General features: G+C 72.0%; 51 protein-coding genes and 2 tRNA genes (1 of these 53 only partly in view). 23 read left to right on the plus strand and 30 right to left on the minus strand.

Annotated elements, in window-relative coordinates:
- Nucleotides 1-195 precede the first annotated feature (195 nt).
- Nucleotides 196-429: a glucose PTS transporter subunit EIIB gene (locus ACH4N1_RS27655; RefSeq protein WP_398101143.1), complete on the minus strand. Its 234-nt coding sequence runs from the start codon at nt 427-429 to the stop codon at nt 196-198.
- A gap of 215 nt (nt 430-644) precedes the next feature.
- On the opposite strand from ACH4N1_RS27655, the gene ACH4N1_RS27660 reads away from it, so the two are divergent.
- Together ACH4N1_RS27660 and ACH4N1_RS27665 are read left to right on the plus strand one after the other, a co-directional pair.
- Nucleotides 645-1,946 carry a PTS transporter subunit EIIC gene (locus ACH4N1_RS27660; RefSeq protein ID WP_398101145.1) on the plus strand — a complete coding sequence of 434 codons (1,302 nt, stop codon included), beginning with the start codon at nt 645-647 and terminating at the stop codon, nt 1,944-1,946.
- Nucleotides 1,947-2,149: 203 nt separating this feature from the next.
- Nucleotides 2,150-3,403 carry a PTS transporter subunit EIIC gene (locus ACH4N1_RS27665; protein WP_398101147.1) on the plus strand — a complete coding sequence of 418 codons (1,254 nt, stop codon included), beginning with the start codon at nt 2,150-2,152 and terminating at the stop codon, nt 3,401-3,403.
- A gap of 85 nt (nt 3,404-3,488) precedes the next feature.
- Here the strand turns inward: ACH4N1_RS27665 and ACH4N1_RS27670 are convergent, their stop codons facing one another.
- Entirely contained in the window at nt 3,489-4,241 is a 753-nt protein-coding gene (locus tag ACH4N1_RS27670; protein WP_398101149.1) for an MBL fold metallo-hydrolase, read from the minus strand.
- A 248-nt stretch (nt 4,242-4,489) separates the two neighbouring features.
- On the opposite strand from ACH4N1_RS27670, the gene ACH4N1_RS27675 reads away from it, so the two are divergent.
- Nucleotides 4,490-4,957, plus strand: coding sequence for a type II toxin-antitoxin system PemK/MazF family toxin (locus ACH4N1_RS27675; protein WP_398101151.1), 468 nt, complete (start codon nt 4,490-4,492; stop codon nt 4,955-4,957).
- 21 nt (nt 4,958-4,978) lie between these two features.
- Here ACH4N1_RS27675 and ACH4N1_RS27680 read toward each other — a convergent pair whose 3' ends face one another.
- The 7 genes from ACH4N1_RS27680 to clpS form a co-directional block, all read right to left on the minus strand.
- The gene (locus tag ACH4N1_RS27680; RefSeq protein WP_382792592.1) at nt 4,979-5,929 is read right to left on the minus strand and encodes a PLP-dependent cysteine synthase family protein; all 951 of its coding nucleotides are present in this window, start codon (nt 5,927-5,929) and stop codon (nt 4,979-4,981) included.
- A 10-nt stretch (nt 5,930-5,939) separates the two neighbouring features.
- Nucleotides 5,940-6,218 (minus strand): MoaD/ThiS family protein, encoded by a 279-nt coding sequence (locus ACH4N1_RS27685; RefSeq protein WP_363088522.1) that lies wholly within the window; start codon nt 6,216-6,218, stop codon nt 5,940-5,942.
- A gap of 100 nt (nt 6,219-6,318) precedes the next feature.
- On the minus strand, nt 6,319-6,414 hold the full coding sequence (locus ACH4N1_RS27690) for a putative leader peptide (protein WP_319180349.1): 96 nt from the start codon (nt 6,412-6,414) through the stop codon (nt 6,319-6,321).
- Nucleotides 6,415-6,493: 79 nt separating this feature from the next.
- The gene (locus ACH4N1_RS27695; RefSeq protein WP_398101154.1) at nt 6,494-6,916 is read right to left on the minus strand and encodes a Mov34/MPN/PAD-1 family protein; all 423 of its coding nucleotides are present in this window, start codon (nt 6,914-6,916) and stop codon (nt 6,494-6,496) included.
- A 130-nt stretch (nt 6,917-7,046) separates the two neighbouring features.
- The gene (locus ACH4N1_RS27700) at nt 7,047-8,489 is read right to left on the minus strand and encodes an amino acid permease (RefSeq protein ID WP_398101156.1); all 1,443 of its coding nucleotides are present in this window, start codon (nt 8,487-8,489) and stop codon (nt 7,047-7,049) included.
- 482 nt (nt 8,490-8,971) lie between these two features.
- Nucleotides 8,972-9,583, minus strand: a complete 612-nt coding sequence (locus ACH4N1_RS27705) for a DUF2017 domain-containing protein (RefSeq protein WP_398101158.1) — start codon at nt 9,581-9,583, stop codon at nt 8,972-8,974.
- Nucleotides 9,584-9,594: 11 nt separating this feature from the next.
- Nucleotides 9,595-9,912: an ATP-dependent Clp protease adapter ClpS gene (gene clpS, locus ACH4N1_RS27710; protein WP_055623360.1), complete on the minus strand. Its 318-nt coding sequence runs from the start codon at nt 9,910-9,912 to the stop codon at nt 9,595-9,597.
- Between the two features lie 136 nt (nt 9,913-10,048).
- On the opposite strand from clpS, the gene ACH4N1_RS27715 reads away from it, so the two are divergent.
- Entirely contained in the window at nt 10,049-11,395 is a 1,347-nt protein-coding gene (locus ACH4N1_RS27715; protein ID WP_398101161.1) for a nicotinate phosphoribosyltransferase, read from the plus strand.
- Nucleotides 11,396-11,583: 188 nt separating this feature from the next.
- A complete protein-coding gene (locus tag ACH4N1_RS27720; protein ID WP_398101163.1) occupies nt 11,584-12,171 on the plus strand; it encodes a nicotinamidase in 588 nt (195 codons plus the stop codon).
- Between the two features lie 68 nt (nt 12,172-12,239).
- Here ACH4N1_RS27720 and ACH4N1_RS27725 read toward each other — a convergent pair whose 3' ends face one another.
- Entirely contained in the window at nt 12,240-12,584 is a 345-nt protein-coding gene (locus tag ACH4N1_RS27725; RefSeq protein ID WP_398101165.1) for a hypothetical protein, read from the minus strand.
- 145 nt (nt 12,585-12,729) lie between these two features.
- Nucleotides 12,730-15,075: an immune inhibitor A domain-containing protein gene (locus ACH4N1_RS27730; RefSeq protein WP_398101167.1), complete on the minus strand. Its 2,346-nt coding sequence runs from the start codon at nt 15,073-15,075 to the stop codon at nt 12,730-12,732.
- A gap of 352 nt (nt 15,076-15,427) precedes the next feature.
- Between ACH4N1_RS27730 and ACH4N1_RS27735 the strand changes: the two genes are divergently transcribed.
- On the plus strand, nt 15,428-15,700 hold the full coding sequence (locus ACH4N1_RS27735; RefSeq protein WP_398101169.1) for a hypothetical protein: 273 nt from the start codon (nt 15,428-15,430) through the stop codon (nt 15,698-15,700).
- Between the two features lie 65 nt (nt 15,701-15,765).
- Here the strand turns inward: ACH4N1_RS27735 and ACH4N1_RS27740 are convergent, their stop codons facing one another.
- Together ACH4N1_RS27740 and ACH4N1_RS27745 are read right to left on the minus strand one after the other, a co-directional pair.
- Nucleotides 15,766-16,455, minus strand: coding sequence for an RDD family protein (locus ACH4N1_RS27740; RefSeq protein ID WP_398101171.1), 690 nt, complete (start codon nt 16,453-16,455; stop codon nt 15,766-15,768).
- An 87-nt stretch (nt 16,456-16,542) separates the two neighbouring features.
- Nucleotides 16,543-18,189, minus strand: a complete 1,647-nt coding sequence (locus tag ACH4N1_RS27745; RefSeq protein ID WP_398101173.1) for an RDD family protein — start codon at nt 18,187-18,189, stop codon at nt 16,543-16,545.
- A gap of 225 nt (nt 18,190-18,414) precedes the next feature.
- Between ACH4N1_RS27745 and ACH4N1_RS27750 the strand changes: the two genes are divergently transcribed.
- Nucleotides 18,415-18,891 carry an SsgA family sporulation/cell division regulator gene (locus tag ACH4N1_RS27750; RefSeq protein ID WP_398101174.1) on the plus strand — a complete coding sequence of 159 codons (477 nt, stop codon included), beginning with the start codon at nt 18,415-18,417 and terminating at the stop codon, nt 18,889-18,891.
- Between the two features lie 11 nt (nt 18,892-18,902).
- Here the strand turns inward: ACH4N1_RS27750 and ACH4N1_RS27755 are convergent, their stop codons facing one another.
- Nucleotides 18,903-20,309 carry an FAD-binding oxidoreductase gene (locus ACH4N1_RS27755; RefSeq protein WP_398101175.1) on the minus strand — a complete coding sequence of 469 codons (1,407 nt, stop codon included), beginning with the start codon at nt 20,307-20,309 and terminating at the stop codon, nt 18,903-18,905.
- Nucleotides 20,310-20,401: 92 nt separating this feature from the next.
- Here ACH4N1_RS27755 and ACH4N1_RS27760 point away from each other — a divergent pair, with 92 nt between their 5' ends.
- On the plus strand, nt 20,402-21,880 hold the full coding sequence (locus ACH4N1_RS27760) for a tetratricopeptide repeat protein (protein ID WP_398101177.1): 1,479 nt from the start codon (nt 20,402-20,404) through the stop codon (nt 21,878-21,880).
- Between the two features lie 51 nt (nt 21,881-21,931).
- On the opposite strand, the gene hppD is transcribed toward ACH4N1_RS27760, so the two are convergent.
- On the minus strand, nt 21,932-23,077 hold the full coding sequence (gene hppD, locus ACH4N1_RS27765) for a 4-hydroxyphenylpyruvate dioxygenase (RefSeq protein ID WP_398101179.1): 1,146 nt from the start codon (nt 23,075-23,077) through the stop codon (nt 21,932-21,934).
- A gap of 122 nt (nt 23,078-23,199) precedes the next feature.
- Here hppD and ACH4N1_RS27770 point away from each other — a divergent pair, with 122 nt between their 5' ends.
- The 10 genes from ACH4N1_RS27770 to ACH4N1_RS27815 all read left to right on the plus strand — a co-directional run bounded on the left by ACH4N1_RS27770 (nt 23,200) and on the right by ACH4N1_RS27815 (nt 32,414).
- Nucleotides 23,200-23,694, plus strand: coding sequence for an Lrp/AsnC family transcriptional regulator (locus tag ACH4N1_RS27770; RefSeq protein ID WP_363088623.1), 495 nt, complete (start codon nt 23,200-23,202; stop codon nt 23,692-23,694).
- A 6-nt stretch (nt 23,695-23,700) separates the two neighbouring features.
- Complete coding sequence (locus ACH4N1_RS27775) at nt 23,701-24,348, plus strand: ABC transporter permease (protein WP_398101180.1); 648 nt, start codon at nt 23,701-23,703, stop codon at nt 24,346-24,348.
- Nucleotides 24,341-25,573 (plus strand): betaine/proline/choline family ABC transporter ATP-binding protein, encoded by a 1,233-nt coding sequence (locus ACH4N1_RS27780; RefSeq protein WP_398101182.1) that lies wholly within the window; start codon nt 24,341-24,343, stop codon nt 25,571-25,573. Before ACH4N1_RS27775 ends, ACH4N1_RS27780 begins: the two co-directional genes overlap by 8 nt.
- A 38-nt stretch (nt 25,574-25,611) precedes the next feature.
- A complete protein-coding gene (locus tag ACH4N1_RS27785; protein WP_398101317.1) occupies nt 25,612-26,406 on the plus strand; it encodes an ABC transporter permease in 795 nt (264 codons plus the stop codon).
- A complete protein-coding gene (locus ACH4N1_RS27790; protein ID WP_398101183.1) occupies nt 26,403-27,359 on the plus strand; it encodes a glycine betaine ABC transporter substrate-binding protein in 957 nt (318 codons plus the stop codon). Before ACH4N1_RS27785 ends, ACH4N1_RS27790 begins: the two co-directional genes overlap by 4 nt.
- A 423-nt stretch (nt 27,360-27,782) precedes the next feature.
- Nucleotides 27,783-29,663, plus strand: coding sequence for an ATP-binding protein (locus ACH4N1_RS27795; RefSeq protein ID WP_398101185.1), 1,881 nt, complete (start codon nt 27,783-27,785; stop codon nt 29,661-29,663).
- A 121-nt stretch (nt 29,664-29,784) separates the two neighbouring features.
- Nucleotides 29,785-30,204 carry a roadblock/LC7 domain-containing protein gene (locus tag ACH4N1_RS27800; protein WP_366059000.1) on the plus strand — a complete coding sequence of 140 codons (420 nt, stop codon included), beginning with the start codon at nt 29,785-29,787 and terminating at the stop codon, nt 30,202-30,204.
- Complete coding sequence (locus ACH4N1_RS27805; RefSeq protein ID WP_363088542.1) at nt 30,201-30,557, plus strand: DUF742 domain-containing protein; 357 nt, start codon at nt 30,201-30,203, stop codon at nt 30,555-30,557. The genes ACH4N1_RS27800 and ACH4N1_RS27805 overlap by 4 nt, the downstream gene beginning before the upstream one ends.
- The gene (locus tag ACH4N1_RS27810; protein ID WP_398101188.1) at nt 30,538-31,155 is read left to right on the plus strand and encodes a GTP-binding protein; all 618 of its coding nucleotides are present in this window, start codon (nt 30,538-30,540) and stop codon (nt 31,153-31,155) included. The genes ACH4N1_RS27805 and ACH4N1_RS27810 overlap by 20 nt, the downstream gene beginning before the upstream one ends.
- Nucleotides 31,152-32,414, plus strand: coding sequence for a cytochrome P450 (locus ACH4N1_RS27815; protein ID WP_398101190.1), 1,263 nt, complete (start codon nt 31,152-31,154; stop codon nt 32,412-32,414). Before ACH4N1_RS27810 ends, ACH4N1_RS27815 begins: the two co-directional genes overlap by 4 nt.
- A gap of 60 nt (nt 32,415-32,474) precedes the next feature.
- Here the strand turns inward: ACH4N1_RS27815 and ACH4N1_RS27820 are convergent, their stop codons facing one another.
- The 5 genes from ACH4N1_RS27820 to ACH4N1_RS27840 all read right to left on the minus strand — a co-directional run bounded on the left by ACH4N1_RS27820 (nt 32,475) and on the right by ACH4N1_RS27840 (nt 39,498).
- Entirely contained in the window at nt 32,475-33,701 is a 1,227-nt protein-coding gene (locus tag ACH4N1_RS27820; protein ID WP_398101192.1) for a cytochrome P450, read from the minus strand.
- A 363-nt stretch (nt 33,702-34,064) separates the two neighbouring features.
- Entirely contained in the window at nt 34,065-34,856 is a 792-nt protein-coding gene (locus ACH4N1_RS27825) for a PDZ domain-containing protein (protein ID WP_398101194.1), read from the minus strand.
- 223 nt (nt 34,857-35,079) lie between these two features.
- Nucleotides 35,080-35,724, minus strand: a complete 645-nt coding sequence (locus tag ACH4N1_RS27830) for a helix-turn-helix domain-containing protein (protein ID WP_363088547.1) — start codon at nt 35,722-35,724, stop codon at nt 35,080-35,082.
- 361 nt (nt 35,725-36,085) lie between these two features.
- Nucleotides 36,086-37,882: a DEAD/DEAH box helicase gene (locus tag ACH4N1_RS27835; protein ID WP_398101196.1), complete on the minus strand. Its 1,797-nt coding sequence runs from the start codon at nt 37,880-37,882 to the stop codon at nt 36,086-36,088.
- A 143-nt stretch (nt 37,883-38,025) separates the two neighbouring features.
- Nucleotides 38,026-39,498 carry an MFS transporter gene (locus ACH4N1_RS27840; protein WP_398101198.1) on the minus strand — a complete coding sequence of 491 codons (1,473 nt, stop codon included), beginning with the start codon at nt 39,496-39,498 and terminating at the stop codon, nt 38,026-38,028.
- A gap of 256 nt (nt 39,499-39,754) precedes the next feature.
- Between ACH4N1_RS27840 and ACH4N1_RS27845 the strand changes: the two genes are divergently transcribed.
- Both ACH4N1_RS27845 and ACH4N1_RS27850 read left to right on the plus strand, forming a co-directional pair.
- Nucleotides 39,755-39,852, plus strand: a tRNA-Glu gene (locus ACH4N1_RS27845).
- 21 nt (nt 39,853-39,873) lie between these two features.
- A tRNA-Cys gene (locus tag ACH4N1_RS27850) sits at nt 39,874-39,945 on the plus strand.
- Nucleotides 39,946-39,978: 33 nt separating this feature from the next.
- Here the strand turns inward: ACH4N1_RS27850 and ACH4N1_RS27855 are convergent.
- Nucleotides 39,979-40,467: a hypothetical protein gene (locus tag ACH4N1_RS27855; RefSeq protein ID WP_398101200.1), complete on the minus strand. Its 489-nt coding sequence runs from the start codon at nt 40,465-40,467 to the stop codon at nt 39,979-39,981.
- A 90-nt stretch (nt 40,468-40,557) separates the two neighbouring features.
- Between ACH4N1_RS27855 and ACH4N1_RS27860 the strand changes: the two genes are divergently transcribed.
- Entirely contained in the window at nt 40,558-41,133 is a 576-nt protein-coding gene (locus ACH4N1_RS27860) for an IS607 family transposase (protein ID WP_398101202.1), read from the plus strand.
- A complete protein-coding gene (gene tnpB / locus ACH4N1_RS27865; RefSeq protein WP_398101204.1) occupies nt 41,130-42,587 on the plus strand; it encodes an IS607 family element RNA-guided endonuclease TnpB in 1,458 nt (485 codons plus the stop codon). The genes ACH4N1_RS27860 and tnpB overlap by 4 nt, the downstream gene beginning before the upstream one ends.
- A gap of 64 nt (nt 42,588-42,651) precedes the next feature.
- On the opposite strand, the gene ACH4N1_RS27870 is transcribed toward tnpB, so the two are convergent.
- The 7 genes from ACH4N1_RS27870 to ACH4N1_RS27900 all read right to left on the minus strand — a co-directional run bounded on the left by ACH4N1_RS27870 (nt 42,652) and on the right by ACH4N1_RS27900 (nt 52,586).
- Nucleotides 42,652-43,833 (minus strand): SUKH-4 family immunity protein, encoded by a 1,182-nt coding sequence (locus ACH4N1_RS27870; RefSeq protein ID WP_398101206.1) that lies wholly within the window; start codon nt 43,831-43,833, stop codon nt 42,652-42,654.
- A gap of 460 nt (nt 43,834-44,293) precedes the next feature.
- Nucleotides 44,294-46,603, minus strand: coding sequence for a xanthine dehydrogenase family protein molybdopterin-binding subunit (locus ACH4N1_RS27875; RefSeq protein ID WP_398101208.1), 2,310 nt, complete (start codon nt 46,601-46,603; stop codon nt 44,294-44,296).
- Nucleotides 46,600-48,381, minus strand: coding sequence for a 2Fe-2S iron-sulfur cluster-binding protein (locus ACH4N1_RS27880; protein ID WP_398101210.1), 1,782 nt, complete (start codon nt 48,379-48,381; stop codon nt 46,600-46,602). The genes ACH4N1_RS27875 and ACH4N1_RS27880 overlap by 4 nt, the downstream gene beginning before the upstream one ends.
- A complete protein-coding gene (locus ACH4N1_RS27885) occupies nt 48,378-49,271 on the minus strand; it encodes an FAD binding domain-containing protein (RefSeq protein ID WP_382788650.1) in 894 nt (297 codons plus the stop codon). Before ACH4N1_RS27885 ends, ACH4N1_RS27880 begins: the two co-directional genes overlap by 4 nt.
- A 275-nt stretch (nt 49,272-49,546) precedes the next feature.
- The gene (locus ACH4N1_RS27890) at nt 49,547-51,178 is read right to left on the minus strand and encodes a beta-N-acetylhexosaminidase (RefSeq protein ID WP_398101213.1); all 1,632 of its coding nucleotides are present in this window, start codon (nt 51,176-51,178) and stop codon (nt 49,547-49,549) included.
- A 521-nt stretch (nt 51,179-51,699) separates the two neighbouring features.
- The gene (locus ACH4N1_RS27895) at nt 51,700-51,984 is read right to left on the minus strand and encodes a DUF3039 domain-containing protein (protein WP_280881958.1); all 285 of its coding nucleotides are present in this window, start codon (nt 51,982-51,984) and stop codon (nt 51,700-51,702) included.
- Nucleotides 51,985-52,013: 29 nt separating this feature from the next.
- Nucleotides 52,014-52,586: a YqgE/AlgH family protein gene (locus tag ACH4N1_RS27900; RefSeq protein WP_363088557.1), complete on the minus strand. Its 573-nt coding sequence runs from the start codon at nt 52,584-52,586 to the stop codon at nt 52,014-52,016.
- A 261-nt stretch (nt 52,587-52,847) separates the two neighbouring features.
- Between ACH4N1_RS27900 and murA the strand changes: the two genes are divergently transcribed.
- Nucleotides 52,848-54,194, plus strand: a complete 1,347-nt coding sequence (murA, locus tag ACH4N1_RS27905) for a UDP-N-acetylglucosamine 1-carboxyvinyltransferase (protein ID WP_363088558.1) — start codon at nt 52,848-52,850, stop codon at nt 54,192-54,194.
- 146 nt (nt 54,195-54,340) lie between these two features.
- On the opposite strand, the gene ACH4N1_RS27910 is transcribed toward murA, so the two are convergent.
- A complete protein-coding gene (locus ACH4N1_RS27910) occupies nt 54,341-54,622 on the minus strand; it encodes an HU family DNA-binding protein (protein ID WP_366059018.1) in 282 nt (93 codons plus the stop codon).
- Nucleotides 54,623-55,145: 523 nt separating this feature from the next.
- Nucleotides 55,146-56,349, minus strand: partial view of an NAD-dependent malic enzyme gene (locus ACH4N1_RS27915; RefSeq protein WP_398101216.1) — the 3' portion only. The gene runs 212 nt beyond the window's last position; only the last 1,204 of its 1,416 coding nucleotides appear in the window; the start codon falls outside the window, past its right edge; it ends in the stop codon at nt 55,146-55,148.

Below are 56,349 nucleotides of genomic sequence, written 5' to 3' on the forward strand. Positions count from 1 at the left end.
CGGTGTTTGGCGGGGGTGGGGCGGTCGTGGCTTGACTGGGCGTCGCGCCTCCCCCCTGTCTACATGTCCCCGGCGCCCGCCGGGCTGGGGGAGGGCGGGAACTTGACGACAGGGCCTGGCGGCAGGTGCGGAAGGGGCCCCTGCCGCGGGTGCGGAGGGGCCCCTTCGGGTGAGCGGTGGGGTTCGCGCCACGGCTCACATCATGTCTTCGATCTCCCCGGCGATGGGGTCGGCGTCGGTGCCGATGACGACCTGGATGGCGGTGCCCATCTTGACGACGCCGTGGGCGCCGGCGGCCTTCAGGGCGGCTTCGTCGACCTTGCTCGCGTCGATGACCTCGGTGCGCAGGCGGGTGATGCAGCCTTCGACTTCCTCGATGTTGTCGATGCCGCCGAGCCCGGCGACGATCTTCTCAGCCTTGCTGGCCATGTCCTTCTCCCTGAAGTCCCTGAAGCCGTTGGAGTGCCTGGGTTGCCCGGGTTGCCTGGTCGACGTGGTGCGATCCGGTCGGGACCGCCTTGTCGCAGTAACCCACAGTTGGCCCATCTTTGCGAGCGATTGCGCCGGATGTGTCGAAGGATGACGCCACAGCCACGAAATCGTCCGTAGCTGGTCTACACCACCTGACAGGCGGTCGCCAAACCATGAGTGCCGAGAGCGCTGACATCACGGTCGGCCCCGGGCGGGCCCGCTGGAACCATCTGTTCCAGGGGCTGCAGAAGATGGGGCGCAGCCTTCAGCTGCCGATCGCGGTGCTGCCGGCCGCCGGCATCCTCAACAGGCTCGGCCAGCCCGATGTGTTCGGGGCCGACGGGCTTGGCTGGACGGACGTCTCGAAGGTGATGGCGGGCGCGGGCGGCGCCCTGCTCGACGGTCAGCTGGGTCTGCCGCTGCTGTTCTGCGTCGGTGTGGCCATCGGGATGGCGAAGAAGTCCGACGGCTCGACGGCGTTGGCGGCGGTGGCGGGTTTCCTCGTCTACTACAACGTGCTGCGGCAGTTCCCGGAGGACTGCGGCGAGGGGTTGAAGGCCGTGCCGGGCATCGGCTGCCAGGGGGTGGAGGACGGCACGGTGGTGGCGTTCACCTACCAGAATCCGGGTGTCTTCGGCGGCATCGTGATCGGTCTGCTGGCGGCCTACTTCTGGCAGCGTTTCCACCGTACGAAGCTGGTGGACTGGCTGGGCTTCTTCAACGGGCGCCGGCTGGTGCCGATCGTGATGGCGTTCGTGGCGATCGCGTTCGCGGCGTTGTGCCTGTGGGTCTGGCCGCCGATCGGTGACGCGCTGGAGAGCTTCAGCGACTGGCTGGACGGTCTGGACGCCTGGGGCGCGGGCATCTTCGGGGTGGCGAACCGGGCGTTGCTGGTGATCGGTCTGCACCAGTTCCTGAACGTGCCCATCTGGTTCCAGTTCGGTTCGTACACCAAGCCGGACGGGACGACGGTGCACGGTGACATCAACATGTTCCTGGCGGGCGACCCGGACGCGGGGCAGTTCACCTCGGGCTTCTTCCCGATCATGATGTTCGCGCTGCCGGCGGCGGCCCTGGCGATCACGCACTGCGCGCGACCGGGCCGTCGCAAGGAGGTCGGGGGCCTGATGCTGTCGGTGGCGCTGACGTCGTTCGTGACGGGCATCACGGAGCCGATCGAGTACTCGTTCCTGTTCGTGGCGCCGGTGCTGTACGCGGTCCACGCGGTGCTGACGGGTGTGTCGATGGCGGTGACGTGGGGGCTGGGGGTGCACGACGGTTTCAGCTTCTCGGCGGGTCTCATCGACTACGTCATCAACTGGGGTCTGGCGACGCGGCCGTGGGCGATCATTCCGATCGGCCTGTGCTTCGCCCTCGTCTACTACGTGGTCTTCCGCTTCGCGATCACCCGGTTCGATCTGAAGACGCCGGGGCGGGAGCCGGAGGAGGAGCGGGAGGACATCACCAAGGCCTGAGAAGGGCCTTGCGGGGCAAGGGTCGTGGGCCTTCGGACCGCTGGTCCGGGGGCCCTTCGTCATGTCGCGCGGAGGGCGCTTCGGCGGGTGCGGTGCGTAGTGCTCCGGTTGCAGTTTTGACGGGTTCCTTATATCGCCTTCATCGTGCTAGAAACAGGTCTACACCACTGAGTGGTGTAGACCACCACCGATGGAGGAAGTCTATGAGCACCGCCACCTCGCCAGCGGCGGCCCCCACGAAGAAGTGGGGATCCGGCCTGTTCCAGGGCCTTCAGAAGGTCGGCCGCAGCCTCCAGTTGCCCATCGCCGTGCTGCCGGCCGCGGGCATCCTGCTGCGGCTCGGCCAGCCCGACGTCTTCGGCAAGGACGGCCTGGGCTGGGGCAAGGTCGCGGACGTCTTCGCCACCGCCGGTGACGCCGTCTTCGCGAACCTGCCGCTGCTGTTCTGCGTCGGCATCGCCATCGGCTTCGCCAAGAAGGCCGACGGCTCGACCGCCCTCGCCGCGCTCGTGGGCTTCCTCGTCTACAAGAACGTCCTGACCGCGTTCCCGATCACCGACGCCAAGGTCACCAAGGGCGCGGACGTGGCCGCCACCTACAACGACCCCAAGGTCTTCGGCGGCATCATCATGGGCCTGATAGCCGCGGTCACCTGGCAGCGCTTCCACCGCACCAAGCTCCCCGACTGGCTGGGCTTCTTCAACGGCCGCCGCCTGGTCCCGATCCTGATGGCCTTCATCGGCACCGCCGTGGGCGTCTTCTTCGGGCTGGTGTGGGAGCCGGTCGGTGGCGTCATCACCGACTTCGGCGAGTGGATGACCGGTCTCGGCGCGGTCGGCGCGGGCATCTTCGGCGCGATCAACCGCGCGCTGCTCCCGGTGGGCATGCACCAGTTCGTCAACACGGTGGCCTGGCAGGAGATCGGCTCCTTCAAGGACGCCTCCGGTGCCGTCTGGCACGGTGACCTGCCGCGCTTCTTCCACGGCGACCCGACCGCGGGCCAGTTCATGACCGGCTTCTTCCCGATCATGATGTTCGCGCTGCCCGCCGCCGCTCTCGCCATCACGCACACCGCGCGTCCGGAGCGCCGCAAGGCGGTCGGCGGCATGATGGTCTCGCTGGCGCTGACCTCGTTCGTCACCGGCATCACCGAGCCGATCGAGTTCGCCTTCATGTTCATCGCGCCGCTGCTGTACGTCATCCACGCCGTGCTGACGGCCGTGTCGATGGCCGTCACCTGGGGCCTGGGCGTCCACCACGGGTTCAGTTTCTCGGCCGGCGCGATCGACTACTTCCTCAACTGGAACCTGGCGACCAAGCCGTGGCTGATCATCCCGATCGGCCTGGTCTTCGCGGTGATCTACTACGTGGTCTTCCGCTTCGCCATCACCAAGTTCAACCTCACCACCCCCGGCCGCGAGCCGGAGGAGGAGGTCGAGGACCTCACCAAGGCGTGAGTCCCGCCCGACACCTGACGAAGGCCCCCGGAGCCCTGAACCGCTCCGGGGGCCTTCGTCGCGTCCCGCTCGCGTGGCGGGGACGTCAGATCTGGTACGTCGCTCCCGGTGCCGCCACTTCCACCGGTCCGTCGAACGCCGCGCGGGCGTCCGCGAGGTTGGCCTGCGGGTCGGTCCACGGGGGGATGTGGGTGAGGACGAGGCGGCGGGCGCCTGCCCGGGCCGCCGTCTGTCCCGCCTCGCGGCCGTTGAGGTGCAGGTCGGGGATGTCTTCCTTGCCGTACGTGAACGCGGCCTCGCACAGGAACAGGTCGCTGTCGCGGGCGAGTTCGTCGAGGGCCGGGCTGACTCCGGTGTCGCCGGAGTAGGTGAGCGTCCGCCCGCCGTGCTCGATGCGGATGCCGTACGCCTCCACCGGGTGGGCCACGCGTTCGGTGTGGACCGTGAACGGGCCGATGTCGAAGGTGGAGGGCTTGACGGTGTGGAAGTCGAAGACCTCGCTCATGGAGGAGGCCGAGGGGGTGTCGGCGTAGGCCGTGGTGAGGCGGTGTTCGGTGCCCTCGGGGCCGTAGACCGGGATCGGGGCGCAGCGGCCGCCGTCGTGGCGGTAGTAGCGGGCCACGAAGTACGCGCACATGTCGATGCAGTGGTCGGCGTGCAGATGGCTCAGGAAGATCGCGTCGAGGTCGTAGAGACCGCAGTGGCGCTGCAGCTCGCCCAGGGCGCCGTTGCCCATGTCGAGAAGCAGCCGGAAGCCGTCGGCCTCGACGAGGTAGCTCGAGCAGGCCGATTCCGCGGACGGGAACGACCCCGAGCAGCCGACGACGGTGAGCTTCATAGAGCAGAAACCTCCGGTGGCGGGGACCGGGAAGTACCGGGAAAGGTCGGAAGACGGACGGTCGTGACAAGGGGGCGACAGAGGTCGTGCGGTCCGTCGAGCGTAAGGCGCGAAACCTTCGGTCGCTCCTCCACCAGGGGCTGTTGTGGGGGAACTCACCTGTGCTGTCACCGGTTCGGCTGGACCCGGAGCACGGGGGCGTGCGGAAGGGCGCGCACCGGGGAACGCGCCCCGGTACGGTCGTGCGTATGGACACGTCCTGGTGGCTGGCTCTCGTGGCGGTGGTGCTGCTCGCACTGGTCGCCACGCTCGTCGACGGCTGGGGGCGCGGCCGGCGTCCGGCGGGGCGCAGGTCCCGGCCGCCGGGACGGCCGGAGCGGGACCGGGAGCGCGGGCGGGGTGCCGGGCGGCCGCGGCCGGCGGAGATCTGGTGGGCGAACGTGCCGTTCGAGGACGGGCCGGGCGCGAAGGACCGGCCGTGCCTGGTGCTGACGGTGCGGGGGAACCGGGTGACCGTCGCGAAGATCACCAGCAGGCGCCACGAGGAGCGGGCCGGGGTGATCCCGTTGCCGCCGGGCTCGGTCGGGGACGCGCGGGGCCGGGCGAGTTTCCTGGAGACGGACGAGCTGCGCCAGGTGCCGCTGGGCGACTTCCGGCGCCGGGTGGGTGTGGTGGACCCGGCCCTGTGGGACCAGGTCCGTCACCTGACGACGTAGCTGTCGGCGGGCGGGGCCGCCTCACGCCCAGAGCTGGCCCTGGAGCGTCTCGATGGCCTCTTCGGTGGTGGCGGCCGTGTAGACGCCGGTGGAGAGGTACTTCCAGCCGCCGTCGGCGACGACGAAGACGATGTCGGCGCTCTCGCCCGCCTTGACGGCCTTGTTGCCGACGCCGATCGCGGCGTGCAGGGCGGCGCCCGTGGAGACGCCCGCGAAGATGCCCTCCTGCTGGAGCAGCTCGCGGGTGCGGGTGACGGCGTCGGCGGAGCCGACGGAGAAGCGGGTGGTGAGGACGGAGGCGTCGTACAGCTCGGGGACGAAGCCCTCGTCGAGGTTGCGCAGGCCGTAGACCAGGTCGTCGTAGCGCGGCTCGGCGGCGACGATCCTGACGTCGGGCTTGTGTTCGCGCAGGTAGCGGCCGACGCCCATGAGGGTGCCGGTGGTGCCGAGTCCGGCGACGAAGTGGGTGACGGAGGGGAGGTCGGCGAGGATCTCCGGACCGGTCGTGGCGTAGTGGGCGCCGGCGTTGTCCGCGTTGCCGTACTGGTAGAGCATCACCCAGTCGGGGTGCTCGGCGGACAGCTCCTTGGCGACGCGTACGGCGGTGTTGGAGCCGCCCGCGGCCGGGGACGGGATGATCTCGGCGCCCCACATGCCCAGCAGGTCGCGGCGCTCCTGCGAGGTGTTCTCGGGCATCACGCACACCATGCGGTAGCCCTTGAGCTTGGCGGCCATGGCGAGGGAGATGCCGGTGTTGCCGGAGGTCGGCTCCAGGATGGTGCAGCCGGGGGTGAGCCGGCCGTCCTTCTCGGCCTGCTCGATCATGTGCAGGGCGGGGCGGTCCTTGACGGAGCCGGTGGGGTTGCGGTCCTCCAGCTTGGCCCAGATGCGGACGTCGGCGGACGGCGAGAGCCGCGGCAGGCGCACCAGAGGGGTGTTGCCCACCGCGGCGAGGGGGGAGTCGTAGCGCATCGGGATCGACTCAGGCCATGCCGCCGGCCACGGCCGGCAGGATCGTGACGGTGTCGCCGTCGGTCAGCTTGGTGTCGATGCCGTCGACGAAGCGGACGTCCTCGTCGTTCAGGTACACGTTGACGAAGCGGCGCAGCTGGCCGTTGTCCACGATGCGGGCCTGGATGCCCGTGTGCCGGGCCTCGAGGTCGGCGAACAGGTCGGCGAGGGTCTCACCGCTGCCCTCCACCGCCTTCTGACCGTCGGTGTACTGGCGGAGGATGGTGGGGATGCGGACCTCGATGGCCATGGCTCAGGGCTCCTGTCGGAAGGTGTGGGCAGCGCGGTTTCAGCGGGTGTGTGCGTGCGGGGGCGCCGCGGCGCACGGCCGTACGGCGGCGGGGCCGGCGTCAACAGATGGCGCTGGCGAGCCTGCACAGGTCGACGTGCAGCCGCGCCACGAGCAGTGCGCCCGGCGTCTTCTCGCTCACGTCATGGGAAACCATGGGCTCATCGTATCGATTCCCGGTCCGGCTCCTGGAGTGTTATCCCACATGATGGATGGTCTGCGACCGGATGCCGGGATCAGTACGCCTCGACGACCTCGACCTCCTCCTCCGTGACCTGGCCGTCCACGATCCGGTAGGAGCGGAACTGGAAGGGGCCGGCGTCGTCGGTGTCGGCGGTGGAGACGAGGACGTAGTGGGCGCCGGGCTCGTTGGCGTAGGAGATGTCGGTGCGGGAGGGGTAGGCCTCGGTGGCCGTGTGGGAGTGGTAGATGATCACCGGCTCCTCGTCGCGGTCGTCCATCTCGCGGTAGAGCTTGAGCAGGTCCTGCGAGTCGAACTCGTAGAAGGTGGGCGAGCGGGCCGCGTTGAGCATGGGGATGAACCGCTCGGGGCGGCCCGAGCCGGCGGGGCCCGCGACCACGCCGCACGCCTCGTCGGGGTGGTCCTCGCGCGCGTGGGCGACGATCTGGTCGAACAGGGCCTGGGTGAGGGTCAGCATGGTCGCCAGGATAAGCAGAGGGGCCGCGCCGTACCGAAGGGCGGTACGGCGCGGCCCGTATGCCGGACGTCCTGGGCGGCGGCCGCGGGGGGCGCCACGAGTGCTCCCTGCGGCCGGACGTCCTCGCAGGTCAGCCCACCTTGTCGAATTCCTCGGGTTCCGGCCGGCGGTCCCGGGTGATCTGCGGGCTGCGGGACTTCAGCACGGCCCAGCCGACGCCGAGGGCGGCGGCCCAGCCGGCCATCACGTAGAGGCAGACGCGGGAGTCGGCGTCGTAGGCGATGAGGCCGGTGACGAAGAGGAGGAAGGCGATGGCGACGTAGCTGCACTTCGCGCCGCCGGGCGCCGGGAAGGGCGAGGCGGGCAGGCGGCCCGCGTCGACCGCGCGGCGGTAGAGGACGTGGCTGATCAGGATCATCAGCCAGGTCCAGATGCCGGCCGCGGTGGCGACGGAGGTGACGTAGCCGAAGGCCTTCTCGGGGACGACGTAGTTGAGGACGACGCCGATGCCCATGAAGGCGACGGAGACGGCGATGCCGAGGGCGGGCGTCTTGGTCGCGGACAGCTTGCGGAAGGCGGCGGGGGCCTCGCCGCTGTCGGCGAGGTTGCGCAGCATGCGGCCGGTGGAGTACATGCCCGAGTTGCAGGAGGACAGGGCGGCGGTGAGCACGACGAAGTTGACGATGGCGGCGCCGGCCGGGATGCCGATCTTGGCGAAGGCGGCGACGAAGGGGCTCACGCCGGGCGCGAACTCGGTCCACCTGACGACGCAGAGGATGACGGTGAGGGCGCCGACGTAGAAGAGCGCGATGCGCCACGGAAGCGTGTTGATGGCCTTGGGGAGGGTCTTCTCGGGGTCCTCGGACTCGCCCGCGGTGACGCCGACCAGTTCGACGGCGAGGTAGGCGAACATGACGCCCTGGAGGGTCATGAGGGAGGAGCCGACACCCTTGGGGAAGAAGCCGTCGAAGGCCCACAGGTTGGAGACGGCGGCGGTGTCGCCGGCCGAGCTGAAGCCGAAGGTGAGGACGCCGAGGCCGATGACGATCATGCCGATGAGCGCGGTGACCTTGACCATCGAGAACCAGAACTCCAGCTCACCGAAGAGCTTCACGGAGATCAGGTTGACCCCGAAGAGGACCACCAGGAAGACCAGGGCCGTCACCCACTGGGGGATGGACGGGAACCAGTAGTTGACGTAGATCGCGGCGGCCGTCAGTTCGGCCATGCCGGTCACGACCCACATCAGCCAGTACGTCCAGCCGGTGAAGTAGCCGAAGAAGGGGCCGAGGAACTCGCGGGAGTACTCCGCGAAGGACCCGGAGACCGGGCGGTAGAGGAGCAGCTCGCCGAGCGCCCGCATGATGAAGAAGATGATCACGCCCGCGAGGGCGTACATGAGGATGAGGCTGGGACCGGCCTTGGCGATGTTCGCCCCGGCGCCCAGGAAGAGGCCGACGCCGATGGCGCCGCCGATCGCGATCATCTGGACCTGGCGGCTGCCGAGTCCGCGCTCGTAGCCCTCCTCCGGACCCTCTGGGGTTTTCTCCGTGTCGACCTGAGCGGAGGTCATGTGTGGTGCGCCTTTCTCCATACCGGACCGGGCCTTCGTCGGCCGCGGACCGGTTCTCGATCCCCCCGGACTGATGGAGCGTTGTGCCTGGCCGGCGATCCGCCGGCTCGGTGGCGCACCCGGCGGACGTACGGGTGGTGTCCGTCGGGCGGTCGTGAAGATTTACCACGCCCGTCATCCTGATCGTCCGGGCGGCGTGTGGCGCACCCCACAAGGAGAAGCGGCCAAACTGGGCACAAAAGGGGCACAGTCGGCCGCACCGGTGACGTGATCGTTATCCGGATTTGAGCGTCCTCTGAGCGAACGCGCGAACGCCGCACATCAGGTCATAACGGTTCGTTCCGCAGCACGCGGGGCACATTCTCCGCCCCTCGGCCCGCGGGGCGCGTCCTCCACCCCTCGGCCCGCGGGGCGCGTCCTCGGCTCTTCGGCACGCGCCCCCCGGGGGGCTCCGGCGGGCCTCGGTCGGGCCTCGGCGGGCCTCAGCCCATGAGGGTGGTCACGAGCGTCTCCTGGAGGCCGCCGAGCCACAGGTACGCCATCACCATCGGCTTGCGCGGGTCCTCGTCCGGCAGCCGGTACAGGAGGTCGGTGTCGTCCTCGGCGGTGATGTCCAGCCGGGAGCCGATCGCCAGACGGAGGTCGTTGAGCGCGCCGAGCCACTGCCGGGACTCCTCGGGCGACAGCTCCAGGACCGACACGCCGTCGCCCTCGGCGTCCAGCTCGGCCAGCGCGTCCAGGGAGCGCACGACCGCGAGCGCGTTCTCGCGTTTGCCGGCCCTGAGGTCGTTCTCGGTGAAGCGGCGGAACTCGGCGGAACGGGACCGCCGTTCCTCCTCCTCCCGGGGGCCGGGGGCGGCCTCGGGGTCGACGTAGGCGTCGGGGAAGAGGCGCCGGAGGACGGGGTCGGAGGGCGGTTCGCTCGGGCCCTCGGCGAACAGTTCCGCGAGCGGGTCGGCGGAGGCGTCCTCGGCGGGGCCGGGGCCGATCAGCTCCAGGAGCTGGACGGCCAGCGACCGGATGATGGAGATCTCGACGTCGTCGAGGGCGACGGCCGCGCCGCCGCCGGGCATCGGTTCGAAGTGTCCTGGCATCGGTGAGGTGACTACTTCCGGTCCTGCTGGAGGGTGGCCCACAGTCCGTAACCGTGCATCGCCTGCACGTCGCGTTCCATCTCCTCGCGGCTTCCGCTGGAGACGACCGCCCGGCCCTTGTGGTGGACGTCGAGCATGAGCTTGGTGGCCTTGTCCTTGGAGTAGCCGAAGTACGTCTGGAAGACGTACGTCACGTAGCTCATGAGGTTGACCGGGTCGTTGTGGACGATCGTGACCCAGGGGACGTCCGGCTCCGGTACGGCGAAGACCTCCTCCGCCGACTCGGTGCGTTCGATCTCAAGGGGAGCGGGTGACGTCACAGTGCCCATGCTGCCATGCGCCCCGGAAATCGTCACACCGACGAAAAGGGAGTACGATCCCTGCCGTGCGACGCGCTCCGGGGGCACGCCCCCCGGACCCCCGGCCTGGCCGGGGCACCCGGAGAGTACGGACTAGGTGAGACAAGTGGACGTAGCGGATCTCGGGCTGCCGGTGGATGTTCCCTCGACGGCGCTCTTCACGGACCAGTACGAGCTGACGATGCTGCAGGCCGCGCTGAAGGCGGGCACCGCCGAGCGGCGCAGCGTCTTCGAGGTCTTCACCCGGCGCCTGCCCGAGGGCCGGCGCTACGGCGTGGTGGCCGGCACCGGACGCGTCCTGGACGCCGTCGAGAACTTCCGCTTCGACGCGGGCGTCCTCGGCTTCCTGCGGGAGCGGAAGATCGTCGACGAGGCCACCCTGGAATGGCTGGCCTCCTACCGCTTCTCGGGTGACGTCTGGGGCTACCCGGAGGGCGAGGTGTACTTCCCCGGCTCGCCCGTCATGCGGGTCGAGGGCTCCTTCGCCGAGTGCGTGCTGCTGGAGACCGTGATCCTGTCCATCCTCAACCACGACTCCGCGATCGCGGCCGCCGCCTCCCGGATGTCCTCGGCGGCCGGGGGGCGCCCGCTGATCGAGATGGGCGCCCGCCGCACCCACGAGCTGGCGGCGGTGGCCGCGTCCCGCGCCGCGTACGTCGGCGGCTTCGCCACCACCTCCGACCTGGCGGCCGGTTTCCGCTACGGCATCCCCACGGTGGGCACCAGCGCGCACGCCTTCACCCTCCTGCACGACACCGAGCGCGACGCCTTCCGCGCCCAGGTGGAGTCGCTGGGCCGCGGCACCACCCTCCTCGTGGACACCTACGACGTCACCGAGGCCGTCCGGGCCGCCGTGGAGGTCGCCGGGCCCGAGCTGGGCGCGGTGCGCATCGACTCCGGCGACCTGCTGCTCGTCGCGCACCGGGTGCGCCAGCAGCTGGACGAGCTGGGCGCGACCGACACGAAGATCGTCGTGACCTCGGACCTCGACGAGTACGCCATCGCCTCCCTGGCCGCGGCGCCCGTGGACGCGTACGGCGTCGGGACGCAACTGGTGACCGGGTCCGGGCACCCGACCTGCTCGATGGTCTACAAACTGGTCGCCCGCGCCGAGTCCGCCGACCCGAAGGCCCCCCTGGTGCCGGTGGCGAAGAAGTCGTCCGGCGGCAAGACGTCGATCGGCGGCCGCAAGTGGGCCGCGCGCCGCCCGGACACGGACGGCGTCGCCGAGGCCGAGGTCGTCGGCACCGGCCAGGTGCCCGCCGAGCTGGCCGACCACCAGCTGCAGGTCGAGCTGGTCAAGGGCGGCGAGGTCGTCGCCCGCGAGCCCCTGGACGTGGTCCGCGACCGGCACGCGGCCGCCCGCGCAGGGCTGCCGTTGTCCGCTACGCAGCTCTCGCGCGGGGAACCCGTCCTTGCGACGGAGTACGTCCAGGGCCGCTCGGGTAGCTAGTGCCGCAACAGGCAACGTTCGCCCCGTCGCGACGGGCAAACGCTGCCTGCCGCGGCACTAGGGGGCGTGTCCCTGGGAAGGGGCGGGCCGCACCCCTCCCCTACCGCCGCCGAAGTCTCTAGGCTCGATTACTTCACCCTCTCCCGGGCTCGAGAGAACCGGGGGACTCCCATCGAAGGACACCCACCATGCGCCGCGCCTTGATCGTCGTAGACGTGCAGAACGACTTCTGCGAGGGGGGCAGCCTCGCGGTGTCCGGCGGTGCCGACGTCGCCGCCGCCATCACCGAGCTGATCGGGCAGGCCCCCGCCGGATACCGCCACGTGGTGGCCACCCGCGACCACCACATCGCCCCCGGCGGCCACTTCGCCGACAACCCCGACTACGTGCGTTCCTGGCCCGCGCACTGCGTCGCGGGCACCGAGGGCGTCGGCTTCCACCCGAACTTCGCCCCGGCGGTCGCCTCCGGCGCCGTCGACGCGGTCTTCGACAAGGGCGCCTACGCCGCCGCGTACAGCGGGTTCGAGGGCGCCGACGAGAACGGCGTCACGCTGGGCGACTGGCTGCGCGCCCGCGGGATCGACGAGGTGGACGTGGTCGGCATCGCCACCGACCACTGCGTGCGGGCCACGGCCCTGGACGCGGCCCGGGAGGGTTTCCGCACCCACGTCCTGCTCGACCTGACCGCCGGGGTCGCCCCGGAGACCACCGAGCGGGCGCTCGAGGAACTGCGCGGGGCGGGCGTGGAGCTGTCGGGCAAGCCGGTCGTGCAGTGATCCCGGCCGCTTCCGGGCGGCCCCCGGGGTCCTCCGGCCGGGCCGGTCCCGGCCGGGGAGCGGCGGCGCTACGTCCCGGTGGCCGCCGGGCGGCGCAGCAGCGCGCGGATCGGGCGCCACGGTTCCGGGACGCCGAGCAGCGTGGTGACAGCGTTGTCGGGGGCCGCACGCCATATCAGGCCGTCGGGGTGGTGCAGGACCGCGGTGATCTCGTCCGGGCTGGGCGGGGCCGCGTTGCCCCGCAGGTAGACGGCGCGCAGGCCCAGGTTGCGGAGCCTGGTCAGGGCTCGGGCGCGGTTCTGGGCGAGGACGAGGACGCGGACGGCGGCGGCACCGTCGGCGGCGGGGCTGGGCAGGTTCAGCGCCACCACCACCGAGCCGTTCGGTAGCTTGCAGAAACCTCCTGCGGCCATGCGGTCACACCCCCGTGCGTGTCGGTGTCGAGGCGGTCGTCCCCGGGACTGTCAATAAGAAGGGCACAGGAGGCACCTAAACACGATCGGCGGCAACCCGCCAGAGGGTTGCCGCCGATACGGTTCTGACCTGCCAGAACGTCGACTACTTGGTCGACGGACCCACCTTCACGGTGACCGTCGAGCCGCTCAGGGGCTCGCTGACGATCTTGATCGAGGTGTTGGTGTCAGTGATCTTGACGCCGGCCAGCGGGTTCGACGCGTCGTAGTAGGTCGACCTGCCGTCGTCGAAGACCGGGACGCCCGGACGGGCCTTGATCTTCGTGGCGACGTCGGCCTTGTGCAGCGTGATCGCGTCGGTCGGGTACCAGCTGAAGGGGGAGTCGAAGGCCTGGACGCGGTTGCGCATCAGGGTGCCGTCGGACCACTTCAGCGGGGTCGGGTGCGAGTCGACCGGGAGGATCAGGCCCTCACCCGGGTGCTGGCTGGTGTTGTCGTCGGCCTGGGAGGTGTCCCACTTCCAGATCAACAGGCCGTTCTGGTACGGGTAGTGCTCCACCCAGTCCGGACGGGTCGTCGAGAAGCCGTAGTTGTACGGGCCGACCTTGAGGACCTTGTCGTACGAGACGTACTGGCGGTTCTCGGCGATGTAGTACTGCGCGTATTCGTCCGTGATGGCCGCGCCTATGCGGGTGAAGCCGTTGGCCGTCCACGCGGCGTCCGCGCTCTCCGCGTCGTCGGAGAACAGGGTGGCGCCGTCCGCGGTCACCGTGATCTCGTCGGCCGCGAAGCCCTTCTGGGCCACGCCGCCGTCGGTGGCGTAGCGGAAGCGGACGTCGACCTTCTGGCCCGCGTAGGCGTCCAGGGAGTACGTCAGCTTCTGGTGGGCGTCGACCGTGCCGGTGAGGGCGGGCTTGCCGCTGCCGTCCCGCGGGACGGCCGAGCCGTCGGCCAGCTTGCCGTCGATCGGCGTCCAGTTGGAGCCGTCCGTGGACACCTCGGTGTAGAGGTAGTCGTAGTCGGTCTCGATGTCCCACCAGCCGTCCAGCGACAGCGCCGCCGTCGACCTGCCGGTCAGGTCGACCGAGCGGGTCAGGGTGTTGCGCAGGTCGTCACCGCTGCCGCTCCACCACTGCGTGGCGCCCTGGGCCGGCGTGACGACCTCGGTGGTGACCGTCTTCTCCGGCAGGGAGACGATGAGGGCCTGCGGGTTCTTGGTGTTGTACTCCGCGACGCCCAGCGTGTGCCTGGACTTCACGCCCGCCTTGGCGACCTCGTAGTCCAGCCAGCCGAGCTGGAGCTTGTCCCAGGAGTTCATGTCGCCGGGCAGGTCACCGATGGAGTCCTTGCCGGTGCCGAGCCAGGAACCGGAGGACATCAGCGTCCAGAAGCCGGTGGAGTTCTCGCCGCCCGCGGTGTCGTACTCGTCGGGCAGGCCGAGGTCGTGGCCGTACTCGTGGGCGAAGACGCCCAGGCCGCCGTTCTCCGGCTGGATGGTGTAGTCGCCGACCCAGATGCCGGTGTCGCCGATCTGGGTGCCGCCGAGCTTGTTGGTGTCCGGGCCGGTGGAGCCGGCGTCGGTGCCGAAGGCGTACCAGCGGTGGGCCCAGATGGCGTCCTCGCCCTGGGCGCCGCCGCCCGCGGACTCGTCCTCGCCGGCGTGCACGATCTGGAAGTGGTCGATGTAGCCGTCGGACTCGTTGAAGTCGCCGTCGCCGTCGTGGTCGTAGCGGTCCCACTGGTCGTACTCGGCCAGTTCGGCCTTGATCTCGGCGGCGGTGTCACCGGCGGCCTCGCGCTCGGCGACCCAGGCGTTGACGCCGTCCTGCACGGCGTACCAGGCGCCGGTGGAGGCGTCGTTGGAGCCGTAACGGGCCTCGTTGTAGGGGACCTTGACCCAGTCGGTGACTTCGCCGTCGACCGAGTAGCGGCCCGAGGACTGCTTCTCGTAGTACTTCTTCAGCGACTCGGTGCCCTTGGCGGTGCCGAAGTACAGGTCCTGGAAGTGCTTCTGGTCGTAGTCCGCCTGCCAGGCGGTGCTGTTGTCCTTGGCGCGGTCCGGCTGCGCGATCTGGTTGTGCAGCGGGCCGGGGGTGCCGCCGTAGCGGCTGTCCACCTGGTCGCCGAACTCGACGAGGATCGTGAAGATCTTGTCGGTCTTCTCGCGGCCGAGCTCGACGTACTTGCTCTTGCCCTTGCGGCTGTCGAGCTGGACGACCTTGGAGCCGTCCCGGTCCTTCACCGCGGATTCGCCGGATATGACCTGCTCGAGGGCTTCCTCGCGCTGGGCCTCCTGCGTCTTGCTGAGCGGCCCGTCGAAGTCGTGTTCGCGGGTCTTGGCCGGCTGCGGGTCGTGCCGGTCCACCGCCGGGGTGCCGGACGGCGCGTCGACGGCCGCCTGCGCCACGGTGAACGTCGAGAACGTCGCCGAGGCCGCCGCGAGGGCGACGACCGTGGCGGCCGTCCTGAACGTCCAGGATCTGCTGGTCACTTGATTGCCTCCCCTGACGCGTGCCGGACACGCGGAAGGGGGATCCATGTCAAGGGATGTCCGCGCGCGGTTATACGCGTGTAGTCAAGTGACGCCATTTGACTACTGCTTCACCGGAAAAGACAGACCTTGACTTGAACAGGTCAACGCATTATTGGAAGCCCACGTTCGCATTGCGGACATGTGACGATCACGTGACGGGCGCGCGGTCCCGTCCGGCAGGTGGACGCCATGACTCCGTGCGCCCCCCGTGCACCGGCACCGTGTGTCAGCTCACGCTTACCGCTCGTTCCCGTCGGGCATGCAGCCGAATAGAGTCGAGACCGCCCCCGCTTCCGAGGACACGATTGCCATGCCTCGTCCGACCGTCGCACAGCTCACGTACGGTTCCTGCACCGTCATCCTCTCGACGCTCGCCATGCTGCTGCTGTCACAGGCGAGTTCGGGCTCGCTCGTCGTGGTCGTCGCCGTCACCTCGCTCGCCCTCGGCGTGCTCGTCGCCATGACGCTCCCGGCGCCGCGTCGCCAGGCCACCGTCACCGTGGCGCGCTCCACCGTGGACGGGCCCGCACCCGCCCCGGTCGCCGCGGCACCCGAGCCGGTCCGGGAGCCGTCGACCCGTTGAACGGCGCGACAGGAAGGGCCTCGCACCCATGAGGAGCGGGGCCTTCCCGCCGTCCTGACGCACCGTCAGCCGGTGCTGACCACCACCGTCTTGGCGGCCTTGTCGTGCAGCCCCTGCTTGTAGGGCTTGTCGAAGAAGCTCCAGCCGCCGCAGATCGCCGTCCACAGGCAGGCGCAGCAGAACGCGAACGGCACCCACAGCACGAGGGCGCGCACCAGCGAGGTCTGCACGGAGGGCGTGGAGCCGTCGTCGAGGTTGGCCACGCGCAGGCCCAGCCACTTCTTGCCCAGGGTGCGGCCGGACCTGGCGGTCATGAAGGTGTCGTAGGCGACGTACAGCACGGCGGCCACGACGGACTGGGCGAGGGACTTGCCGACCCGGACGTCGCCCGCGCCGTACTCGTTGACCCCGAAGCCCCACGTCAGCAGCCACACGACGACCGCCACCAGGATCATGTCGATGATCCGGGCCAGCGTGCGTCTGCCGCTGTCGGCGAGCGGGGGCATCCCGGAGAGCGGGTCCGCGGGGTAACCGCCGTAGGGGTCACCGCCGTAGGGCCCGCCGCCGCCGAACGGCGGCTGCTGCCCACCCCCGTACGGCGGCGGCTGCCCGCCCGCACCGCCGGGCGGGCTGTCGTACGGCGAACCCTGCGGGCCCTGCCCCGGCCCGTGCGGCGGCTGCTGCGGGGGCTGCTTCCTGAACGGATCGTCCTCCGGCGGCTCGCCGCCGGAACCGGGGGGCGGTTCGGTCGTCATGGCCCGAGTCGAACGCGAACCGCCCGCCTCCGCATCCGGCGAGCGGCCGTCCGGGGGTACGGCATCCGCGGGCCGTTCCGACGGGGCCTACCCCGCCGCCACGAACGTGTGCGCCGCCTTGTCGTGCCAGCACTGGCGCCACGGCCTGTCGAACAGGCCCCACACGATGCCGACGATCCCGACGGCGAGGAGACCCGGGACGCTGTAGACGAGCCAGCGGCGCAGGGCGCGGCCGAACGACGGGGGCTGGTGGCCCTCGATGTCCCGCACCTCCAGCCCGAACAGCTTCTTGCCCAGGGTCCGGCCCCACCTGGCGGTCGGCAGCGCCTCGTACACGACGCCGAAGCAGAGCAGGACGGCCAGGACCACGCCGAGGTACGCCGACGTGGTGCCGTCCAGCAGCCAGACCGTGACGGTCTCGCCGGTGAGTTCGGCCGCGTCGATCTTGTCGTTGACGTGCTCGACCGCCTTCAGGCCGAGCGGGACCGCCGCCGCGCCGGTGACGGCCGCGAGGACGAGCGTGTCGACGAGCCGCGCGCCCAGCCTCCTGCCGAGTCCGGCGGGACGCGCCGCCGCCTGCCGGCGGGCGGCGGCCTGGAACACGTCGTCCACCGGCGGCTTCCACGGTGTCACGGGCTGGTCGTCCCCGGCACCCGCGAGCCGGTGCACCTGCTGCGCCCAGGACTGCTGTCCGCCTCCGGGCCCCGCGGCCATGGGCGCGGCGCCGCCGCCCGGCCCGGCCGCCCGGCCCCCCTCGGCCTGCTCGGGAAGGCCGGGGGCGACCGGGGCGCCGGCCGGGTGCGGGGCGCCGGGGACAGACGCTGCGGGGACGCCGGGGGTGGCCCGCTGGGGGCCGGAGAGGGGCTGGGCGCCTTGTGCGGGGGCGACCTGTGGGGCGGGAGCGGCCTGCGCGGCGGGGGCGGCAGGGGGGACGGGGGCGGCCTGCGCGGCGGGGGCGCTCTGTGCGGGCGCGGCCTGAGCCGCCGCGGCACGGTCGGCGGCGGCCTTGCCCGCGCCGAATCCGGGCTTGCCGGGCGCGTCGAGCGCACCCGCCGCGAGCGAACCCGCCGCGCCGGGACCGGCACCGGCATCGCCCGGCCCCCCGGAGCCCGGCGGGCCGAAGACCCCGGCGCCGGCTCCCGCACCGGGTGCACCGGGCGCACCGGTGACACCGGCGGGGCCGCTCGCGCCGGCCATGCCCACGGGACCCTGGGGGCCGGCGCCCGCCTGGTCCGGGGTGCGCGGGGACGGCGTGCGGAAGGTCATCGTGCCCTCGTCCGTGGCCGCGGGACCCACGGTCGGGCGGCGGGACATGAAGGTGGCGTCCGGCGCGGCGCCGGGCGGTGCCGTGCGGGGGTCCGGGGTCCGGGCGCCGCCCCAGGAGACGCGGCGGTCCTGGTCGCCGCCGAAGCCGGACTGGTGGGAGCGGTCGGCGCCCCACGCGGAGGCCGGTTCGGGCCGGCTGCCGTACTGCTGCGGGTCCTCGTCGAAGAAGTGCGGGCCCGTCTCCTCGACGGAGGCGGAGGCCGGAGCCGATGCCGGGGCGGGGGACGAAGCCGGGGCGGGAGACGCTCCCGGAGCGGCGAGCGGTTCGCCGCCGGACGGCGCCGGCCGGCTGGTGCCGGGCACCCAGGAGGCGCCGTTCCAGTACCGGACGTAGCCGGGGATGGACGGGTCCGGGTAGTACCCCTCGCGGGGGCTGTCGTCGCCTGGTGCCGGGGTTGGGGCGCTCATGTCCGTCGTCCCGTATCTGCTCGGGGGTGGGATGGGGGCCTCCACATCTATCAGACGGGCGCAACCCCCATCGCCGGTCCGGCCGGACCCACTCCTTTCCGGGCAACGGTGTGCACGCGACGCGCACGTTCGGACCGTTCACGAAAAAGTTCCCGAACCCGCGTAACGGTCGAATCCGAAGCCGCTCTCCCTCACGTACGCATCAGGAGCGAGAGGAGAACGGACATGCACCACACCGTGGTGGAACGGGAGCTGGAACTGCGGCTGATCCTGTCGCCGGAGCGCAGTGTCGCGGTCCCGGCGCGGCTCGGCTACCGCAGCGACGACCCCTTCGCCGTCCACGTCAGCTTCCACATCGACTCGGAGTGCCCCGTCCACTGGACGTTCGCCCGCGAACTCCTCGTGGAGGGCGTGTTCCGGCCCTGCGGGTACGGGGACGTGCGGGTGTGGCCGACGAAGGCGGACGGGCGCGGCGTCGTCCTGATGGCGCTCAGTTCACCCGAGGGCGACGCCCTGCTCGAGGCGCCCGCGGCCCAGGTGTCGGCCTGGCTGGAGCGGACGCTGGAGGCGGTGCCGCCGGGGACCGAGGACGGGCGGCCCGGCGTCGACGAGGCGCTGGCCGAGCTGCTCGCGCCCCTTCCGGTGGACGACCTGTGGCCGTGCGACCCGTGGCCGTCGGACGAGTCGGAGGACGGTGAATGACGGCGCGCGGCTCAGAACAGCTTGCCGGGGTTGAGGATGCCCAGCGGGTCGAAGACCTGCTTGATCCGCCGCTGCATCTCCACTCCGACGGGGCCCAGTTCGCGCGCCAGCCACTCCTTCTTCAGCACGCCCACGCCATGCTCGCCGGTGATGGTGCCGCCCAGTTCCAGGCCGAGCGCCATGATCTCGTCGAAGGACTCGCGGGCGCGCCGCGCCTCGTCGGGGTCGGCCGCGTCGAAGCAGACGGTGGGGTGGGTGTTGCCGTCGCCCGCGTGGGCGCAGACCCCGATGGTGAGGCCGTGCTTCTGCGCAATGCGCTCGACGCCTTCGAGCAGGTCGCCGAGGCGGGAGCGGGGCACGCACACGTCGTCGATCATCGTCGTGCCCTTGACCGCCTCGAGGGCCACCAGCGCGGACCGCCGGGCCTGGAGGAGGAGCTCGGACTCGGCGGCGTCCTCGGCGGGGACGACCTGGGTGGCGCCGGCGGCCTCGCACAGCGCGCCGACGGCGGCGAGGTCGGCGGCCGGGTCCGGGGTGTCGAAGGCGGCCAGGAGGAGGGCCTCGGTGGTCTCCGGCAGGCCCATGCGGGTCAGCTCGTTGACCGCCCTGACCGTCGTACGGTCCATCAGTTCGAGGAGGGAGGGGACGTGGCCGCCGGCCATGATGCGGCAGACGGCGTCGCAGGCGGCGCCGGCGGAGGCGAACTCGGCGGCCAGGACCAGTTGCCGCGGCGGCTGCGGCTTCAGGGCCAGGGTGGCGCGGACGACGACGCCGAGGGAACCCTCCGAGCCGACGAACAGGCGGGTGAGGTCGTACCCGGCGACGCCCTTCGCGGTGCGGCGGCCGGTGGACATCAGCCGTCCGTCGGCGAGGACGACGTCCAGGCCGAGGACGTACTCGGCGGTGACGCCGTACTTCACGCAGCACAGGCCGCCGGAGGCGGTGCCGATGTTGCCGCCGATCGTGCACGTCTCCCAGCTGGAGGGGTCCGGCGGGTAGCACAGGCCGTGTTCGCCCACCGCGCGGGAGAGCACGGCGTTGACGACTCCCGGTTCGACGACGGCGACCCGGTCGACGGGGTTGATCTCCAGGATGCGGTCCATCTTCGTCAGGGAGAGGACCAGGCAGCCGTCGGAGGCGTTGGCGGCGCCCGACAGACCGGTGCGGGCGCCCTGCGGGACGACCGGGACGCGCAGCTCGGTGGCGGTGCGCAGGACGTGCTGGACCTGTTCGACCGTGCGCGGCAGGACGACGGCGGCCGGGGTGCCGGCCGGGCAGAAGCTCGCCATGTCGTGGGCGTAGGCGGCCGTGACGTCGGGGTCGGTGAGGACCGCCTCGGCGGGCAGGCCGTCGAGCAGTCGGTCGAGGAGGTTGCCGGTCACCTCGTCGCGAGGGGCTTCGATGCGGCTCATGATCACAGCGTCGCACCCGCCGCCATCGGTGTGAACCCCGTCTGCGGCACCCGGCCGATACCGGCACGCGGTCGTCGCCCTGGCGCACAGTGAGCGCCATGGAGAGCGCTACCGAGACCGCCGACGCCGCTGCCCGAGCCCCCGCCGACACCGACGCCGCAGCCCCCGGGACTCGGTCCGGGGCGGGGAAGGGCCGCTCCCGGCCGCGCCGGCGGGTGCTGGCCGGCGCGCTGGCCGGCGGCCTCGTGCTGGGCGGGGTCCTGCTCTGCCTGCCCGGCGAGGAGGCGGGCCGGCCGGCGCCGGGGCCCGGTCCGGGGGCGCGGGCGCAGGCGGCGGTCCGGACCGGGGCGGCGGCCGCGCTGCCCGATCTGGCGGTGCTGATCGGCGAGCGCGAGGCGCGGGTGCGCGCCCGTCCGCAGGACGCCCGCTCCTGGGCCGTCCTCGGCGCGGCCTACGTCGAGCACGGCCGGCGCACCGCCGACGCGGCCGCCCTCTACCCCCAGGCCGAACGGGCGCTGCGGACCTCCCTGTCGGTGCGTCCCGCGGGGAACACCGAGGCCCTGGTCGGGCTGGCCGCCCTGGCCAACGCCCGTCGGGACTTCCCGGCCGCGCGGTCCTGGGGCGAGACCGCGCGCAAGCGGGCTCCGAAGCGCTGGACGGTGTATCCGCAGCTGATCGACGCCTACACCGGGCTCGGCGACCACAAGAGGGCGAGGGCCGCGCTGGACCGCCTGCTGGAGCTGCGCTCGGGACCGGCGGCGCTGGGACGGGCGGCGGCCGTCTACCGCGACGAGGGCCGGCGCGAGGACGCGGCGGCCGCGCTGTCGGACGCGGCGGCCGGGGCGGCCGCTCCCGCCGAACGGGCGGCCTGGCTGGAGCGGGCCGGGCAGCTCGCCTTCGAGCGCGGTGACCGGGAGCCGGCGCTGCGGTACTTCCGGGAGGCGGTGCGGCTCGATCCCGACCAGTGGGCCGCGCAGGCCGGGCGGGGGCGGGCGCTGGCGGCGCTGGGCCGGACCTCGGAGGCGCTGGACGCGTACCGGGCGGCCCTGGCCGGGCAGCCGCTGCCGCAGTACGCGCTGGAGCTGGGCGAGCTGTACGAGTCGCTGGGGAGGCCCCGGGCGGCGCGCGTGCGGTACGACCTGCTGCGCGAGCTGGTCCGGCGGGAGGCGGCCGGCGGGGTGGACGGGGCGCTGGTGCTGGGCCGGTTCGAGGCCGACCACGGCGATCCGGCGGCGGCCGTGCGGCAACTGCTCGCACAGTGGCGGCGCCAGCCGGGGATCGAGGTCGCCGACGCGCTGGGCTGGGCCCTGCACCGGGCCGGGCGGCACGAGGAGGGGCTGCGGTACGCCGTGATCGCCACCGACCGGGCGCACCAGGGCACGGTGCGCAGCGCGTCGTACCTCTGGCACCGGGGCATGATCGAGCGGCAGTTGCGGCGGGAGGGGGCGGCGCGACGGCATCTGGAGGAGGCGCTGCGGATCAACCCGTACTTCTCCCCGCTGCACGCGCGGACGGCCCGCACGGCGCTGGTGGCGCTGGGCGAGCCGTCGGTGGCGCGGGTGCCGGACTTCTCGTGACCGGCCGCCGGTGGTGACCGGTCACCACCGGCGGCCGGTGGGCGGCGGCCTCTAGAGGTTGCCGCGCTTGGCCTGTTCGCGTTCGATCGCCTCGAAGAGGGCCTTGAAGTTGCCCTTGCCGAAGCCCATCGAGCCGTGGCGTTCGATGATCTCGAAGAAGACGGTCGGCTTGTCCTGGACCGGCTTGGTGAAGATCTGGAGCAGGTAGCCGTCCTCGTCGCGGTCGGCGAGGATCTTCAGCTCGCGCAGGGTCTCGACGGGGACGCGGGTGTCGCCGACCCACTCGCCGAGGGTGTCGTAGTACGAGTCGGGGGTGTCGAGGAACTGGACGCCGGCGGCGCGCATGGTGCGGACCGTCTGGACGATGTCGCCCGTGTTGAGCGCGATGTGCTGGACGCCCGCGCCGCCGTAGAACTCCAGGTACTCGTCGATCTGCGACTTCTTCTTCGCGATCGCGGGCTCGTTGATCGGGAACTTGACCTTGAGCGTGCCGTCGGCGACGACCTTCGACATGAGGGCGCTGTACTCGGTGGCGATGTCGTCGCCCACGAACTCCTTCATGTTGGTGAAGCCCATGACGTCGTTGTAGAAGCCCACCCACTCGTTCATCCGGCCGAGTTCGACGTTGCCGACGCAGTGGTCGATCGCCTGGAAGGTGCGGTGGGCGGGCGGCTCGACGATCGGGTCCGCGGCCACGTAGCCGGGCAGGTAGGGGCCGTCGTAGCCGACGCGCTCGACGAGGGTGTGGCGGGTCTCGCCGTAGGTGGCGATCGCGGCCAGCACCACGGTGCCGTGCTCGTCCTTCAGCTCGTACGGTTCGGCCACCGAGCGGGCGCCGTGTTCGAGGGCGTAGGCGTAGGCGGCGCGGGCGTCCGGGACCTCGATGGCGAGGTCGACGACGCCGTCGCCGTGCTCGGCCACGTGCCGGTCGAGGAAGTGGCCCCAGGCGGTGGCGGGCTTGATCACCGAGGTCAGGACGAAGCGGGCGGAGCCGTTCTCCAGGACGTAGGAGGCGGTCTCGCGGCTGCCGTTCTCCGGTCCGGAGTAGGCGACCAGCTTCATGCCGAAGGCGGTGGAGTAGTAGTGCGCGGCCTGCTTGGCGTTGCCCACGGCGAAGACGACCGCGTCCATTCCCTTCACCGGGAAGGGGTCGGCCTGCCGGGCGGTGTCGGGAGTGTGGTGTGTGGTCTGCGTCATGGCCGAAGCGTCGCGCCACCCTGCAAGGTGCGCAATAGTTCGTCACACCGCTGGTCAGTCTGCCCAGTGGTACGGCGGTCGTGGCGGCTTTTCTGTACAGGGTGACCATCTCGGAGGCGGGCGTGGCGATCGATCATCTGGACGGGCGGATCATCGTGCTGCTGGCGCGGGAGCCGCGGATCGGCGTGCTGGAGATGTCGCGGCGGCTGGGTGTCGCCCGGGGGACGGCACAGGCGCGGCTGGACCGGCTTCAGTCGAACGGAGTCATCCGCGGATTCGGCCCCGAGGTGGACCCGGCGGCACTCGGCTACCCGGTCACCGCGTTCGCCACGCTGCAGATCAGGCAGGGCCAAGGCGCCGACGTACGGGCCCACTTGGCGTCCGTTCCGGAGGTGCTGGAGCTGCACACCACCACCGGCACCGGGGACATGCTGTGCCGTCTGGTGGCCCGCTCCAACGCCGATCTCCAACGGGTCATCGACCGGGTTGTCGGCTTTGATGGCATTGTCCGGGCCTCCACCGCGATCGTGATGGAGAACCCCGTGCCGCTGCGGATCATCCCGCTGGTGGAGCAGGCCGCGGACGATCGGGAAGGACCGGGCCGGACGACGGGGTGAGGGCGTGTGAGCTTCTGGGAGTACCTGGGCAACCGACACCAGCAGCTGCTCACCGACGCCTACCAGCACGCCAGCGTCGTCTTCCAGTGCATGGTCCTGGCCACCCTGATCGGCGTGCTGCTGGGGGTCGCCACCTACCGCAGCGACTGGGCCGGCACCCTCGCCACCACGGCCACCTCCACCATCCTCACCGTCCCGTCCCTGGCCATGATCGGTCTGCTGATCCCGGTGGTGGGCCTGGGCGTGCCGCCGACGGTGATCGCGCTGACGCTGTACGGGCTGCTGCCGATCGTGCGGAACTGCGTCGTGGGGCTGCGGGGCGTCGACCCGTCCCTGGTGGACGCGGCCAGGGGCATCGGGATGTCGGGCGTGATGCGGCTGGCGCGGGTCGAACTGCCGCTGGCGTGGCCGCCGATCCTGACCGGCATCCGGGTCTCCACCCAGATGCTGATGGGCATCGCCGCCATCGCCGCCTACGCCTCCGGGCCGGGCCTGGGCAACGAGATCTTCCGCGGCCTGGCCTCCCTGGGCAGCAAGAACGCGCTCAACCAGGTCCTCGCGGGCACGCTCGGGATCATCGTGCTGGCCCTGCTGTTCGACGCCGCCTACGTCGTCGTCGGCCGGCTGACGATTCCGAGGGGGATCCGTGCCTGAGTCCCACGGCGCCGCGATCGAGCTGGAGAACCTCACCAAGCGCTACCCGGGCGGTGCGGCTCCCGCCGTGGACAACGTCAACATGGAGATCAAGGCGGGCGAGATCGTCATCTTCGTCGGGCCGTCCGGCTGCGGGAAGTCGACGACCCTGAAGATGATCAACCGGCTGATCGAGCCGAGCGGCGGCCGGATCCGCATCGGCGGCGAGGACGTCACCGACATCGACCCGGTGAAGCTGCGCCGCAAGGTCGGTTACGCCATCCAGGCTTCGGGGCTGTTCCCGCACATGACGGTCGCGCAGAACATCGCGCTGGTGCCGAGGATGACCGGCTGGCCGAAGGGGCGGATCAGGGACCGGGTGGAGGAGATGCTCGACCTGGTCGGTCTGGACCCCGGGGAGTTCCGCCACCGGTATCCGCGCCAGCTGTCCGGTGGTCAGCAGCAGCGGGTCGGCGTGGCACGCGCGCTGGCGGCCGATCCGCCGGTGCTGCTGATGGACGAGCCGTTCGGCGCCGTGGACCCCATCACCCGCGACCACCTCCAGGACGAGCTGATCCGGCTCCAGCACGAGCTGCACAAGACGATCGTGTTCGTCACCCACGACTTCGACGAGGCGATCAAGCTGGGCGACCGGATCGCGGTGCTGCGCGAGCGCTCGCACATCGCCCAGTTCGACACCCCGGAGGCGATCCTCACCAATCCGGCGGACGACTTCGTGTCCGGGTTCGTGGGCGCCGGCGCGGCGCTGAAGCGGCTCAACCTCACGCGCGTACGGGACGTGGAGATCACCGGGTGTCCGACGGTGACCGTCGACGACCCGCTGCAGACCGTCTTCAACCGGATCCGCTCCAGCGGGACGAACGAGATCCTGCTGCTGGACAAGCGCGGCCGGCCCTACAAGTGGCTGCGGCGCGGCGACCTGATGCGTGCCAAGGGCTCGCTGGCCCGCGCCGGCACGCTGGTGACCGACACGGTGACGCGGGACGCGACGCTGCGGGACGCCCTGGAGGCGGTCCTCACCGACAACACCGGGCGGGTCGCGGTGACCGGGCGGCGCGGCGAGTACACCGGGGTCGTCGACATGGAGACGCTGATGAACTCGGTGCACGAACTGCTGGAGGCCGACCGGCTGGAGGCGCTGGAGGCCCAGCACGAACTGGAGGAGGCCCGAGCCGCGCAGACGCACGCGGAGCAGGAGGGCCCCGGCGGGGAGGCGACGACGTGAGCACCTCCGGGCCGGACGACGGCACGAGCGCCTCCGGGCTGGAGGACCGGCCGGTCCGGGAGGAGCCCCCGGCTCCGCCGCCCGCTCCCGCGCGCCGCCGCATCGGCTGGCCGAAGCTGACCCTCGTGCCCGCGTTCGTGGTCGCGATGCTGCTCGCCACCTGGCTGTGGTTCGCGCAGGCGGACCTGGACACCGTCTCCGAGAACGCGCTGGCCGGCCGGCAGGTGTCCAAGGCGCTGTGGCAGCACATCCAGTTGACGGTGATCTCGACCTTCTTCGTCCTGATCATCGCGATCCCGCTGGGCATCCTGCTGACCCGGCCGGCCTTCCGCAGGGCCACCCCGGTCGCGATGGCCTTCGCCAACATGGGCCAGGCCACCCCCGCGATCGGCCTGCTCGCCCTGCTGGTGATCTGGCTGGGCATCGGCCGCCGGGCGGCCCTGATCGGGATCATCGCCTACGCCGTCCTGCCGGTGCTCTCCAACACCATCGCCGGCCTGAAGGCGAACGACCCGACGCTGCTGGAGGCCGCCCGCGGCATCGGCATGTCCCCGCTCGGGGTGCTCACCCGCGTGGAACTGCCGCTGGCGGTGCCGCTCATCCTCGCCGGTGTCCGTACGGCGCTCGTCCTGAACGTCGGCACGGCCACCCTGGCGACCTTCGGCGGGGGCGGCGGACTGGGCGTGCTGATCACCGCCGGCATCACCAACCAGCGCATGCCGGTGCTGGTGCTGGGTTCCGTCCTGACCGTGGCGCTGGCCCTGCTCGTCGACTGGCTGGCCTCACTGGCCGAGGTGCTGCTGCGGCCGCGCGGTCTGGAGGCGGGACAGTGAGAAGGACGCCGTGCGCCCTCGCGGTGCTGCTGGTGCTGGCCTCCGGCTGCGGGCTGACCAGCGGCTCCCCCATGGTCGACGACGTCTCCCCCGGCTCGATCGGCAAGGGGGAGCCGCTCAAGGGCGCCGATCTCACCGTGACGTCGAAGTCGTTCACCGAGAGCCTCATCCTCGGCGCGATGCTGGGCATCGCCTTCGAGGCGGCGGGCGCGGACGTCCTGGACCGCACCGGCATCCAGGGGTCCATCGGCGGCCGCGAGGCGATCCGCAAGGGCGACGCCGACGCCATGTACGAGTACACGGGCACCGCCTGGATCACGTACCAGGGCAACAGCGAGCCCATCACCGACCCGCGGCGGCAGTGGGAGGCGGTGCGGGACGCCGACGTGCGCAACGGGGTGACCTGGCTGCCGCAGTCCCGGCTGAACAACACCTACGCGCTGGCGATGAACCAGGCCAACCACAAGAAGTACGGCACGAAGACGCTGTCGGAGGTGGCCGCGCTGTCCCGGTCCGACCCCGAGGCCGTCACGCTGTGCGTGGAGGGCGAGTTCGCCAACCGCGCGGACGGGCTGCCGGGCATGCAGAAGGCGTACGGCATGGACGTGCCGGCGGACCGGATCACGCAGATGGACACCGGGATCATCTACACGCAGACGGCGAAGGGGAGTTGCACCTACGGGGAGGTGTTCACCACCGACGGCCGCATCAAGTCCATGAACCTGGTGGTGATGGCCGACGACAAGAAGTTCTTCCCCAACTACAACGCGGCGCCCGTGATCAACACCGAGACCTTCGAGAAGTGGCCGGCCATCGCCGAGGTCGTCGACCCGGTGACCGCCAAACTGGACAACGCGGTGGCGCAGGAGCTGAACGCGAAGGTGGACGTGGACGGGGAGGATCCCCATCAGGTCGCGCTGGACTGGATGAAGGCGGAGGGATTCGTGAAGTAGGGGGCGCCTTCCGTTCCTGTGGCGGATTTCGTGGGGAATCTGTGAGCGGCCTGCACGATTTTCGACTCATACCGCGCGGGGAACTTTCAGAATTGACCGGAAACCGACGCTCCGCCTCGCCCACCCCACCCTCCGGGCAAGGGAATCAAGGCACTTGACGCCCGCGCCCGCCTGTCGCGCGGGAAGGACATCGGGAGAAAAACACCATCTCGCGGCTACCACGGTGCCCGTTTCCAGCAGCGGCTTTGCGACGAAATCGGCTCACCGGCAGGCTGGGCGAGCGGTGAGATCAACACCCTCCGCGCAATGACTAGCATGAGCCGGTACCCGGATCGGAAAATCACATCTTTCTCGCTTCCGGGCCTGCGGCCGTCGTGTCGGTCGATCCGTTCTTCCTGCTCTCGAGGACCGAGGAACCGCGGAATGCCTCTGCCTGCACCACCCCGTCAGCGTCGGTCAGCTGAACTCCCCCCCACCTCGTCGGCCGTACCCGTGACGGTGCTGCTGCTGAGTGCCGCAGCCGCGGGCACGGCCGTCGCGACGGCCCCCGCCACGGCCCGCACCTGGGCGGTGGTCACGGCCGTGGCCGCCTGGTGCTGCGTGGCGGCCACCGTCCTCGTCTGCGGCCTGCTGCTGCGGCGGGCCCGCCGGGCCACCGCCGCGACGGACGCCGAGGTCGCCCGGCTGACCGCGCTGTCGGCGCAGCAGTCGGCCGAGTCGGCGCACCTGGTGAACGTCACCGTGCCCGCCCTCGTGAGCCGGCTCCGCGACGGCACGCGGGCGAAGGACGCCCTGGACCAGGTGACGCTGCCCTCCGACGCGCAACTGCGCCGCACCGTGGAGGCCTTCAGCTCCGCGGTGGAGCAGGTCGTGCAGTACGCGGCGGCCACGGACACCGAACGGCTGCGCGCACGCGAGGAGTTGGCGCAGGTCACCGAAGAGGTGGCACAGGTGACGCGGACCGTCCTGCCCGACATGGTCGGGCAGCTGCGGGAGGGCAACTCCGCCGACACCGTGCTGGCCGGGTGGGAGTGGCCGCCCTCCTCCCTGCTGCGGGCACCCGTCGAGGCGTTCGTGCGGGAACTCGCCCGCAGCGAGCGGCGGGCCGCCGCCGCACAGGCCGCCTCCGCGAAGGCCCTGAGCCGGGTCCAGGCCAAGACCGTCAGCATGCTCGCCGATCTGCGCGAGATGCAGGAGCGGCACGGCGAGGAGATCTTCGGAGACCTGCTGAAACTGGATCACAGCACCTCCCAGCTGGGCCTCATGACCGACCGGCTGGCCCTCCTCATGGGCGGCCGGTCCAGCCGCGCCTGGAACAAGCCGATCGTGATGGAGAGCATCCTGCGCGGCGCGGCCGGCCGGATCGCGGCGTACCAGCGCGTACGGCTGCACTGTTCCACGAACGCCGCGATCTCCGGTTTCGCCGCGGAAGGCGTGATGCACCTGATCGCCGAACTCATGGACAACGCGGCCAACTTCTCGCCGCCCATCGACGAGGTCCACGTGTACGTCGACGAGCACAGCGCCGGGCTCGTCGTCACGATCGAGGACAGCGGTCTGAAGATGGCGGACGCGGCGATGCGGCACGCCGAGGAGGCCGTGGCGGGGCACATGACCGACCTCGCCTCGCTGCCCGGCACCCGGCTCGGCCTGGCCGTGGTCGGCGGGCTGTCCGTCAAGTACGGCATCAGCGTCAACTACCGGCCCTCGTCCCGCGGCGGCACCGGCGTCGTCGTCCTGCTGCCCCGGCAGCTGCTCGCCCAGCGGCGTGACGCGGCACCGCAGGAGACGGCACACCGGCCTGCCGCGGCGACGCCCGCGCGGGCCACGACGGGCACCGCACAGCCGACGACGGGCGGAGTGTCCATGCCGGGTGAAGAGTCCGTACCGGGCGGGGTTTCGGGGACGGGCGGAGTGCCCGCTCCCGCCGTGCGACCGGCCGCCGCCACCCCTCCCGCGGCACCGGCACCGGCTGCGGCTGCGGCCTCGACACCGGCCGCGGCTCCGGCTCCGGCTTCGTCGGAGGTCCGCGGTCGTGACGCGTCCCGCCGTCCGGCGGCGGCCACGCCGAACGGCCTGCCCGTCCGCGCCCCCGGCCGCACCATGGCCGAGGCCGAGCAGGAACGGCAGCAGCGCAGGACGGCGGCCGACTCCCCCGCGCCGGGCGGAACACCGGGACAGACCCCTCCCGGCGCACGCGACGCGGGCACCCGCTTCGGCGCCTTCCACAGCGGGCGCGCCTCCGCCGGCGAAGCCGGCCCGTCCGGGACCGGCACCGCGCCCGAGCCGCCGGCCGCCCGGTAACCCCACGTCCTTCCCCCTCCGGCGCCGGAGCCACGGCGCCCCCTTCCCCGCTTCAGCTCGTGAGATTGGAGGAACGGGCCGGTGACCTGGGCTTTTGGGCCCTACCGTCCCCACACCTACCATGCAGACCACCGACAACAGCCTCACCTGGCTTCTGCAGGGCCTTCTGGAGCGCGTTCCCGGCGCCCGGCACGCCCTGGTCCTGTCCCGGGACGGCCTGAAGCTGTGCTGGACCGAACACCTGGCGCTCGACCAGGCCGACCAGCTGGCAGCCATCTGCTCGGGCATGCAGGCCCTCGCCCAGGGCGCGTCCGTCGAGTTCGGCGACGGGAGCGGTGGTGTCCGCCACTCCATGACCGAGTTCCACGGCGGTCAGCTCTTCATCGTGCAGGCGGGCGACGGCGCGCATCTGGCGCTCCTCTGCGCGGAGAGCGCCGACCCCGGAGTGGTGGGTCACCAGATGACCGAGCTGGTCGAGCAGATCGGTGAGCACCTGCGGGCCGAGCCCCGCGGGGGCGCGCAGGGGAGCGCCTCGTCGTGACGCGTCGGCCCGTGGACACCGGCGATCCCGACCGCCTCTACACGATCACGGGCGGGCGCAGCCGTGCGGACGACGCATTCGACCTGGTCACCCTGATCGTCAGTGAGAGCGCGCCCACCGCCGGGATGCAGTCGGAGCACGCGCGGATCCTGGATCTGTGCCGGCATCCGACGGCCCTCGTCGAGGTCGCCGCGGAGATGAAGCTGCCGATCACGGTGGTGCGCATCCTCCTCGGCGACCTGCTCGCCATGGGCCGTATCACCGCCCGTCACCCACCCGCGCCGCGGTCCCTCGCCGCGCTCCCCGACTCCGCTCTACTCATGGAAGTGCTGCATGGGCTCCGCAACCTCTGACCTGCCCTCCCTGCGTACGCCCCTGTCCGATGCCGCCGAGACCGGCCTGAAGATCGTCGTCGTGGGCGGCTTCGGGGTCGGCAAGACGACCCTGGTCCGCTCGGTCAGCGAGATCCGTCCGCTCAACACCGAGGAGGTGATGACGCAGGCGGGGGTCGGTGTCGACGAGACCCGGCAGGTGGCCGCGAAGACCACCACGACGGTCGCCTTCGACTTCGGCCGGATCAGCCTCAACAAGCGCATGGTGCTGTACCTGTTCGGCGCACCGGGCCAGGAACGGTTCTGGTTCCTGTGGGACCGGCTCTTCTCCGGCACCCTCGGCGCGGTCGTCCTGGTCGACACGCGCCGGATGGACGAGTCCTGGTACGCGATCGACCGGCTGGAACACCACAGGACGCCGTTCGTGGTGGCCGTCAACCGGTTCGACGACGAACCCGACCGGTACTCCCTCGACGAGATCCGCCAGGCGCTCGCCCTGCCCGCGCACGTGCCGCTCGTCGACTGCGACGCGCGGGTCCGGTCGTCGGGCAAAGACGTACTGATCACCCTCGTGGACCACCTCTACGAAATGGCCATGGCCCAGGAGATGACACCGTGACCGACACCGGATCCCGTTCCCCGCACGCGCCCGGCGCGGGGTGCCCCGCGCACGCGGGCGCCGTGCGACTGGGCGGTCTGGAGTACCAGCAGACACCGGCGGACCTGTACCGGTCCCTGCGCCGGGAGCACGGCGCGGTGGCGCCCGTGCTGCTCGACGGGGACGTCCCCGCCTGGCTGGTCCTCGGTTACGCCGAGGTCAGCTACGTGACCGGTCACGACGAGCTGTTCGCCCGCGACTCGCGGCGCTGGAACCAGTGGGAGAACATCCCCGCGGACTGGCCGCTGCTGCCGTTCGTCGGGTACCAGCCCTCGGTGCTGTTCACCGAGGGCGAGGAGCACCGGCGGCGGGCCGGGGTCATCACCGAGGCGCTGGAGGGCGTCGACCAGTTCCAGCTGTCGCGTGACTGCCGGCAGCTCGCCGACCGGCTCATCGCGTCGTTCGCCGGCAGCGGCCAGGCCGAGCTGATGAGCATGTACGCGCACGCGCTGCCGATGCGCGCCGCGGTCCAGATGTGCGGGATGCCGCACACGGGTGAGGCCACCCAGCAGCTCGTCGAGGACCTGCGGATCTCCCTCGACGCCGCGGAGGGCGACGACCCGGTGGCCGCGTACACGCGCGTGGGCGAACGGATCCAGCAACTGGTCAAGGACAAGCGCGAGCGTCCGGGGCCGGACGTCACCTCGCGCATGCTGCAGCATCCGGCCGGACTGACCGACGAGGAGATCGTGCAGGACCTGATCTCCGTCATCGCCGCCGCGCAGCAGCCGACCGCCAACTGGATCTGCAACACGCTGCGGCTGCTGCTCACCGACGAGCGCTTCGCCGTCAGCGTGTCGGGGGGCAGGCTCAGCGTGGGCGAGGCGCTCAACGAGGTCCTCTGGCTCGACACCCCGACACAGAACTTCATCGGCCGCTGGGCCGTGCGCGACACCCAGCTCGGCGGACGGCTGATCCGGGCGGGCGACTGCCTGGTGCTGGGACTCGCCGCGGCCAACACCGACCCGCAGATCTGGCCCGAGTCGCACGTCGGGGCGGAGAGTTCCGCGCACCTGTCGTTCAGCAGCGGGGAGCACCGGTGCCCCTACCCGGCTCCGCTGCTGGCCGACGTCATCGCCCGCACCGCGGTGGAGACCCTGCTGGAACGGCTGCCCGACCTGGTCCTCACGGTGGAGCCGGAGCAGCTCACCTGGCGCCCGTCCATCTGGATGCGCGGTCTCCACTCGTTGCCGGTGGAGTTCACCCCGGTGGTGCGGTAGCGGGGCGGGCCGGGGCGCGGGTCCCTGCCGCCCCGGCCCGCGTGCGGCCCGGGTCCGGGGTCAGCCGGCGACGGGGGTGAAACGCACGGGCAGCGTCTGCGGTCCCCGCGTGAAGACGCCCTGTTCCACGAGTTCGGCGCCGTCGGCGAGGCGGAGGTCCGGCATGGCGTCGAGGAGCTGGCCGACCCCGATCTCGACCTCGGCCTTCGCGAGCAGGGCACCGACGCAGAAGTGGCGGCCGAGCGCGAAGGAGAGGTGGTCGGCGGCGGCCGAGAAGGCGGTGGTGGTGGTCAGGTCGTCGCGGAAGATGTCGAACCGGTCCGGATCCCGGTAGCGGTTCTCGTCCCGGTTGGCGGCGCCGATCAGACAGGTGACCGTGGCGCCGGCCGGTACGACACCGCAGCTGAGCGTGACCTCGGTGGCCGACTGCCGCATGATCATGTGCACCGGAGGCGTGTGGCGCAGCGTCTCGGCGAAGGCGCGGGCGATGAGGCCGCGGTCCTCCCGGACGGCCGCCAACTGCTCGGGGTGCTGCAGCAGGTTGGCGAAGATGCCCGCGATCGCCTTGTCGGTGGTCTCGCCGCCCGCGGCGAGCAGCAGGCTGCAGAAGGCCTTGATGTCCTCGTCGCTCATCCGCACGCCGTCGACCTCGGCGGCGCACAGCGTCGACAGCAGGTCGTCGCCGAGGTTGTCGCGGCGTTCCCGGATGATCGGCACCATGTACTCGGCGAACTCCACGCGGGTCCGCTCCCCCGCCGCCGCCACCTCGGGGTCGCCCGAGAGGTTGCCGAGGAAGGCGATGACCGACGTGTACCAGCGGTGGAACCGGGCGTGGTCGGCCTTGTCCAGGCCCAGCATGTCCGCGATCACGTTGACGGGGAAGCGGGTCGCGTAGTCGGCCACCAGGTCGGCGGAGCCGGTGGAGCGGAAGGCGTCGATCAGCTCACGGGAGTTGCGTTCGATCACCGGCAGGAACTTCTCCTGCAGGTCGCTGCCGCGGAAGGCGGGGGCGACCAGGGCCCGCCGCACGGCGTGCTCGCGCCCGCTGAGCTGGAGGATCGTCCTGCCGTGCACGGGCTCGATCTGCCAGGTGTAGTTGTCGGTGGTGAACTCGCCGCTCTTGTCCTTGAAGACGCGCTCCACGTCCTCGTAACGGGAGATGACGTAGCTCTGCGTGGGTTCGTGCCAGAAGAGGGGGGCGCTCTCACGCATCACGCGATAGGCCCGGTAGGGATCCGCGGCGAACTCGGGCGAGAGGATGTCGGGGACCTGCTGAGCGGTGGACATGGATCTCCCTGGGACCGGTAACAGGCTTACCGCACAAGGTTATTGATCATCCGACGGCCGGGACAGCCCGTCCAGGCCAGCTGTTCAACGATGGACGATCCTTGGCCGAAAAGCGTTGCCGTACGACGGCCAGTACTGTGACCGGAAAGGTTTGCCGGAAAGCTCGCGGCGTCCGGTGCTGGGGGCACCTCCCACGCCGTTCGGGCAGTGGGGGAGCATCGCAAGGCGGAGCATTACCCGCGTACTGGATGTACTCGGGTGATGCGACAACGCGGCGGTGGGGGCCCCTCCCGCGCGAGCGAAGCCGAGCGTGGGGGAGCCGTGCCGGGCGTCGCGAGCCGGTGAACCTTTCCGGTCACAGCACTAGCAACTCGGCACCGAGCCCTGGTCCTTCTCCAGCTTGACGAGGGAGTCGACGGCGCCCTTGAGGGTGGTCACCGGGATCAGGCGCAGTCCCGCGGGCAGCTCGGACTTGGCCTCGGAGCACTCCGCCTTGGGCACCAGGAAGACGGTCGCGCCGTCCCGGCGGGCGGCCTGCGTCTTCAGCGCCACTCCGCCGACCGCGCCGACCTTGCCGTCCGCGTCGATGGTCCCGGTGCCGGCGATCGTACGGCCGCCCGTGAGGTCGCCGCCGCTGCCGTCGCCGTCGAGCCGGTCGACGATCCCCAGGGAGAACAGCAGGCCCGCGCTGGGGCCGCCGACGTCGGCGAGCCTCAGCGTGACCTCGATGCCGTCGTCGGTGCGGTCGAGGTACCTCAGCGCGGCCTCGGTCGCGGTGTCCTGGGACTTCTCCATCTGCTCGGTGTTGTACCGCTCGATCTCCTTCGTGCTGTCCCCCGCGGGGTAGACCGAGTCGCGCGGCATCACGGCCTGGTCGGTGCGGAACCAGCCGTCGATCACCTCGCCCAGGGTGACGTGCGCGTCGGGGCCGGTCGCCTCGATGGTCGTCATCCGCAGTTGCCCGGTGGTGTCACGGGTGGGCGCGCCGGAGATCGTGATGACGGGGGTGCCCTTGTTGTCGCCGAGGACGTTCGCCGTCATCCCCGGCTGCGCCACCGAGAACGGCAGCGGCGCGAACCCCACGGTGGCGAGCAGCGCCACGAGCGGAAGGGCGCAGACGGCGAGGGCTTGGGGACGTGTGAGGCGTGAGAGCACGCGCCCAATCTAACGCGAGCCCCGACCCCGGCCACGCGCCGGTGCCCGGCCCGGCGGCCGGCGATCGGCCGGGCAGCGACGAGGGGAACGGCGACCGGCGGGGCGGCGGTCCGAGGGCCGACGGTCCCAGAGCCGGCGGTCCCAGAGCCGGCGGTCCGAGAGCCGGCGGTCCGGGGGGTCGGCAATCCCAGAGCCGGCGGTCCGAGAGCCGGCGGTCCGGGGGTCAGCGCAACGCCTCCGCCACCTCTCGGGCCGCTTCCATCACCCGCTGGCCGACCCGCTCCGGCACCGCGTCGGCCAGCATCACGACCCCTACGCTGCCCTCCACGCCCGTCACGCCCAGCAGCGGCGCCGCGGCCCCGCTCGCGCCGGCCTCCAGCTCGCCGTGGGTCAGGGTGTACCCCGGATCCCCGGAAGCCGTCCGCTGCCGGGCGGACAGGATCGCCTTGCCCGCCGCGCCGCGCTCCAGGGGATGCCGGAAGCCGGCCCGGTAGGCCACGTGGTAGTCGGTCCACGTCGGTTCGACCACGGCGACGGCCAGCGCCTCGGCCCCGTCGACGAGCGTGAGGTGCGCGGTGGCCCCGATGTCCTCGGCCAGCGACCGCAGCGCGGGCAGCGCGGCTTCCCGCACCAGCGGGTGCACCTGCCGGCCCAGCCTCAGCACCCCGAGTCCGACCCGGGCCCGGCCGCCCAGGTCACGCCGTACGAGGGCGTGCTGTTCCAGCGTGGCGAGCAGCCGGTACACGACGGTGCGGTTCACGCCCAGTTTGTGGGAAAGCTCGGTGACGGTCAGCCCGTGGTCCGTGTCGGCCAGCAGCTTGAGGACCCGTAGTCCCCTGTCGAGCGTCTGAGAGGTCTCCGCGGTCACGACGCCCACTCCTTAGTGGTGAGGTCGGCGGCCTCCACAGCGGCGGATGCGTCGCCGAGTCCCGTCAGCGACGCGCGTCAGAGGCCGCCGATCGGCAGAGGGGTCCGGCGTGTCCGGACCCGGTCGCTTCACGGCTGCGCTCCGCGGCGGCGCTGCCACGGGGCGTGTGCGTAGCGGGACAGTAGCGAAGCAGGTTCGCTCAGCGGAAGGCTCCGTCCAGAATCCGGGCAGTGGCCGGTAGGGACTACCTGTGTTTGTCCCCATACGTACGGTGCCGATCCGGTGTCGAGCGCCCTCGGGCGTGCGGTGGACGCCCGCAGACGTCACCTCCGCGTAAGGACGTCACCTCCGCCCGCGGGCGTCACTTCATGCGGGTGGCCCACTCCTGCACCTTGGCGATGCGCTGCCGCAGCTGCCCCGCCGTCGCCTCCGCGCTCGGCGGCCCGCCGCACACCCGCCGCAGCTCGGTGTGGATGACCCCGTGCGGCTTGCCGCTCTGGTGGACGTACGCGCCGACCATCGTGTTGAGCTGCTTGCGCAGCTCCATCAGCTCCTTGTGGGAGACCACCGGCCGCCGCTCGGCCGGCAGCTCCAGCAGGTCGGCCTCGGTGTCCGGCTTTTTGCGGCTGTGCGCGATCTGCTTGGCCTGCCGCTTCTGCAGGAGCAGTTGCACCTGCTCGGGCTCCAGCAGTCCGGGGATGCCGAGGTAGTCCTGCTCCTCCTCGCTCCCGGGGTGGGCCTGCATGCCGAACTCGGCGCCGTTGTACATGACCCGGTCGAAGACGGCGTCGGACTCCAGCGCCTCGAAGGGCAGCATGTCCTGCTCGCCGGTGTCCTCGTCCTGCTCCCGGTTCGCCTCGTCCATCTCCTTCTCGGACTCGGCGTACGGATCCTCCTCGTCCCCGTCCTTCTTCGGCTTGTCGAGGACGTGGTCGCGCTCGCGTTCCATCTCGTTGGCGAAACCGAGAAGGTCGGGCACGGTCGGCAGGAACACGGAGGCGGTCTCGCCGCGCCGCCGCGACCGTACGAAACGGCCGACGGCCTGGGCGAAGAACAACGGCGTGGAGATGGTGGTGGCGTACACGCCGACCGCGAGGCGCGGCACGTCGACGCCTTCCGACACCATCCGCACCGCGACCATCCACCGGTCGGTGCTGTGACTGAACTCGTCGATCCGGTCGGACGCGCCGGCGTCGTCGGACAGGACGAGGGTCGCCTTCGATCCGGTGATCTCCCGGATCAGCTTGGCGTAGGCGCGGGCCGACTCCTGGTCGGAGGCGATGACCAGCGCGCCCGCGTCGGGTATGGCCTTGCGGACCTCGGTGAGCCGCTGGTCGGCGGCGCGCAGCACGCTCGGCATCCACTCGCCGCGCGGGTCGAGCGCCGTACGCCAGGCCTGGCTGATCGCGTCCTTCGTCATCGGCTCGCCGAGCCGTGCGGCGATCTCGTCGCCGGCCTTCGTGCGCCAGCGCATGTTGCCGCTGTAGGAGAGGAAGATGACGGGCCGCACGACGTTGTCCGCGAGGGCGGAGCCGTAGCCGTACGTGTAGTCGGCGGACGAGCGCCGGATGCCGTCGTTGCCCTCCTCGTACGTCACGAAGGGGATCGGGTTGGTGTCGGAGCGGAACGGCGTACCGGTGAGCGCGAGCCGCCGCGTGGCCGGCTCGAACGCCTCCAGGCAGGCCTCGCCCCAGGACTTGGAGTCACCGGCGTGGTGGATCTCGTCGAGGATGACGAGGGTCTTGCGCTGCTCGGCGCGGTTGCGGTGCAGCATCGGCCGTACGCCGACGCCCGCGTACGTCACGGCGACGCCGTGGTAGTCCTTGCTGAGCGGCCCGGCGCTGTACTCGGGGTCCAGCCGGATCCCTATCCGCGCGGCCGCCTCCGCCCACTGCTTCTTCAGGTGCTCGGTGGGTGCCACCACGGTCACCTGCTGCACGACGTGGTGGTGCAGCAGCCAGGAGGCGAGCGTCAGCGCGAAGGTCGTCTTGCCGGCGCCGGGGGTGGCGACGGCGAGGAAGTCGCGCGGCTGCTCCTGGAGGTACTTCTCCATCGCCCCCTGCTGCCAGGCACGCAGCTTGCTGGCGGTACCCCAGGGGGCCCGGCCGGGGAAGGCGGGAGAGAGGTGGTGCGAGGTGGAGGCGGCTGTAGTAGTCACGGTCTCCGGTTCGTGGGTCGTTCGGTTCGTGGGCCGTTCGGCTTCGTGCGTCGTGCGGCACGCCACGTATGACAACCGGGCCACCCTACCGGCGGGCCCCGGCCGTCACCGTGCGAACGACGCCGGGGCGCCCCGGGTGGGACTCACGTCACAGCCGTACCGTCGCCCACCGTCTGTCGCAGCCTCGTCGTCACCCACACCCCCGCCAGAGCCACCGCCGCCATCGGCAGGAAGACGGCGGCGAAGGCGGCCGGATGGGAGGCACCGGAGGCCTCGCCGACGGCGTGCGACACGGTTCCGCCGCCGAGCGCCGCGAAGGCGGCACCGCCCGCGGACAGCAGCAGCACGTTGGACAGGCCGTCGGAGATCTGGAGGGCGGCCGAGTTGGTACCGGCCTCCTCGGGGGCGGACAGCTGGAGCAGGAGCACACTGGTCGAGGAGATCACCAGGCCCATCCCGAAGCAGCCGAAGCCCCAGGCGACGGCCACCGTCCAGGCGGGCACCGCGTCGATCAGGACGCTCGGCGCGGCGGCGATGGCGGCGGCCACGAGCACCATCCCGCCGGTCGTCAGCCGGTCCCGGTACGGCTCCACGCGCGGCCGGGACTGCACCCAGGAGCCCAGCGCCCAGGTCGCCCCGCCGGCCGCGAGGGAGAACCCCGCGAGGGTCGGGCTGAGGCCGCGCTGGGTGACCAGCATCAGCGGCACGAAGGACTCGGCGGCGATGAACGACCCGGCGGCCACCCCGCGCAGCAGCACCACCGAGGGCAGGCCGCGGGCCGCCCGCCAGGTGCCGTGCGGGAGCAGTCCGAGGACGGCCGGCACCAGCAGGGCGACGCCCGCGGCGGCCGGCAGGAGGGAGAGCGGGCGCAGGTCCTGGGCGGCGTACTGGAGCAGGCCCGCGCCGAGGGAGATGCCGAGGGCGAGGCGGATGCGGCGCCGGTCGGAGGAGGCGCCCGCGGCACCGTCGACCGGGCCCGCGGCCCGTCGCCGTATCTGCGGCAGCGCGAGGGCCAGCGGCAGGAGGACCAGCGCGGGGATGCCGAGGAACACCCACCGCCAGCCGAGGTGCTCGGTCACCGCGCCGGACGCCAGCGGACCCACGACCGACGGCACGACCCAGCTCGCCGCGAACGCCGCCATGATCGCGGGCCGCAGCCGTTCCGGGTAGGCCCGCCCCACGACGACGTACAGGGCGACGATCACCAGCCCGCCGCCGAACCCCTGCACGGCCCGCCCGAGGATGAACAGCCACATGACCCCGGCGGTCCCCGACAGCAGAAGGCCCGCGGCGAAGGCGGCGATCCCGCAGGTCAGCGCACCGAGCGGGCCTCGCCGGTCGGACCACTGACCGGCCAGCACCATGCCGGACAGGCTGGTCGTGAAGTATCCCGAGAAGGCGAAGGCGTACAGGGACAGTCCGTCCAGCTCCCGCGCGGCCACCGGCATGGCCGTCCCGACGGCGGTCGCCTCGAAGGCGATCAGCAGCACGACGGACACGATCCCGATGCTCAGGGCCCGGTGGTCCCGCCCGAGGACGCTCCCCTCCGACCTGCGTGGGCTGGACTTCCCGGGTACGTCTGCGACACCGGTGTCGCGAGGTTCATGGACGGCCATGACGGCCAGAGTAAGGCCCACAACCGACAATGACCCCTGTCGGGAGGCGGGACCGGCCCTCGTCCGTTGGTCCTACGCCACTCCCGACCGCCGCCGGATCGTCCCCGTTCACGAACGGTACGGGGCCCCCGTTCGTGAACGGCACATGGCAGTCGTATTGCAGCCCCCGCGGTTCCCTTGAGCCGCCCGGTTCCCGGCGCCTACGGTCATGACCGAGCGGTTCGAAGGGAGGCACTCCCCGAAGAACCCGCCGAACGGCCGTGTGCCCGAGTGGTTCAGGGAGTCGCCTGCGCCGCACTCATCAGCGAGCTCCGCTCGCGGGGACTTACGCGGGTTCGATTCCCGCCACGGCCGTGCGGAAAAGAGTGGTGACACGGCCGTGTGCCCGAGTGGTTCAGGGGCTCGCCTGCAAAGCGAGTTACGTGGGTTCGAATCCCGCCACGGCCTCCGACACCGTCCACCGCCGCGGGCGTGCGCGCTCTACGGTTCCCGTCCTGCGCCCTGTGGCCACGACGTGCCGAGGTCCTCGCGCATCGCCGCCTGGGCCGCTTCCGTGGCCGTCAGGTAGTCGCGCACGTGGGTCCGGAACTCCGGGGCGTCCGTGGCGGTGCCCGTCGCCACCAGGTCGCGCAGGGCCCGCACCTTCCAGAAGGCCTCGTTGACCGGGGCCATGACGTCCCACGGGGCGATCAGGGCCAGTTCGTAGCGCAGCGGGTACAGGTTGCTGGAGGTGAAGACCCCGTGGGCGGCCGCGCGGGCCTCCGCCGGGGGGAGCGGCTCGCCGGCGGTCTCGTGCAGGCGGGTGTACGCGTCGGACAGCGCGGCCATGAACGCCGCGTACGCCTGCCGGCGGGTGTCCCGGTCGAGGGTTTCGCGGTCGCGGCGCCAGCGGAGACGGTCGGCGAGCAGGGTCGATCCGATGCCGATCGCCGCGCCGGTCAGGGTGTTCACGGGGGCCGGCCAGTCCATGCGGGGGACCTTACGGCGCGGACCGGGGGTGACAACTGCTGCGTAGTTCATCAGTGAACCTCAGCTTTTCTCAACTGTTATCTTGACCGTGTGAAACTTTCCGAGTGGGCGGTGCGCAATGGCGTGCACTACCAGACCGCGTGGACGTGGGCGAAAGAGGGCCGTATGCCGGTCCCGGTGCGCCAGACCCCGTCCGGTACGTGGCTGGTCGATGAACCCGCTGCGGAGATGTCCGGCCGTGTCGTGGCGTACTGCCGTGTGTCGTCGGCGGACCAGAAGAGTGACCTTGACCGGCAGGTGGCCCGGGTGGTGGCCGGTGCGAACGGGCTGGGTCTGGCAGTCGCCGAGGTCGTCACCGAGGTCGGCTCGGGACTGAACGGGCGGCGCCGCAAGCTGCACCGGGTTCTGTCCGACCCACAGGCGGCGGTGATCGTGGTGGAGCACCGTGACCGGCTGGCCCGGTTCGGCGTCGAGCATCTGGAGGCCGTCCTCACTGCGTCCGGGCGGCGCCTGGTCGTCCTCGACCCCGCCGAGACCGCTGATGACCTGGTGCGAGACATCACCGATGTGCTCACGTCGATGTGCGCGCGTCTGTACGGGCGGCGCGCGGCGAAGAACCGGGCCGCCCGCGCGGTCGCGGTGGCGACCGGGGAGGCCGCCGAGTGAAGAAATTCAGGCCGCAGCCTGGTTTCGTGGTGCAGGCGTACCGGTTCGCCCTGGACCCGAACGCCGTCCAGGAGCACGCGTTGCGCTCGCACTGCGGTGCCGCGCGTGCCGCGTACAACTGGGCTGTCGGCTGGGTCACCGCCTGCTGGTGGCAGCGCAGGGCCGAGGAAACGTACGGCATCGCCGAGGCGGAACTGACCGAGTGGCGGCCGTGGTCGCTGCCATCGCTACGCAAGGCGTTCAACCAGGCCAAGACGACCGACCCGCGGTTCTGCGGCTGGTGGGAGGAGAACTCCAAGGAGGCGTACTCCACCGGCCTGGCGAACGCGTCGGCCGCGTTCGACAACTACGTCAAGTCGAAGAGCGGCACACGGCGTGGCAAGCGGATGGGTACGCCGCGGTTCAAGTCGAAGCGGAAAGCGCGCCTGTCCTGCCGCTTCACCACCGGCACGATCCGCGTCGACACCGACGGCCGGCACGTCACGCTGCCGAGGCTGGGGACGATCCGCACCCACGAGCCCACCAACAGCCTCCTTGCCCGGGTGCAGGCCGGGACGGCGCGGATCCTGTCGGCGACCGTCCGGAACGAACGCGGACGCTGGTTCGTCTCCTTCCAGGCCGAGGTCAAGCGCGACCTCACACGGGTCGCCCGGCCGGACACGGCGGTCGGGATCGATCTGGGCGTGAAGACCCTGGCGGTGATGGCCGACTCGACGGGCGAGATCCGCACCGTCGCCAACCCCGGGCACTACAACCGGGCGCGCAGGCAGCTGCGGCGCGCCTCCCGCATCGTGTCCCGCCGCCAGGGCCCCGACCGGCGCACCGGGCAGAAGCCGTCCAGACGGTGGGAGAAGGCCAACGCCCAGCGGAACAAGGTCCACCATCGCGTGGCGAACCTCCGCGAAGACGCCCTGCACAAACTCACCACGAGCGTGGCCGCCGAGTACGGCACCGTTGTGGTCGAGGACCTCAACGTCGCCGGGATGCTCCGTAACCGGCGTCTGGCCCGCCGGATCGCCGATGCCGGATTCGGCGAGATCCGACGCCAGCTCGACTACAAGACCCGCCGGCGCCACGCCACCCGCCTCGTGGTCGCCAACCGCTGGTACCCCTCATCCAAAACCTGCTCCGGGTGCGGCGCGGTGAAAGCCAAGCTGCCGCTGCACATGCGGACCTACGAATGCGACGCATGCGGTCTGGTCATCGACCGGGACGACAACGCCGCGCTCAACCTCGCCGCTCTCGCGGCAGCCTGCGTGACTGGTACCGGAGTGGCCGGAGACCAGGACACCGCCCCGGCGGTGTCGAAACCTCGTGGAGCCGACCGGAAGACCCGCGCCACCCGCCCCCGCCGCAAGGCGGAGGCGGGGCGGGCAGGTGGCGCAGCCCTGCCGCACCAGCGGCAGGAGGAAACGAGAGACCGTACCCAAACCGAAGCCCTCACGCTTTGGTGACGCGACGGACCTTCCGGGCCGAAACGCCCGGAACGCTGAGAGCCACTGAGGCTCTGAGCAACGGCTATGCGTAGAGTCCGCCGCCCGCCTCGTCCTCGAACATGCCCGGCCAGTAGCGCCAGCCGTCGTCGGTGGGCGTCCTCGGGGTCGGGTCGCAGGCGACCGGGTCGAGGGCGGCCAGGGTGCGGGTCATGGTGGCGGCCAACTGGTCGTAGGCCTCGGTCAGTTCGTGTTCGGCGTCGAGGGTGTGCTCGCGGTGGACGAGCCAGAGGGTGAACGCCAGCGTCGAGATGTCGGCGTTCAGCGGGCGGAGCCTGGACTCCGTCTCGCTCCAGGCCAGCACCGCGCCGGTGGTGCCGTCGAGGACGAGGCTGGTGTCCTCCACGAGGTGGCCGAGGCGGATCAGCCGGTCGGCCTCCTCGGGGAGTTCGGTGTGCGGCTCGTCGGCCCAGTGCTCGGCGAGGGTGGGCAGCGGGACGTCCAGGTCGAGGGAGAACCAGACGCACTCCTCGGGCAGTCCCGTCTCCCGCAGGAAGCGGCGGGTCGGCTCGTGGGAGAGGGCGGCCGGGAAGTCGACCTCCTCGAAGCGGACGATCGCGCCGGTGTCGAACTCCTCGTCCAGCAGCCGGGGCGGCAGGTCCAGGGCGAGCCCGGAGCGGGTGCCGGGGCCCGCGACCAGCGCCAGGGGACGGATCACGGCGGCCAGCCGCCAGAACGGGGGCACCTCGCCGTCCGCGCCCGACTCGTACAGCGCGAGGAGCTGTCCGGAGGCCTCGGCCACCGCGTCGGGCCCGAAACGCCCGGCGTAGGCCGCGAACTGGCCTCTGAGCGCCGCGAGTTCGTCGGCGGCCGTGGCGAACCGGACGAGCTTCTCCAGGGAGGGCGCGAGCGGCCGGCGGTCCATCAGGTCGGGACGGTCGTGGAGGAAGTACGTCGTCGTGATCTCGCCGGTCGCACCGTCGAGGAGCACGGACTCGGTCTCGGGGCCCGCCTGGCCCAGGAGTCCGCCGATGACCAGCTGGCCGCGCAGGTCCTCGGGGAGCAGGTGGTCGGGGTCGGCGGTGGAGTCGGCGAGCGGGCGCAGGCCGTCCGCGCGCAGCGCCTCGAACGTCACCAGCGCGCCGACGTCGGGCAGTCCGGGGCCGGTCAGCCAGCGGCGGCTCGGCACGTGGGTGACGTACGGATCCAGCTCGGCCTCGGAGAGGGTGATCACCGGCGTGCCGGCGGTGGTGCTGGTCGTGCTCATCGGTCCCCCGTGCGTGAAGTTCGCCGTCCCACTGCTCCGCACCCTACGCGGCACCACTGACAACGGCCCTCGGCAGGAAGGACGTCGGGCCACGCGCGCGCGTTCCCTCCCCGCGAGGATCGCACCGCCCTCTCCCCCGCGGACGACTCCGCGGTTTACGGCCGGAGTCCGGTGCGTGACGTGCGCGTGCGGTCCGGTCGGGTCCGGTCAGGCCGGTCCACTTCGGTTCGGTCGGGTCAGGCCGGTCCGGTCCGGTGAACGCCGTCGTCGGACGGACGCCGGGCGGCGCGTCCCGCCCGACGTGCGTCGGGCGTCAGGTGCCAGACATCCGTCCCACGCGCGCGTCCCTGCCCGCGGCGGCCCGCGCCGACAACCGGTGCCGGTGCCGCAGCCGCAGCCGCGGGCCTCCCCCGCCGACACCGGGGGCGTACTCCCGCACCCCGTCACGCGGGGGCGGGGCTCACTGGCTCGTGACGACGGCCGCCTGCGGCCTTATCGGCAGCCGGTTCACCGGGCGGCCGGTCGCGGCCCGCACGGCGGAGGCGATCGCCGCCGGGGAGGTCACGACCGGGACCGCGCTGGCCGCCTTCGCGCCGAACGGCGCGACCACGTCCCGCTCCTCGACCAGTTTGACGATCCGGATGTCCGGCGCGTCCAGGGCCGTGGGCAGGGCGTAGCCGGTGAGGTCGGGGTGGCGGATCAGGCCGCGCGGGGTGCGCAGGTTCTCGGTGAGGGCGATGCCGACGCCCTGGGTGACGCCGGCCTCGATCCGGGCGGCGAGCTGTGCCGGGTTGAGCACCCGGCCGACGTCCTGGGCGACCGCCAGTTCGACGACCCGCACCGAGCCCAGCTCGATGTCGACGTCGACGACCGCGCGGATCGCGCAGAAGGCGAGGCCGACGAACGCGTCGCCCTGGCCGGCCCCGTCCAGCGGCTCGGTGGGGTGCGGGCGGCACTGCGCGGTGGCCCACAGCTCCTTGCCGTGCAGTTCCTCGGCGACGGTCGTCGACAGGACGCCGTCGTACGAGGTGATCTTGCCGTCGGTGATCTGGAGGAGTTCGGTGGACATGCCGAACTTGTGGGCCAGGGGCTGGAGGAGCTGGGTGCGGACCATCTTGGCCGCGCGTTCCACCGCGCCGCCGGAGACCCAGGTGTGCCGGCCGCGGCAGCCGGGGCCGGCCGGGGGCTGGTCGGTGTCGACGGGCGCGACGTGCACCTCGTCGACGCCGAGGGTCTCCTGGACGATCTGGCGGGCGAGGGTGGTGAAGCCCTGCCCCGTCTCGACGGCCGCGCACAGGACGGTCGCGACGCCGTCCTGGACCTTGACGGTGGCGGTGGAGACCTCGTCCGTGCCTTCCGCGCCGAGCATGTGGACCATGCCGAGGCCGTAGCCGACGCCCCGGCGCACCGCGCCCGGCTCGCCCGCGCCCTCGGGGCCGCCGGGCAGCAGCCAGTCCTCCTCGGGGGTGTCCTTCGGCAGGGCGGGCAGCGGGAAGTCCTGGACGGCCTGGAGGAGTTCGGCGACGGGCGCCGGGCAGGTCACCGTCTGGCCGGTCGGCAGGACGTCGCCGGTGGCCATGGCGTTGCGCAGCCGCAGCTCCGCCGGGTCCACGCCGAGCTTCTTGGCCAGTTTGTCCATCTGCGCCTCGTAGGCGGCGCAGACCTGCATCGCCCCTTCGCCGCGGACATGACCGGAGGGCGGGTTGTTGGTGCGGACGGCCCAGCCCTCGATGAAGGCGTTGGGGACGACGTAGGGGCCGCAGGCGAAGGAGACGGCGGCGGCCAGGGCCTCGGCGGAGGTGTCGGCGTAGGCGCCGGCGTCGAGGAGGATCTGCGCCTCCACCTTGACCAGCCGGCCCTCGGCGTCCGCGTGGTGGCGGTACCGCAGCAGGGTGGGGTGGCGGTGGGCGTGGCCGAGGAAGGACTCCTCGCGGGTGGCGGTGAGTTTGACCGGGCAGCCGGTCCGCAGCGCGAGCAGGCCGAGCGGGAGCTGGAAGCCCTGGTCCTCGCGGTCGGCGGTGGCACCGGGCACACCGGTGACGACGATCTTCACCTGATCGGATGACAGGCCGAAGCAGGCCGCGGCGGTGTCCCGGTCGCTGTGCGGGTCGGTGGAGGCCAGGTACAGCTCGACGCCGCCGTCGGGCCTGGGGACGGCGAGGCCGGCCTCGGCGCCGATGGGCGCGGGGTCGGCGCGGCCGATGCGGTACTGGCCCTCGACGACGATCTCGCCGGCCACGGCCGGGTCGCCGTGATGCAGCGGGATGTGCCGGATCAGGTTGCCGTCGGGGTGCAGCGGCTCGGCCTCGAAGGCGAGTTCGGGGTCGGTGACCGGGTCGAGCACCTCGTACTCGACGATGACGGCCGCGGCGGCCATCCGCGCGGTGTCGGGGTGGTCCGCGGCGACGGCCGCGATGGGCTCGCCCTGGTGGCGCACGACCTCGGAGGCGAACACCGGGCGGTCGGCCCGGCCGCGTCCGTGCAGCGGTCCGCCGGGCACGTCCTCGTGCGTGACGACGGCCCGTACGCCGGGCATCTCCCGCGCGTGGGTGGTGTCGATGGAGACGATGCGCGCGTGGGCGTGCGGGGAGCGCAGCACGGCCGCCCAGAGCAGGCCCTCGGCCCACAGGTCGGCCGCGTACGGGAAGGTGCCCTCGGTCTTGGCGCGGGTGTCGGCGGCCGGCAGGGAGGCGCCGAGGCCGTGCGGGATCGGCTCGGGGGCCGGGGCGGCCTCCGCGGGGCTTGTCGCGGTGGCTGCTTCGTCGGTCACGCCTGGCCTCCGTCCTGGCCGTACGCCGGGTCGTGCGGGTGGGGCTGCGCGGGGTTGTCGAACGCCGACGCGTGGATGCCTCCGGCGCCGGGGCCCGCCTGGTGCGGGATACGTGCCTCGTCGCCGTCCGGCTCGGTGTCCGCCGAGGAGTGCGCCTCGCGTTCGGCGACGACGTCCTGGACGGCCTGGAGGACGCCCCGGTAGCCGGAGCAGCGGCACAGGTTGCCGCAGAGCGCCTGGCGGGCCTCCAGTTCGGTGGGGGCGGGGTTGCCCTCCAGCAGGTCGTGCACGGTCATCGCCATGCCGGGCACGCAGAAACCGCACTGCACGGCCCCGCACCGGGCGAGCGCCCGCTGCACGTCGGAGGGCCCGTCGACGGCGAGACCTTCGACGGTACGGATCTCGCTGCCGGCGGTGGTGACGGCGGGGACCAGGCAGGAGGCGACGAGGCGCCCGTCCACCTGGACGTTGCAGGCGCCGCACTCGCCCTGGGAGCAGCCGTCCTTGGCGCCGGCGAGTCCGAGCCGCTCCCGCAGGACGTAGAGCAGCGACTCGCCGATCCAGGCGTCGGTGACGGGCCGGTCGGAGCCGTTGACGCGCAGGGCGTAGGAGGCGAGGGGGTGGTCGTCGTGGTGGGCCGCCCCCGGCGCGGGCCCGGCCTCCGCGCCGTCGTCCACGCGCGTGGACGCGGCGCCGGGGCCGGCCGATTCGGCGGGTGCAGGGGGTTCGGCGGGCGCGGGGGGTTCGGCGGCGTGGGCCTGTCCGGCGGGTTCGGCCTGTCCGGCGGGTTCGGTCTGCTCGCCGTGCTCGCCGCGTCCGTAGCCCTCGTCGTACTCGCGGCGTTCGTCGTACTCGCGGCGTTCGTCGTGCTCGCGGTGTTCGCCGTACCCGCCGTGTTCGACGTGCCCGTCCGGGCGGGCGTCCGGGTCCGGGGCCGGTGCGGCTGCCGGCCGGGTGGGCTCGGCGGCCTCTGCGGGCTCGTGAGCGCCTTCCGTGCCGCCGAGGTCCCCGGGAGCCTCCGGAGGCGCCTGATGGGCCGCCACGGGACCGGGCGCGGCCTCGTACGGCTGCCCGGGCGCGGGGTGCGCGCCGGGGTGCTCGTGGGACGCGGGGTCCGTGTCGTACCGCGGGGGGTACCCGAAGGCGGTGGCTTCCGGGCGGGCGCCGGCGGCCTCGGCGAGCGGGACGCCGGCCCCGTCGGTGCCGTCGCCCCAGGACCGCTCGTCCGGTGCGGGCTCCGGCGCCCAGGGCGCGGAGGCGCCGCCCGGCAGGGTGGCCGGGGGCGTGCCGCCGCCCCACTGTTCGACCAGTGCCGAGGTGGTGAACTCGCCCGACTCGTCGGGCAGATCGCCGCCCGCGACGGGGATCGACCACTGGCCGGTCACGTCGTGGCCGGGCGCCGGGGCGGGCTCGGCGGGCGCGCCCGCGTCGTCGAAGGTCCACTGGCCGGTGGCCCCGGGGTGGTACGTGAACCGGTCGCCGCCGGCCGTCCCGCCCGCCGGCGCGGGCCAGTCGGCGCCGGCGGCGGGGTCCGCCCAGGTGCCGTCGCCGGCCGCCGGGTCGGTCCCGTCGTGCGTCGCCTCGATCGGCGGGGGCACGTAGCCGTGGCCGGGCGCCGCGAGCGGGCTGCCGTCGCCGCGGGCCGCCAACAGCGCGTCGATGCCGCCCTCGGGGAGCTTCACGAAGGCGGTGGCGCCGTCGTCGTAGTCGCCCTGGGGCAGCGGGTCCCAGCGGCCGCCGCCCGGCGGCGTGCCCTGTCCGTGCTGGTCGTCGGTCATGACAGTGCCCTCCCCAGTGCTCGTCGGGCCAGTGCGGCGACGATGCGCCGCAGGTGCAGTACGGCGGGCGGTAGCGGTTGCACGGAGCCGTCCTCGGCGGGGACCGGGTCCGGGATGCAGGCGGCGGCGACGTACTCGCCGAAGGCGTTGAGCGCCTCCGGGACGAGCGCGCGGTTGTTGTCCCAGTCGATGAGCCGGGCGACCCACTGCTCGGCCTCCAGGGGCCGCAGCGGCATCGGGGCTATGGCGCCGACGGCGCACCGGACTCCGCGCCGGGCGGGGTCGAGGACGAGGGCGACGGAGGCGACGGCCCGTCCGGGGCCGGTGCGGCCGGTGGCCTTCAGGAAGACCTGGGGGGCGTGCAGCAGCGGCACGCGCACGTACCCGATGAGTTCGCCGCCGCGCAGCATGTCCATGCCTGCCAGGAGGTGCGACACCGGGATCTCGCGGCGGGCGCCGCCCGGGCCCGCGATGATCAGGGTCGCCTCCAGCGCGGCCAGCACGGGCAGCGCGTCACCGGTGGGGGAGGCGGAGGCGATGTTGCCGCCCAGGGTGCCCGCGTTGCGGATGTGCGGCGGGCCCGCGGCGCGCGCGGCGGCGGCGAGCGCCGGGATGAGGGCGGCGAAGTCGGGGCGGCCCATGCGCGCGTGGGTGAGTCCGGCGCCGAGCAGGGCGTGCCCGTCCTGGTACTGCCAGCCGCGGATCTCGCTGATGCGGCCGAGGCCGACCAGGGCCGCGGGCCTGAGCTGGCCGGAGTTGACGGCGGCCATCAGGTCGGTGCCGCCCGCCACGGGGACGGCGGCCGGCGTGACGGCGAGTGCCGCCACGGCTTCGTCCAGTGTCGCGGGCAGCGTGACGGCCTGCCCCGCCTGCGGTGCGTGCGTGGTCAAAACCGGCTGCCCCTTCCCGCTGCCCCACCTGGTCCCACCTGTGCTGCCGTACGGTACGTGCTGACAGGGCGGACGTGGCAACTCTGGCACATCTTCGCAAGGCCTGAACGCGGGGGTCCGCCAGGAGGCATTCGCCCACCTCACCCGGGAGACGGTCCTTTTCCGGACGACATCACCGGTGTGCGTGAATTGCCACCCTTCGGCGATCCTGCCGGGTTTTTTCCGTTACCGGAGCCCTGGTCCGGGCTCAGCAATCCGGGCTCAGCGGTCCGGGCTCAACAATCCGGAGGCGGCCCCTCGATCGGGCGGCCGAGCACGCCGGGCCGCTTCTGCCAGGGCTTCGGGCCGCCCGGTGGCCGGTAGGCGACGCCCAGGGCGTCCAGGCGCTCGTAGTGGGCCGCCATCCGCCGCTCGAAGCCGGCGAAGTCACGCCGCTCCGGGGCGGGCAGCGGGCTCCAGGCGACCTCGGCGAAGGCCGCGAGCCGGGGGAAGACCTGGTAGTCCACGCGCGCGGCGTCCTCCATCGTCTCGGTCCACACGTTGGCCTGCGCGCCCAGCACGTGCCGCGCCTCGTCGGGCGTCAACTCGGGCGGCACCGGCTCGAACCGGTAGACGTCCTCCAGGCCGCGCACGTAGCCGATCGGCACGGGCTCGTCGGCGCCGCCGTCCTGCCGGTGGTCCAGGTACACCTGCTGCTCGGGGCACATGACGACGTCGTGCCCCGCGCGCGCGGCGGCGATCCCGCCCGCGCGGCCCCGCCAGGACGACACGGCGGCGCCCTCGGCGAGGCCGCCCTCGAGGATCTCGTCCCAGCCGATGAGCCGCCGTCCGCGCGCGGCGAGCCAGGTGCCGAAGTGGCCGATGAACCAGGCCTGCAGTCCGTCCTCGCCGGCGAGGCCGAGTTCCTCGATGCGGGCCTGCGCGGTGGGCGAGGCGCGCCACTGGTCCTTGGGGCATTCGTCGCCGCCGACGTGGATGAACTCCGACGGGAAGAGGTCGAGGACCTCCTCGAGGACCCCCTCGTAGAAACGCAGGGTGCGGTCGGTGGGGGCGAGGACGTTCGGGCTGATCCCCCAGGTGTCCCAGACGGAGAGCGCCCGGGTGTCGACGACGTCGGTGTTGCCGAGTTCCGGATAGGCGGCGATGGCGGCCTGCGAGTGTCCGGGGACATCGATCTCGGGGACGACGGTGATGTGCCGGTCGGCGGCGTAGGCCACGATCTCCCGGATGTCGTCCCGGGTGTAGAAGCCGCCGTGCGGCCTGTCGTCCCACAGCGGTGAGGCGCGGTGGCCGAATTTCGTGCGGGAGCGCCAGGAGCCGACCTCGGTCAGCCGCGGGTGGCGTTCGATCTCGATGCGCCAGCCCTGGTCGTCGGTCAGATGGAAGTGGAGGACGTTGAGTTTGTGCGCGGCCATCAGGTCCAGCTGGCGCAGGACGCCTTCCTTGGGCATGAAGTGCCGGGCCACGTCGAGGAGAAGACCGCGCCAGCGGAAACGCGGGCCGTCCTCGATGATCTGGTGCGGGATGCCGTGACGCGTTCCGGGCCGCACCGGAGCACGCCGGAAAGCCTCCGGGCCGAGGAGCTGACGCAGGGTCTGCGCGCCCCAGAAGACGCCGGCCGGGTCACCGCCGCGGATCTCGACGCCCTCCCGGACACCGACGCCCAGCCGGTACGTCTCCGGCTCCATCGTGTCGTCGAGCAGCAGCCGTACGCCGTCGCGGGCCTGCTCGGGGCCGGTCCGCAGCGGCAGGCCGAGCGCGGCGCCGAGGGTGGCCCGCAGCCAGCGTTCGGTGGTCTCCGTGCCGGGCGCGGCCCACAGGGTGGTGCGGTCGTCCAGCAGCACCCCGCACCGTGCGGGGCCCTCGACGGCGCGCGGCGCCGGAATGATCTCGTTGCCAGAAGTCACGTCGGTCCTTCACCGCTCCGCCGGGCCCGGAGACGAATCGTCGCTGCCCGCGTGGGAAGAGCACACGCGGGGGAAGAACACCGGCGGCGCGAGAGGGAAAGGGATCCGCCGCGGGAATCGCGCACGGCTCGCCCCGTCGAGGTGCGCGGCCCCCCTTTCGGCGCCTCGGGGACGCCTTTCCCGAAACCCCTCGGCACACGGATCCCGAATACCGAATGCCGAAGGCCACCGGGAACACGACCGGCGGGGTGACCCGGAAGCGGAACCGGAATCGTGTGGCGGCGGCCGCGGCGGGAGACGCGACGGCCGCCGGGACGAGCACCGAGGCGACCGCGACGACCGCACCGCCGGGGAATCGACCGCCGAATTCCCGCCACCCGAAGACGCGCCGGAAGGAATCCGGGCCGGGAACAAGGTGCAAGGGCCAGGGACTTCACGGCCTCCCCGCCGAGGCCGTGCCGTGCGGCGGCACGGCACGGCACGGAACACGGGAATCCCCGGGCCTCAGCCCGAGGGGCAGGTCACTTGTCGCCCTTGCCCTTGTCGTCGTCGCCACCGGAACCCATGGACTCGTAGATCTCCTTGCACATGGGACACACGGGGTACTTCTTCGGGTCCCGGCCGGGCACCCACACCTTGCCGCAGAGCGCCACGACGGGAGTCCCGTCGAGCGCGCTCGCCATGATCTTGTCCTTCTGGACGTAGTGCGCGAAGCGCTCGTGGTCACCGTCGCCGTGCGACACCTGCGGCGTCGGCTCTACGAGGGTCCCCGTTCCGGTGCCGCGCTCGGGCTCAAGAGTGCTCATACGGCCAAGGGTACTGAAGGTCACACGCGTCAGTTGAGCGAAGGGTCGTCCGGGTACGTCGCCACCATCGCCAGCTCGTTGCGCTGCCGGCGCAGGACCTCGCGCCAGAGGGTCTCCGGCGAGGGCGAGGACACGTCACCGGGCTCGGACTCCACCACGTACCAGGCGCCCTCCACCAGCTCGTCCTCCAGCTGGCCGGGGCCCCATCCGGCGTACCCGGCGAAGATCCGCAGGGAGCCGAGGGCCGAGGCGAGCAGCTCCGGCGGGGCCTCCAGGTCGACGAGGCCGATCGCGCCGTGCACCCGCCGCCAGCCCAGCGGCGCGCCGTCGACGGCGGCGCCGCCGGGGATCACGGCGACGCCGAGCGCCGAGTCGAGGGAGACCGGACCGCCCTGGAAGACGACACCCGGTTCACCGGTGAGGTCCGCCCAGTCCTCGAGGATGTCCCCGACGCCCACCGGTGTCGGGCGGTTGAGGACGACACCGAGCGAGCCCTCCTCGTCGTGGTCGAGGAGGAGCACCACCGCGCGGTCGAAGTTCGGGTCCGCCAGGGCGGGGGTTGCCACGAGCAGCCGCCCTGTGAGCGAGGACACCTCGGTCATGCCAGACATGATCCCCCATCTTCCCCGCGTGTGGGGAGGCAACCGGGGCACGAGGAGGGGTGCGGGACGGGCGCACGCGTGCGGGACGGGCTCCCGGCCGCCGCGACCCGGCCCGCGGTGACCCCATGTGCCCGGCGGGAAACGGTTCGTGTTGTGACACAGCCATGACCCTGCTGAGTGCTCCTCGGGCTTACGGGACCGGGGTCCACGGCGATTACTCTGTCCTCTCGGCCCTGCCCCACTCCACGGAACGCGAGATACATGACCGTCAACGGCTCAGACGACGTCCTGCTTGTCCACGGCGGAACCCCGCTTCAGGGCGAGATCCGGGTCCGCGGTGCGAAGAACCTCGTACCCAAGGCCATGGTCGCCGCCCTGCTGGGCAGTGAGCCGAGCCGACTGCGCAACGTTCCGGACATCCGTGACGTGCGGGTCGTACGCGGCCTGCTGCAACTGCACGGGGTCACGGTCCGTCCGGGTGAGGAGCCGGGCGAGCTGGTGCTCGACCCGACCTACGTCGAGAGCGCCAACGTCGCCGACATCGATGCCCACGCGGGCTCCAGCCGCATCCCGATCCTGTTCTGCGGCCCGCTGCTGCACCGCCTCGGCCACGCCTTCATCCCGGGCCTGGGCGGCTGCGACATCGGCGGCCGGCCCATCGACTTCCACTTCGACGTGCTGCGGCAGTTCGGCGCGAAGATCGAGAAGCGGGCGGACGGCCAGTACCTGGAGGCCCCGCAGCGGCTGCGCGGCACGAAGATCGTGCTGCCGTACCCGTCCGTCGGCGCGACCGAGCAGGTGCTGCTGACGGCCGTCCTCGCCGAGGGCGTCACGGAACTCGCGAACGCGGCCGTCGAGCCGGAGATCGAGGACCTGATCTGCGTCCTGCAGAAAATGGGCGCCATCATCGCGATGGACACCGACCGCACGATCCGCATCACCGGCGTGGACAAGCTCGGCGGCTACGACCACCGCGCCCTGTCGGACCGTCTGGAGGCCGCCTCCTGGGCGTCCGCGGCGCTGGCGACCGAGGGCGACATCTACGTCCGCGGCGCCCAGCAGCGCTCGATGATGACGTTCCTGAACACCTACCGCAAGGTGGGCGGCGCCTTCCGGATCGACGACGAGGGCATCCGCTTCTGGCACCCCGGCGGGCAGCTGAAGTCGATCGCGCTGGAGACGGACGTCCACCCGGGCTTCCAGACGGACTGGCAGCAGCCGCTCGTCGTCGCCCTCACCCAGGCCACGGGCCTGTCCATCGTCCACGAGACGGTCTACGAGTCGCGGCTGGGCTTCACGTCCGCGCTCAACCAGATGGGCGCCCACATCCAGCTGTACCGCGAGTGCCTGGGCGGTTCGGACTGCCGCTTCGGCCAGCGCAACTTCCTGCACTCGGCGGTCGTGTCCGGTCCGACCAAGCTCCAGGGCGCGGACCTGGTCATCCCCGACCTGCGCGGCGGCTTCTCCTACCTGATCGCCGCCCTCGCGGCCCAGGGCACGTCCCGCGTCCACGGCATCGACCTGATCAACCGCGGCTACGAGAACTTCATGGACAAGCTGATGGAGCTCGGCGCGAAGGTGGAACTGCCGGGCAAGGCACTCGGATAGCCCCGTCCCGCGCACACGCCGATGGGGCGGCACCCGGTCCGGGTGCCGCCCCATCGGCGTGTGTCGACGCGCTCGAAGGAGCGCGGGGCACTGCGTGACCGGCGACAGACGGCACGCAGACGCCCCACGGCGCTCTCAGCGGAGCGTCACTTGCCCTTGGCGGCTTCCTTGAGCTTGCTGCCCGCGGAGACCTTGACGCTGTAGCCGGCCGGGATCTGGATCGGGTCGCCGGTCTGCGGGTTGCGCGCGGTGCGAGCGGCACGGTGGGTGCGCTCGAAGGTCAGGAAGCCGGGGACGGTGACCTTCTCGTCGCCCTTGGAGACGATCTCGCCGACGACCTCGGCGAACGCGGCCAGCACGGCGTCGGCGTCCTTGCGGGTCACCTCGGCGCGGTCGGCCAGCGCGGCCACCAGCTCACTGCGGTTCATGTTCTTACTCCCGTGTTCTTCTTGCCGTTGCGGCGTGCCACGCGGCGGAGCCGCATGTTGGGCACAGCGAAGCCGATGCTGCCAGGGTCTTCGGACAGTCCCCGGACCCGGGTCCCTTGTCGGACCCTCGCGCCCAGAGACGCATCCTGCCCCCACCTGCGGCGGGAAAGCCAATCCGGCACCCGCAGGAGTCGTGAGAACACCCTTGGGAGTCACACGGAGAGGCCCACTGACTGGCCGCCCACCCTAGGGCCTGTCCGGCGGATCTTGTCGGAGACGCGGGGTCCGACACGCCCGTCTGCGGCGTTGTCGTCGGTTGCCGACGCTCCGCGTCGACGCCCTCCTCCGCCTTGCAGCCGGACGCGCCAGACCCCACTCACCCGGCCTTCGAGGTGTAGCCGGTTTTCTCCGACCTGACCCGCCGGACAGACCCTAGAGGGCGGTCGAGTGGACCGGGTTCCACGACGCGCCGGTTTCATGACACGTCGTGGCGATCCTCACAGCCGCCGCACCCCACGGGGCCTCAGGCGGTGACCCCGGCGGCCTTCGCGGCCTCCCGCACGGCCCCGGCCACCGCGCCGGCGACCTTGTCGTTGAAGACGGACGGGATGATGTAGTTGGCGTTCAGCTCGTCCTCGGTCACCACGTCGGCGAGGGCCTTCGCGGCCGCGAGCATCATCTCCGTGTTGACGGTGCGGGACTGGGCGTCCAGCAGGCCGCGGAACACACCCGGGAAGACCAGCACGTTGTTGATCTGGTTCGGGAAGTCGGAGCGGCCGGTGGCCACCACGGCGGCCGTGCGGCGGGCGACCGCCGGGTCGACCTCGGGGTCCGGATTCGCGAGCGCGAACACGATCGCGTCGTCGGCCATGGCGGCCACGTCGTCGCCGTCGATGACGTTCGGGGCGGAGACGCCGATGAAGACGTCCGCGTCGTGCACGGCCTCCTTCAGCGTGCCGGTGAGGCCCTCGGGGTTGGTGTTGTCGGCGATCCAGCGCAGCGCCGAGCCGGGGGCCGCGTCGACGAGGTCCTCGCGGCCGGCGTGCACCACGCCGTGGATGTCGGCGACGACGGCGTTCTTCACGCCGGCCGCGAGCAGCAGCTTGAGGATGGCCGTGCCGGCGGCGCCCGCGCCGGACATGACGACGCGGATGTTCTCGATGGCCTTCCCCGCGACACGCAGGGCGTTCGTCAGGGCGGCCAGGACGACGATCGCGGTGCCGTGCTGGTCGTCGTGGAAGACGGGGATGTCGAGGGCCTCGCGCAGCCGGGCCTCGATCTCGAAGCAGCGGGGGGCGGAGATGTCCTCGAGGTTGATGCCGGCGAAGCCCGGCGCGATGGCCTTGACGATCTCGACGATCGCGTCGGTGTCCTGGGTGTCCAGGCAGATCGGCCAGGCGTCGATGCCGGCGAACCGCTTGAACAGGGCCGCCTTGCCCTCCATGACCGGCAGCGCGGCCTTGGGGCCGATGTTGCCCAGGCCCAGCACGGCCGAGCCGTCCGTCACGACCGCAACGGAGTTGCGCTTGATGGTGAGGCGGCGGGCGTCCTCGGGATTCTCGGCGATCGCCATGCAGACGCGGGCCACGCCCGGCGTGTAGATCATGGAGAGGTCGTCGCGGTTGCGGATCGGGTGCTTGGACTGCATCTCGATCTTGCCGCCGAGGTGCATCAGGAAGGTACGGTCCGAGACCTTGCCCAGGGTGACGCCCTCGATGCCGCGGAGC

Source organism: Streptomyces sp. NPDC017202, from assembly GCF_044331705.1.
GTDB lineage: Bacteria > Actinomycetota > Actinomycetes > Streptomycetales > Streptomycetaceae > Streptomyces.

What these genes read in the sequence shown, in the direction of transcription:
- ACH4N1_RS27655 (WP_398101143.1), bottom strand. Translation starts at nt 429, where the DNA reads ATGGCCAGCAAGGCTGAGAAGATCGTCGCCGGGCTCGGCGGCATCGAC.
- ACH4N1_RS27660 (WP_398101145.1), top strand. Translation starts at nt 645, where the DNA reads ATGAGTGCCGAGAGCGCTGACATCACGGTCGGCCCCGGGCGGGCCCGC.
- ACH4N1_RS27665 (WP_398101147.1), top strand. Translation starts at nt 2,150, where the DNA reads ATGAGCACCGCCACCTCGCCAGCGGCGGCCCCCACGAAGAAGTGGGGA.
- ACH4N1_RS27670 (WP_398101149.1), bottom strand. Translation starts at nt 4,241, where the DNA reads ATGAAGCTCACCGTCGTCGGCTGCTCGGGGTCGTTCCCGTCCGCGGAA.
- ACH4N1_RS27675 (WP_398101151.1), top strand. Translation starts at nt 4,490, where the DNA reads ATGGACACGTCCTGGTGGCTGGCTCTCGTGGCGGTGGTGCTGCTCGCA.
- ACH4N1_RS27680 (WP_382792592.1), bottom strand. Translation starts at nt 5,929, where the DNA reads ATGCGCTACGACTCCCCCCTCGCCGCGGTGGGCAACACCCCTCTGGTG.
- ACH4N1_RS27685 (WP_363088522.1), bottom strand. Translation starts at nt 6,218, where the DNA reads ATGGCCATCGAGGTCCGCATCCCCACCATCCTCCGCCAGTACACCGAC.
- ACH4N1_RS27690 (WP_319180349.1), bottom strand. Translation starts at nt 6,414, where the DNA reads ATGGTTTCCCATGACGTGAGCGAGAAGACGCCGGGCGCACTGCTCGTG.
- ACH4N1_RS27695 (WP_398101154.1), bottom strand. Translation starts at nt 6,916, where the DNA reads ATGCTGACCCTCACCCAGGCCCTGTTCGACCAGATCGTCGCCCACGCG.
- ACH4N1_RS27700 (WP_398101156.1), bottom strand. Translation starts at nt 8,489, where the DNA reads ATGACCTCCGCTCAGGTCGACACGGAGAAAACCCCAGAGGGTCCGGAG.
- ACH4N1_RS27705 (WP_398101158.1), bottom strand. Translation starts at nt 9,583, where the DNA reads ATGCCAGGACACTTCGAACCGATGCCCGGCGGCGGCGCGGCCGTCGCC.
- clpS (WP_055623360.1), bottom strand. Translation starts at nt 9,912, where the DNA reads ATGGGCACTGTGACGTCACCCGCTCCCCTTGAGATCGAACGCACCGAG.
- ACH4N1_RS27720 (WP_398101163.1), top strand. Translation starts at nt 11,584, where the DNA reads ATGCGCCGCGCCTTGATCGTCGTAGACGTGCAGAACGACTTCTGCGAG.
- ACH4N1_RS27725 (WP_398101165.1), bottom strand. Translation starts at nt 12,584, where the DNA reads ATGGCCGCAGGAGGTTTCTGCAAGCTACCGAACGGCTCGGTGGTGGTG.
- ACH4N1_RS27735 (WP_398101169.1), top strand. Translation starts at nt 15,428, where the DNA reads ATGCCTCGTCCGACCGTCGCACAGCTCACGTACGGTTCCTGCACCGTC.
- ACH4N1_RS27740 (WP_398101171.1), bottom strand. Translation starts at nt 16,455, where the DNA reads ATGACGACCGAACCGCCCCCCGGTTCCGGCGGCGAGCCGCCGGAGGAC.
- ACH4N1_RS27745 (WP_398101173.1), bottom strand. Translation starts at nt 18,189, where the DNA reads ATGAGCGCCCCAACCCCGGCACCAGGCGACGACAGCCCCCGCGAGGGG.
- ACH4N1_RS27750 (WP_398101174.1), top strand. Translation starts at nt 18,415, where the DNA reads ATGCACCACACCGTGGTGGAACGGGAGCTGGAACTGCGGCTGATCCTG.
- ACH4N1_RS27760 (WP_398101177.1), top strand. Translation starts at nt 20,402, where the DNA reads ATGGAGAGCGCTACCGAGACCGCCGACGCCGCTGCCCGAGCCCCCGCC.
- hppD (WP_398101179.1), bottom strand. Translation starts at nt 23,077, where the DNA reads ATGACGCAGACCACACACCACACTCCCGACACCGCCCGGCAGGCCGAC.
- ACH4N1_RS27795 (WP_398101185.1), top strand. Translation starts at nt 27,783, where the DNA reads ATGCCTCTGCCTGCACCACCCCGTCAGCGTCGGTCAGCTGAACTCCCC.
- ACH4N1_RS27800 (WP_366059000.1), top strand. Translation starts at nt 29,785, where the DNA reads ATGCAGACCACCGACAACAGCCTCACCTGGCTTCTGCAGGGCCTTCTG.
- ACH4N1_RS27810 (WP_398101188.1), top strand. Translation starts at nt 30,538, where the DNA reads ATGGGCTCCGCAACCTCTGACCTGCCCTCCCTGCGTACGCCCCTGTCC.
- ACH4N1_RS27820 (WP_398101192.1), bottom strand. Translation starts at nt 33,701, where the DNA reads ATGTCCACCGCTCAGCAGGTCCCCGACATCCTCTCGCCCGAGTTCGCC.
- ACH4N1_RS27840 (WP_398101198.1), bottom strand. Translation starts at nt 39,498, where the DNA reads ATGGCCGTCCATGAACCTCGCGACACCGGTGTCGCAGACGTACCCGGG.
- ACH4N1_RS27855 (WP_398101200.1), bottom strand. Translation starts at nt 40,467, where the DNA reads ATGGACTGGCCGGCCCCCGTGAACACCCTGACCGGCGCGGCGATCGGC.
- ACH4N1_RS27870 (WP_398101206.1), bottom strand. Translation starts at nt 43,833, where the DNA reads ATGAGCACGACCAGCACCACCGCCGGCACGCCGGTGATCACCCTCTCC.
- ACH4N1_RS27880 (WP_398101210.1), bottom strand. Translation starts at nt 48,381, where the DNA reads ATGACCGACGACCAGCACGGACAGGGCACGCCGCCGGGCGGCGGCCGC.
- ACH4N1_RS27895 (WP_280881958.1), bottom strand. Translation starts at nt 51,984, where the DNA reads ATGAGCACTCTTGAGCCCGAGCGCGGCACCGGAACGGGGACCCTCGTA.
- ACH4N1_RS27900 (WP_363088557.1), bottom strand. Translation starts at nt 52,586, where the DNA reads ATGACCGAGGTGTCCTCGCTCACAGGGCGGCTGCTCGTGGCAACCCCC.
- murA (WP_363088558.1), top strand. Translation starts at nt 52,848, where the DNA reads ATGACCGTCAACGGCTCAGACGACGTCCTGCTTGTCCACGGCGGAACC.
- ACH4N1_RS27910 (WP_366059018.1), bottom strand. Translation starts at nt 54,622, where the DNA reads ATGAACCGCAGTGAGCTGGTGGCCGCGCTGGCCGACCGCGCCGAGGTG.